We start from the raw sequence: 56,715 nt of genomic DNA on the forward strand, positions 1-56,715 counted from the left end.
CCGGCAAAACCACGCTGCTCAACCGCATCCTGCACGAGCCGCATGGCTTGCGCATTGCGGTCATCGAAAACGAATTTGGCCAGGAAAACATCGACAACGAAATCCTGGTCCAGGACAGCAACGAACACATCATCGAGATGAACAACGGCTGCATCTGCTGCACCGTGCGCGGCGACCTGATCGTGGCGTTGACGAGCCTGGCGCAAAAACGCGACGCCGGCGAACTCGATTTCGACCATGTTGTCATCGAAACCACGGGTCTGGCCAATCCAGGCCCGGTGGCGCAGACGTTCTTTGTCGACGAAGGCGTTGGCGTGCATTACCTGCTCGACGCCGTGGTCACCGTGGTCGATGCGCGCCACGCCATGGCGCAACTGGACGAACACGAAGAAGCGCAGCGCCAGATTGGCTTTGCCGACAAGATCCTGCTGTCGAAAACCGACCTGGTCGACGCCGCACAACTGGCCGAGCTGACCGCTCGCCTGAAACGCATCAACCCGCGCGCGCCCATTTCCACCAGCAATTTCGGCGATGCTCCCATTTCCGACGTGCTCGACCTGCGCGGTTTCAATTTGAACGACAAGCTCGACCTCGACCCGGCATTCCTCACCGCCGACGAAGCGTACGCATCGGAACACGACCACGAACACGTGCACACCGAGTCGTGCGACCACGAACACGACAGCCACGACCACCACAGCAGCCACCACAGCGACGACATCGCCGCCTTCGTGTTCAAGAGCGACCGGCCATTCGACCCGCAGCGCCTCGATGAATTCCTGGGCAGCCTGGTCAATGTCTTCGGCCCGCGCATGCTGCGCTACAAGGGCGTGTTGCTGATGGAAGGAGCCGAACGCAAGGTCGTGTTCCAGGGTGTGCACCAGATTATGGGCAGCGACCTGGGCGCAAAATGGGCCGAACATGAGCAACGTGGCAGCAAGATGGTTTTTATTGGCAAGAATTTACCGAAAGACGTGTTTATCCGCGGTTTGGAGCAGTGTTTGGTATAAACTGTCCCGGTTTTGGAGAACCAAGCCAAGTGCCTTCGAGCAAGAACGCACTAGCAAAAGTACAGCAGCCCAGCCACCCAGTGCGATCCGGTGTTACTGCTGAGCTAACTGATAATATGGAAACCTCTGTCGCATCGAAGGTAAGTAAGTCATGACGAAAACTAGCAAATCGAACAGCGCTCCAGCTGAAGAGCAAATCATCTCGGAAGAACAAATCCGTGCGATGGGCGAGCAGGACTACATGAATGCGGCCCAACTGGCCTTCTTCAAGCAGCGCCTGCAGCAGCTCGAGAAAGACCTGTTGAAAAATGCCGGCGAAACCACCGAGCACTTGCGCGAGACCGTCCTCGTGCCGGACCCGGCCGACCGTGCCACCATCGAAGAAGAGCATGCGCTCGAACTGCGCACGCGTGACCGCGAGCGCAAGCTGCTGAAAAAAGTCCAGCAATCGATCGCGTCGATCGACGGCGGCGACTACGGCTGGTGCGAAGAAACGGGCGAGCCGATCGGCATCCCGCGCCTGATCGCACGCCCGACCGCCACGCTGTCGCTGGAAGCCCAGCAACGCCGCGAACTGAAACAAAAACTGTACGGCGACTGACGTTTTCACCGCCAGACACCGCGGACAGAAAAAGGCATGCGCTGCGGCGCGTGCTTTTTTTTGCGCTGCGCGTGCATGACGATGCGCGAGTACGACACATCTTATTGCTCATCGGCTACACTAGCGCTTCATTCTTGGCATAGCCGCCTGATTGACACGGCGCACGTGCGCGCACCGCGTTCTCAGTGCGGCTGTGCTAACGTCATATCCATTACCTATCTCGGCAGGTAGGGACAGGTTCTTAACACAACGCGACAGGACTAGCAGTGGGTCTTTTCTCCTTCTTTTCGAGAAAAAGTGACAACCCGGACAGCGCCATCGACACGGTGACGCGCACCGGTGAGTCCACGCGCCCCACGGCCGCCATCACCGAAGCCGACCGCGAGCGCCAGCGTGAAATTTCCCGCGCCACAGCAGCCAAAATCGATGCCATCGAAATGGAAATGGCATCCGACATCTTCAACCAGCCCGAGCCAGCCTGGGGCAGTCCGCAGCCGCACCACGTCGTCCAGCCGACCGGCGCCACGCTGACGCTGGGCGACCCAACCGGCATGCACTCCATATTCGACGCGCCACAAGCGGCGGTGGCGCCAGCCAGCGCCCCGGTCGAAGAGAGCGCCATCCTGTACGCCAACGGTCAGGAAGACGCGGCGCAAGGCATGCTGCTCGAGAGCCTGGCCGGCAGCGGCCGCAGCGAGCACCGCGTCTGGTGGATGTTGTTCGACCTGTACCAGGTGCAAGGCCGCGAAGAAGCCTTCAACAGCATGGCCATCGACTACGCCAGCAATTTCGAAACCTCGCCACCGGCCTACCAGCCGCGCGCCAGCGGTGCGGCTGGTGGCAGCGGCGTGGCGCCGACGGCCGTGCTGTCGGGCATGCTCGACGAGAGCAGCGTGCCGATGCTGGCGCGCCTGGTCGCCGCGCCGGCCAACAGCCCCGTGCTGCGCATCGAACTCGACCAGGTGCGCGCCGTCACCGATATCGGCTGCGCGCGCCTGCTGGCCACTTTGCAGGCTTTGCGCAAGCAAAAACGGCCACTGGTGGTGGCCGGCGCCGAAATACTGGCCAACCTGTTGCGCCCGGCCCTGATCGTCGGCGACACCACCATCGGCGCCTCACCCTGGCTGCTGCGCATCGAACTGCTGCAAATCCTGCACCAGGAAAAGGAGTTCGAAGAAGCGGCCATGGATTACTGTGTCACGTTCGAGGTCTCGCCGCCGTCGTTTGAGCCGGCCGACCACGTGGCCGGCGCCGCGCCCGCCAGCGGCGGCGCCGCAGCCGGTGACCACTTCATGCTGCCCGCCGTCATCGATGGCAACTGCGCCTTCCTGCTCACCGCGATCGGTGCCTACGGATCAAGTAACAATCCGGCCGTGCTCGATTGCGAGCGCCTGGTGCGCGTCGACTACGGCTGCGCCGCCTTGCTGGTGGAGAAATTGCGTGCGCTGCAACAAGAGAAGGTGCAAGTCGAACTGCGCAACCTGAATCACCTCGTCATGGAACTGCTGCGCCTGCTCGGCGGCGCTGACTGCGCACGCCTCTACCCGCACAAATATTAATTCCACATTTCGCTGGCTTGCAATTTGACGGTCCTGCCCCCAATTTTGAAGGGCTAGATTACAAATAGGGCAGATAAATGGAACAATTTCACGGTACGACCATCGTCACGGTCAGGCGCGGCGCAGAAGTCGCCCTCGGCGGCGATGGCCAGGTTACGCTCGGCAGCGTCGTCATGAAGGGCTCGGCCCGCAAAGTGCGCAAGCTCTACAACGGCAAGGTGCTGTGCGGTTTCGCCGGCGCCACCGCCGACGCCTTCACCCTGCTCGATCGCTTCGAAGGCAAGCTTGAAAAGCACCAGGGCAACCTGCTGCGCGCTTCGGTCGAACTGGCCAAGGACTGGCGCACCGACCGTATGCTGAGCAAACTCGAAGCCATGCTGCTGGTCGCCGACCGCGAAGTCACGCTCATCATCACAGGTAACGGCGATGTGCTGGAACCCGAAGACGGCATCGGCGCCATCGGTTCGGGCGGCATCTACGCCCAGTCGGCCGCCAAGGCCCTGCAGGAAAACACCGACTTGTCGCCGGCGGAAGTGGTCAAGAAAGCGCTGACCATCGCTGGCGAGCTGTGCATCTACACGAATATGTCCCACATCATTGAAACGCTGAGCGACGGAGCGAGCACATGAACATGACCCCACAGGAAATCGTTTCCGAACTCGACAAACACGTGGTTGGCCAGGCTAACGCCAAGCGCGCCGTGGCCATTGCGCTGCGCAACCGTTGGCGCCGCCAGCAGGTCGAAGAACCACTACGCCACGAAATCACGCCAAAAAACATCCTCATGATCGGCCCCACCGGCGTCGGCAAGACGGAAATCGCGCGCCGCTTGGCAAAATTGGCCGACGCGCCATTCATCAAGATCGAAGCGACCAAGTTCACCGAAGTGGGCTACGTCGGGCGCGACGTCGACACCATCATCCGCGACCTGATCGACATCGGCATCAAGCAAACCCGCGCCACCGAAATGAAAAAAGTGCGCCAGCGCGCCGAAGATGCAGCCGAAGACCGCATCATCGACATCCTGGTGCCGCCGGCGCGCGACTTCGGTTTCAATGTCAGCAGCGCCTCGAACGATGCCAAGGAAGGCGATACGACGCGCCAGACCTTCCGCAAGCGCCTGCGTGAAGGTGCGCTGGATGATCGCGAAGTTGAAATCGATGTGGCCGACGCCAATCCGCAGATGGAAATCATGGCCCCGCCCGGCATGGAAGAAATGACGGAGCAAATCAAGTCGATGTTCGCTGGCGCCAGCGCGGCCCGCAAGAAAGCCCGCAAAATGAAGATCAAGGATGCGATGAAGATCCTGATCGACGAAGAAGCGGCGAAATTGGTCAACGATGAAGAGTTGAAGCAGAAAGCGATCTTCAACGTTGAACAGAACGGCATCGTGTTCCTCGACGAAATCGACAAGATCGCCTCGCGCTCCGAACACGGCGGCGCCGAAGTCTCGCGCGCGGGCGTGCAGCGCGACCTGCTGCCGCTGGTGGAAGGCACCACGGTAAACACCAAGTACGGCATGATCAAGACCGATCACATCCTGTTCATTGCGTCCGGCGCGTTCCACCTGGCCAAGCCATCGGATTTGATTCCCGAACTGCAGGGCCGCTTCCCGATCCGCGTGGAACTCGAATCGCTGTCGATCGCCGACTTCGAATCGATTCTCACCGGCACGGACGCCTGTCTCACCAAGCAGTACGAGGCGCTGCTGGCCACCGAAGGCGTGACATTACAGTTCGCCCCGGACGGCATCACGCGCCTGGCCGAGATCGCGTTTTCCGTCAACGAGCGCACCGAAAACATTGGCGCGCGCCGCCTGTACACGGTGATGGAAAAACTGCTCGAGGAAATCTCGTTCACGGCGAGCGACGCCGGCAACAAGGAACTGGCCATCGACGGCGCTTACGTCAACAGCCGGCTCGACAAACTGTCCGAAAACGAGGACTTGTCGCGCTACGTGCTGTAATCATGGCAAACAAAAGCCTGGCCACACGGCAAAAAATGCGCTTGCGGATTGAACCGTCGCAGCAGGCGCTAAAACCACGCAACCCGGTTGCGCAGGCCGCCATGGCCCGCGCCGCCGGTTCGCACACGCCCGGCACGGGCGCGCAGCGCCAGGCTGCCAAGCAGGCTTTGAAGAAGGTGAAATTGGAGCCGGAAGAAGAGTAAAAGTGTGGCCGCCTGCGGACGCCATGGCGGCGTCCGCGATCAGGCCTTGCGACAGTGTCGCCCTCGCAGGCAGGCGTAGCCAATTGCTTGTGTGAAGTATCAAATCCCGGTACATTGAGGTGCGTTTTCCGATACCTTTCACTGTGCCGAGGCCTGTTTTGAGTTCCCCAGAGTTGATCATCGACGTGCTGCGCACGCAATTGCGCGCGGCTGGCATCACCTACCGCACCCTGGCCGAACGCATCGGCATGAGCGAATCGAGCGTCAAGCGCCTGTTCGGCCAGAAAGACATGGCGCTGTCGCGGCTGGCGCAGATTTGCCAGGCGGCCGGCATTGGCATGGACGACGTCCTGCGCCGCGCCACCGACGCCCGCCCCCAGGCCGACACCCTCACCCTGCCCCAGGAAAAGTCGCTAGTCAGCAAACCGCGCCTGCTGCTGGTCGCCATCTGCTGCCTGGGCCACTGGAGCCTCGAACAGGTGGTGGAAACGTATGCCTTGACGGAAGCCGAGTGCATCGGCTTTCTGGCCGAACTCGACCGGCTCGGCTTCATCGAACTCAAACCACTGAACCGCTACAGCCTGCGCATGTCGAATGCCTTCCGCTGGCTGCCGGACGGCCCGGTGCAGCATTTTTTCCGGGAGCACGCGGTGGAAGATTATTTCAGCGGTCGTTTCGATGGCGCCGGCGAAGCCTTGATGTGCCTGCCGGCGCAGTTGTCGCTGGCAAGTGCCCAGGAACTGAACCAGAAGATCGGCCAGTTGGCGGCCGACCTGGCGCGCCTGCACCGCCACGACAGGCGCCTGGGCGCGGGTGAGCGCGATGGCTACACCTTGTTGCTGGGATTCAGGTCGTGGGAGTTTGCCGCGTTCACGGCGCTGCGGCGCACATAACGCGGGCACCTGTTAGTCCTGGATCACTTCAACCTTCTGCCCGGCTCCGGCAAATTCGTGAAAAATATCATCGAGGTATGTTGCGAGTTCGTGTTCCAGCAAGTCCGACGGCACCACGACATCGTTCAGTTGAATCCGTTTCCCGAGCTCTGAACGGTAAACAATCCACCGCTTGTTTTCGCGTCGAACGTCAACATGAAAACGACCATAAATATTGAGCTTCATGTTGACCGCCGCGCCAGGAGGGATTGGGGTGCCGATCGTCAGTTTTACTGCGTCGAATTCCCGGTCGCCGGGGTCGCGAAATTGCGCGTCGGCGGCGGGCTTTGCACTTGCCCCGGCGGCACTGGCTGGCCCGGCACCGCGCCCGGGTTCGATGGCGACGGGCCCGATGGCGGCTGTTGCGGCGGCTGCCCCGTCATCATATTGGTCTGCTGCACCGCCCCGGGCGCCATCGATGGCTCGGCGCTCTGCCCCTGGGCGCCGCCTTGCGCCGCCGGCTGCGACGAGACCGGCGCCGTCAGCACTTCTCCCATCGGCGACGCAGCCTTGCTGTCGGGGGCCAGGTCGATGCGCTTGCTGATGCCGTTGTCCAGCAAGGTCACGTAGCGTGGATACACTTCGTTCAGGGTCACGCCAGGCGCCAGTTCACGGCCGATTTTGAGTGCCTTGGGCAAGCCGCCGTCGGCCACGATGATGGCCACGCCTTGCGCACCGGACGCGATCACGCCGGTCAGCACGTAATTGCTGACCACGGCGGTGGCGATCTGGCCGCCGAACAGGGTGGCGGCGGCATCGACGCTGGGCGGCTGCACCACGGCGAGCGGGGCGTTGGCCAGTGGCCGGCCAGGTGGCGGGTTCAGCTGCATCAGCCAGTAGGCAATCGACGCGGACAGGGCAACCAGCGCCAGCACAGTGGCCAGCAGGGGCAATCGTTTCATGGTCTTCCTCATTTAGCGCACCAGCTGGTTAATTTCGATGATCGGCATCAGCACCGCCAGCACGATCAGCAGCACGACTAAACCCATGGCCAGGATCAGCACGGGTTCCAGCAGGCCGGCGATGGTCAGCGTGCGCCGCTCCAGGTCTTGCTGCTGCGAATTGGCCGCGCGTTCCAGCATGGCCGGCAATTCGCCGGTAATCTCGCCGGCGCGGATCATGTGGACCAGCATCGGCGGAAAGTGTTTTTGCACGGACAGCGCGCGCGCCAGCGAGACGCCCTCGCGCACGCTGGCTGACGCTTCTTCGACCAGCTCGCGCATGGCCACGTTCGACAAGGTGTCGCGGCTGGTGTCGAGTGCGCGCAGGATCGGCACACCGGAACCAATCGTGATGGCCAGCGTGCTGGCAAAGCGCGCCGTATTCAGACTGCGCTCGAACTTGCCGTACACGGGCGCGGTCAGCAGCCAGGTATGCCAGCGGCGTTTCAGGTCCGGGTTGCGCAACGCGCGGCGCCAGGCGAGCCAGGCGGCGATCAGCACCGCCCCCACCATCAGGCCGTAGGCCTTCACGAAATTCGACAGCCCCAGCATCATGATGGTCAGCAAAGGCAGCTTCTGCTTGGTGTTGGCAAACACGGAAACGATCTGTGGCACCACGTAGGTCAGCAGGAAGATGACGATGGCAAACGCCACCACCGTCACGATGGCCGGATAGGTGAACGCCAGGCGCACTTTTTGTACGAGGGCATTCCTGCGCTCGATGTAGTCGGCCAGGCGTGTGAGCACGCGCGCCAGGTGACCGATCTGCTCGCCCGACGCGACCAGCGCGCGATAGATTTCGGCGAAGTCGCGCGGGTGGCGCGACAGCGAATCGGAGAAGGACGCGCCGCCCACCACTTCCGAGCGGATCGACGCGACCAGGTCGCGCACGTACGGGCGCTCAGCCTGCTCCAGCAAGGCAGAGAAGGCCTGCTCCAGTGGCAATCCCGCTTCCAGCAAGCTGGCCAACTGGCGCGTAAACAGCGCCAGCTCGACCTGCGACAGGCGCTCGCCGAAGCCGCGGGAACGGGTGGCGCCGGTGGCGTCGACCTGGTGCGCAATCGCATCGACGGTCAGTGGGACCAGGCCCTGCAGGCGCAGATCGGCCCGCGCGGCGCGCGCCGTATCGGCATTGACCACACCCTTGCGGGTGGCGCCGACGGTATCGACGGCTTCATAACGAAATGCCGGCATGGATTAATCTTTCGTGACGCGCAGCAGCTCGGCTTGCGTGGTGGTGCCATCGCGCAGCCAGCGTTCGCCGTCTTCGCGCATGGTCTTCATGCCGGTTTTCTGGGCCGCCGCGCGCACCTCCGCTTCCGATGCGCGGTTGTGGATCTGGGCGCGGATTTCCTCGGTCGTTTGCAGCATCTCGTACACGCCGACCCGGCCCTGGTAGCCGGTCATGCCGCACTTGTCGCAGCCGACCGCGTGGCTGTGCACGCCGTCGCTGCGCTTGCAGTACGGGCACAGTTTGCGCACCAGCCGCTGCGCCATCACGCCGAGCAGGGAGGACGACAGCAGGAACGGTTCAATGCCCATGTCGAGCAAACGCGTCACGGCCGCGGCGGCGTCGTTGGTGTGCAGGGTAGCCAGCACCAGGTGACCGGTCAGCGACGCCTGCACGGCAATCTGCGCCGTTTCCAGGTCGCGAATTTCGCCGATCATGATCACGTCCGGGTCCTGGCGCAAAATTGCGCGCAGGGCCTTGGCAAAGCTCATGTCGATGCGCGCGTTGACCTGGGTCTGGCCGACGCCGGCCAGGTCGTACTCGATCGGGTCTTCCACCGTCAGGATGTTGGTGGTGGTCGCATTTAAACGAGACAAGGCAGCGTAGAGCGTCGTGGTCTTGCCGGAACCGGTCGGACCGGTCACCAGCACGATGCCGTGCGGCTGGCTGATCAGGTTGTCGAACTGCGGCAGCAACTCGGCGCTCATGCCCAGATGCGACAGGTCGAGCTTGCCCGCTTCTTTATCCAGCAAACGCAGCACGGCGCGCTCGCCATGACCGGTCGGCAGGGTGGACACGCGCACGTCGACTGGCTTGCCGCCCACGCGCAGGGTGATGCGGCCATCCTGCGGCAGGCGTTTTTCGGCAATGTCGAGCTGCGCCATGATTTTAATACGCGAAATCAGCGAAGCATGAATCGCCTTGCGCGGCCGCACCACATCGCGCAAGGTGCCATCGATGCGAAAGCGCACCACCGAGGTCTGCTCGAACGGCTCGATGTGGATATCGGATGCGCCTTCGCGCAGCGACTGCGTCAGCAGCGCATTGATCATGCGGATAACGGGCGCATCGTCGGACGATTCCAGCAAGTCCTCGATGGCCGGCACGTCCTGCAGCAGCTTGGTCAGGTCGAGGTCGGCATCGAATTCGTCGGCCACCTGGGAGGCGTCGCCGCCCCCACCCGCGTAGGCGCCGGCAATGGCGGCCTCGAGTTCGGTGCGGTCCATGCGGCGCAGGGCAATGCGCCCGAAACGGCGCGAGACCTCGGCGATGGCGGCCGGGGCGGTGGCGCCGGAGACCCAGACTTCGATCGCCTGGGTGGCATCGTCGCCGGAGCGCGCCAGCACGCCGAAATCACGTGCAAAGGCGTAAGGCAACAAATTGTTCATGATGTTCTCACTGCTGCGTCGGTTGAACTGGGCGGAACTCGCCCGGCGCCGGCAACACCTGACCACGGATGCCTGGCTGGCCTGGTGTGACTTGCGAACCTGGCTGGCCCGGTGCGGCGCGCGTGGTGGACGGCGTCGGCGCGGGCAGCGGGGCCATCGCGCCGTTCGGTGGCGGCTGGCCGTTGTTGTTCAACGCAGGCAAGACCGGGGCGCCCAGGTCGCGCAGCAAGAGGTTGCCGGTTTCCGGCTGGGCGGCCTGGCCGGCACCGCGCATGAAGTCGTAACGATCCATGGCAATGGTGGCACTCGCTTCCTTGCTGCGCACCACGACCGGGCGCAGGAAGATCATCAAATTGGTCTTGTTGCGGCTGCGCGTTTTGTATTTGAACAGGTTGCCCAGCAACGGGATATCGCCCAGGCCGCGCACGCGTTCCTCGCTGTCGCCCTCGGTGTCCTCGATCAGGCCGCCCAGCACGATGATCTGGCCATCGTCGGCAATCACATTGTTTTCGATGACGCGGATATTCGTGGTGATGCCAGCCGCGGACGTTGTGGTGGATGCATCCACGCTCGACGTCTCGTGGTAGATCGCCATCTTGATGGTACCGCCTTCGGAAATTTGCGGGCGCACTTTCAAGGTCAGGCCGACGTCGCGCCGGTCGATGGTCTGGAACGGGTTGGTCGAGGTGCCGCTGGTGGTGGTGAACTGGCCGCTGATAATCGGCACGTTCTTGCCGACCTTGATGGTGGCAAGCTCGTTGTCGAGGGTCAGCATGTTTGGCGTCGACAGGATGTTGGCGTTGCCGTCAGTTTCCAGCGCGTGGGCAATGGCGCCCAAGCCCAGCGCGCCACCCACCTGCTTGAAAATGCCGAGCGAGAAGCCGGACGGCGCCGTGGTCGATGTGGCCGTGCCGGACGCGGCCGCAGTCGCCAGGTTGACGATATTGTTCGAACCGTTGGAGAACGAGGTCAGGCCGCCGACGCGGTAGCTGCTGTTGCTGTCGCCGGACAAACCGAGCCACTGCACGCCGAATTCCGACGCCTTATTCGACGTCACTTCGACGATCAGCGACTCGATATAAACCTGGGCGCGGCGCACGTCAAGCTGCTCGATGACGGCGCGCAGGTTGCGGTACACCGCTTCCGGCGCGGTAATGATCAGGGTGTTGGTGGACGCATCGGCCTGGATGAAGCCGGAACCCTGCGCGCTGCCACCGCTGCCCTGTGTTTGATTATTCAAGGTGTTGCCGGCGCCGCCCAGGTTGGTGCCGCTCTGACCTTGCAGGCCGCCGCTGGCGCCCGAGCCCTGGGTTGCGCCGCCGGTGGTCTGCACCGAGCCGCCCTGCGTGCCCTGCTGGGATTGCGGTGCCGAGGTGTCCTGTGACACCACGGCGCGCAGCGTTTGCGCCAGCTTGGTGGCGTCGGCGTTTTTCAGGTAGACCACGTGGACATTGCCCGCTTCCGAGGTCGGCTGGTCGAGCTTGGCGACGAGCGATTTGGCCAGGTTGGCGCGCGCGGCCGACGGGGCCCGCACCACCACCGAGTTGGTACGCGGGTCGGGCAGCACCGAGACGCGACCGGAGTCGCCGCCGGTGGCCGGCTCCATCAGGCGCGTGACCAGCGTGGCGACATCGCTGGCGATGGCGTAGCGGATCGGAATCAGGTCGAGGTCGGACGACACCGGCGCATCGAGCGCGGCGATGATTTTCGATAGTCTCTGCAGGTTGTCGGCGTAATCGGTGATGACCAGGCTGTTGTTGCCCGGATTGGCCATGATCGAATTGTTCGGCGAAATGAGCGGGCGCAGCACGGCCGTCAGGTTGGCTGCCGATTCATAGGAAAGGTGAAAAATCTGGGTCGCGACCTGGTCGCCCTGCACCTTGGCGCCGCGGCCACCCACGTTCGTCGGCGACGATTGCAGCTTGGCTTCGGCTTCCGGCACCACTTTCGCGTAGCCGTCGCCGGTGACGACCGCAAAGCCCTGCAGGCGCAGCGCCGAGGTCAGCAAGGCAAACGCCTGCGTCTTGGTCAGGGTTTTTTCTGACACCAGCGTCAATGTGCCTTTTACGCGCGGGTCGATGATGAATGTCATCCCGGTGTAATGGCCGACGGCCTTGATCACCGATTCAATGTCGGCACCCACGAAATTGAGCGCGGCGCCATTGCCGGACGTGCCACCCGCGCCGCCGGTCTGGGCCATGGCCACCGACGCGCAGCACAGCAGTGCGCCGGCAGCGAGGCGGCGCAGGGCCGGCGTGGAGAGAACTGCGGTGCGGGTGTTACGGGAGGATTTTTTCATCATTTGAACTCTAACGCGATTATGTTTTTGCCGTTCACCATCCGGCGCTGGCCCAGCAGATTCAACATGTTGCCCAGCGACTCTTCATAGCCATCCGCGGCAGAGGCCTGCCCGGAAAATGTCAAGCGGCCACGGTCGAGCGCTCCAGCGCCCGACAGCAGCAGCGCACCTTTCACAGTGCGTAAATTCAGTTGCGCGTTCTGGCCGCGCCAGTCCATCGCCATTTCATACGTTCCAAGCGGGCTGACCGGGCTCATGCGCGAGCCCATGTCGGCCATCGAGAGCACGGTGCGACCAATCAGCGCCACGCTCTGGCCGTCACGCGCCAGGTCGAGCACATTCCACGACAGGCGCATGCTGCCCGATGGCGCCAGCGTGTTGAGCGGCGCACCCAGGCCGGCCAGGCTTGCGGCCGGCAACAGCAATTCGCCCGCGCTGACCTGCCAGCTTGACCAGCTGCCCGTGACCGTCACCGCCTGCGTCAACGCTTGCGGATTGGCCAAGGTGACGTCGACCCGTCCGAATAAAATCAGTGGCGACACGCTCCAGCTGAAGCGGCCTGGAAAGAGCGGCGTCACGGCACCACCCGGACCGGGCGCACCACCCAGGAAGGCTGAGCCGCGCCACAGCGTACCTTGCGCGTCACCCAGAGTCAAACGCGCATCGGTGTGGCGTTCGATGACAGGCGCGAGCCACGCGGCCGGGAAAAAAGCACACACCGTCAAGGCCGCCGTCAGGGCGGTCACGCTGAACCAGAACAGCAGTTTCTTCACTGTCCCGCTCCATTATTCTGACGCATGGTGAGCGTGGCGTTGACTTGCCCGAGCGGTGTCTGCGCGCTAATTTGTGCTTCCTCCACACCGAGCGCGCTGGTGCGACGCTGTTCATCGATCCACGCCATCAAATTGGCAAAGGCGACATTGTCCAGCTGGAACTTGGCGTAATTGCCCGTGACGCTCAGTCCCTGCGGGCTCAAGCCGCGCGCCGCCAGGCTGCTGGTGACGCCTTCGCGCGACAGCGGCGCCACTTGCGGCGGCGTCTGGCTGGCCAGGGCGCGCGCTTCATCGGCCATGGTGCGCAGCTGGGCTGCCTGGATTTTCAGTTCCGGCAGCGAGCGTTTTAGTACGGCGCGCCCTTCGATGGCGGGCGCCAGCAAGGTCAGATAAAAGAAGGTGACGCCGAGGATGGCAGCGCCCACCGTCAGGAATTGGCGCTCCTGGGCGGTACGGCTGAGCCACATGACGGCGAAGCGGTCGCGCGCCGGTGCCAGTCTGGTCATGACGGCTTTCATGGTTTCACTCCTGCATCGCGGATTTGCCAGAGGCCGGCGCCGGCCTCGGTCATGGCCAGCTTGCGCGTGGCCAGCGCGCCCTGCATTTGTTTCACTTGCGACGGATCGACCGCGCCCGGTTTCAGTTTCACGTTCAATACTTTCTCGCGGTATTCGAGCGACGCAATCGCGAGCGGCTGCGGCAAGCCGCGCGCGGCTTCACCGAGGGCGGCGGCCATGTAGTTGAATTCGGCTGGCGTCGGCTGCCCGGAAGCGGCCTTGGCGCGCGCGATGTTTTGCGTCATCTGCGCCACCGGATCAACCACCGGGTCGCGCGGATAGACCGAGCGGAAGGTCTGCGTCAGCAGCTGGCGCGTGGCGTTCGATTCGCCGCGCAGGCGCAGCCATTCGACGTTCAGGCCCACCATATTGACCACCAGCGCCAGCAAGGCCAGGCGCAACGGCCAGCGCCATTTGGCCCAGTCGCGCGATGGCGCACCGGACGCGCCGAGACCCGCCACCAGGTCGAGCGGCGCACTGCTGCTACCCGCCACCCAGAAACGCCAGTCATCGGCTGCGAGCTCGATGCCGGGACCGGCCTCGGCCGCCAGTGCCTGGTATTCGGCCAGTTGCGCAGGCGGTACGTACAGCACCAGCGGCGCATCGCCCGCCAGCGCACGCGCCGTCTGCAGGGCCACCTCGGGCGTGGCTTCCAGGCCCAGACCGAGGCCCTGCCATTGGGCCAGGCGCACGGTCAGTTCGCCGGCGCCGACGCTGGTACTAATTGCGGCGCTGACGCTGCCCGGTGCCAGCGGCAGGCACAACTGCGCCGGCAATGCCGTCACCGTGCGTGCGCCCAGCGCCAGCAACTGGCGCACCAGCATGGTCAGCCATTCGCGCTGGACCACGGCCACGGTGCGCATGCCGGCCGCCGAAACGGGGGCGGCGACCAGCACGTTGTCGAGCGGGTCGCCCAGCACTTGTTCTTCCACCAGCCCGGGCAGCGCGGCGCGCAGGCGCGCGGCGGACAGGGGCGGGGTTTTCACGTCGAGCAGGGTCACGTCGCCGCCGGCCAGCAGCAGTACCACGCGCCGGCTTGCCGCCACCATGTCACCCAGGTTCGCCAGCGGCGCATCGCCGCGCTGCCCGATGGTGCCGTTATCGCCCACCAGCGCAAAGCTGCACAGGGCGGATGGCCCGTCAGCGCGGGCTGGATGGCGGATATAAAGTGTACTCAAACCGTCTCGCTTTCTTAATTTTGGTGGATCCAGACGACATTGGTCGTGTAGGGCGACGTCATCTTTCGGTTGACCAGCACCTCGGTATTGAGCGAGGCGCGGTCCAGCTTGAGCCAGCTCTGGACCAGGAACCACTCGCTTTTGATACCGATGTCCTTGTCCGCAATGGTCGGGCCGCCCACCGACAGCAATGTGCTCTCGAATCCGCCGATGGTGTTCCATGCCGAGCGGTCGCGCTGCGCCACCAGCGCCTGGGCAATGGCGATGGGCGATGACAACACGGCTGCCAAGACCTCCGCCGGCGCCGTGTTGACATTGACCGGTGTCGGCTCGGGCAGCACGATGACGAATTTGCGCAGTTTTTCCACCGCCTCCACCGTAAAACCGGGCACCTCGAGCAAATCGTCCAGCGTGATGGCCTGCATCTGCTTGGCTGCCGTGGCCGCCTTGTTCGTTCCCGCCGGAATTTCCTGGCTGCTGGCAATCAGTTTCGTGGCGCCATCGGCCAGCGCCGGATCGAGCCGCAGCAAGGTCAGCAGCTGCTTGAACACGTCCACCTGCAGCGTGACCTTCGCGCCTTGGCGGGCCAGGTTGGCCAGGTTATAGCGGGCCGTGGCGTCAAAAATCTGGCCCGATAAATTGGCGTCGAAGGTTTCGCCGGCCACCCGTTCGCGGTCGACGTACTGGTCGATACGGGTGTTGGCCAGCGGCACCGCCCAGACATCCTTCAACGATGTGTAGTTGGGCTGCGTGATCGCTTCCTGCTGCAGGATCAATTTGGTCCAGTCCAGCGTGCCGCGCAAAATCCACTGAATTTGCAGGTGCAATCGCTGGTTTTCCATCGAGCGCACCTGGACTTGCTGCTGCCAGAACAGGCTGGCGACGATCGTCACCGCCAGCGTGGTCAGCAGCAAGGCCGTGATCACCGCGACGCCGCGCTGGCCCTTGATCGATTTCATAAGCCCCCCAGCAAGAACGCCTTGCTCATCGGCGCTTCGACGTTCTGCACCTGCATCGCCACCTGCAAACCCAGCGGGGCGATCTGGGTACCACTGACGGGCTTTTGCCACGCGCCGTTTTGCCAGACCAGCAGTTGCATGGCCGCGATACCGGATTGCAGCGCCACCGGCGCGGAGGTGTCGGTGTCCGACGTGGCAGCTTTCCACAGCAGGTCGAGCTGGGCCAGTTCGCGCGTGGCGGCCGACTCGCGCCGCAGCAGCACGCCATCGACCAGGCGGTAGGTGACCACCTGCACGCGCGAGGCGGTGTTTTCCAGGAACACGGTGCGCACCAGCGTCAGGCGACCATCGCCCGCGTCGAGCGTCTGGCGGTTGCCGACCAGCGCCGCGCCGGCCTGGTGTTCGGCATCGCTTTGCATCTGGGCGAACGCCAGCTGCATGCCGCGGGTGACCTCCATCTGGTCGGTGAGGTTGGCGCGCGCACGCACGATGCCGTCCAGTCCGCGCCAGCCCAGCACGGCAACCATGCCGAGGATGCTGATCGCCACCAGCAGCTCGACCAGCGTAAAACCGCGCTGGCGCGTCATGGCTGCGGCACCACTTGGATCAGCCGCACGATCTTGCGGCCGGGGTTCTCGACGTCGAACACCGAGACGTTAATTTCGCGCAGTCTCGGATTGGGCGTGATGCGCACTTCTTCTTCGCACATCAGGTGCAAATCGGCCTGCGGGCAGGCAAAGCTGCGCTTGCCGACAGGCGGAAACAATTTTTCGATGCGTATCTGCACCAGCCGGTTTTCAGCCGACCAGGTTGCCATCATCGAGGCGCGCAGGCTGGAGCCGTTGGCGGCCAGGCTGCCCACGGCGCGCAAGGCAGCGCCCAGCGCGGTGCCGACGATGACCAGCGCCACCAGCACTTCGAGCAGGGTAAAGCCGCGTTGGCGTGCCGTTTTCATATCACTCGACCGTAAAGTGACCGACGCCGTCGGCCCGTACATTCACGGCGATGTCGCCGCTCATGAGCGTCATGACGAAGGGTTTGTCGACCGGCTCGCGCCCGAAGGTGATGCGCATCGGGTTGCCGGTGCCGGCGCCGGGCGGGTCGAGCAGCACGGTGACTGGCGCATTTTTGAATGGACGCTGGCGCAGGAGATCGTCGCCGACGATCTGGTCCCAGCTATTCTGGTCGTTGCGCACGATGAAGCGGTAACTGTCGCTGCCGGCTTCAAAGGCGACCAGGCGGTTGCGCACGATGGCTTCGTCGCGCGCCAGTTGCAGCAACAGCGCCAGGCGCTTGGCTTCATTTTCCAGGTTCTGGCGCGGGCTGGGCAAGGCGTTGAGCGACACCATCCCCAGCGTGATGCCAATGATGACCATCACGACCATCAGCTCCACCAGGGTGAAGCCGCGAGCGCGGCGCGGCGGCATCATGCGTACGCCTAGTTTTCCCAGGAGCCGATATCGGCATCGTCGGCGGCCCCGCCCGGCTGGCCGTCGGCGCCGTACGAGAAGATTTCGACTTCGCCGCCATGGACGCCAGGCGACAGGTACTGGTAAGAATTGCCCCAAGGGTCTTTCGGCAGGCGCTCGAGATAACCGCCGGCTTTCCAGCCGTTCGCGGACGGGCCGGTGGTCGGCTTGGTGATCAGCGACTGCAGGCCCTGCTCCGTGTTCGGATAGCGCGCGTTGTCGAGCTTGTAGAGCTTGAGCGCCTGCATCATGGTGGCGATGTCGGTCTTGGCGGCCGAGACGCGCGCTTCGCCGGTGCGGCCCAGCAGCTTCGGCACGACCAGCGCACCCAGGATGCCGATGATGACCACCACCACCATGATTTCAACGAGGGTGAATCCACGCGCGCGGCGCGCTGCGTAACGGTGCGAAACAGTGTGCATAGTCATGGAATCTTGCTTAGTAAGGAATAGGGAACAACGCGCTAGTATAAGGGGAAATGTGGGCCAATCGCCCTTGAAATGCGCCTTTTCGGCCGAGCAATTGTACTGGCGGCGCCAGCGGGGCGCCATTCTTGTAGTAGTGCCTAGACAGCTTGTCCACAGACGGCGCAGCCGGGGTCGCGCGCGATGCCGATGCTGGTCCATTCGCTGGCCCTGCCGTCGAACAGCAGCAGCTTGCCGGCCAGCGACTGGCCGGCGCCGGAAATCAGTTTCAAGGCTTCGGCCGCCTGCAGCGCGCCGATCACGCCCACCAGCGGCGCGAACACCCCCATCGTGGCACAGGCGACGTCCTCGAAGGCGCCCTCCTCGGGAAACAGGCAGGCGTAGCAAGGTGACTGGGGGTCGCGCGCATCGAACACCGAGATTTGCCCATCGAAGCGAATCGCCGCGCCCGCCACCAGCGGCACGTTGGCGGCCACGCAGGCGCGGTTCACGGCGTGGCGGGTGGCAAAATTGTCGCTGCAATCGAGTACGACCGATGCGGAGGCGACCAGTTCCCCCAATCGCGCTCCCTGGGCCCGCTCGCGCAGCGCGGTGATCTTGATGGTCGGGTTGAGCGCCAGCAGCGCAGCCTTGCCCGAGTCGACTTTCGGCTGGCCGATGCGCGCGCTCGTGTGCATGACCTGGCGCTGCAAATTGGTCAGGTCGACCTCATCGTCGTCCACCAGCGTGATGTGGCCGACCCCGCTGGCCGCCAGGTACAGCGCCGCCGGCGAACCGAGGCCGCCCGCACCAATGACCAGCACGTGCGCGTCCAGCAGGTGTTGCTGGCCCTCGATACCGATGTCGTCGAGCAGGATATGGCGCGAATAGCGCAGCAGTTGGTCGTCGTTCATGGCGCCATTGTAGCGCCGCATCCAGCCCGCTCGCCCTTCTTAACCTGCTTTAACCAGGTTCGGTGTGCCCGGTGAGCTTGATTTTTGGCGCAGGCAGCACGTGCACGCCCTGCCACAAGCCAGCCCAGCCGGGCGGCCAGCCGATATCCGGGCCGGCGTAGGCCGGCAAGCCAGCGCGCACGGCGACGATGGGAACCGCTGGCCGCTCGCGCAGGCCGCCTTCGACCGCGCGTTCCATGTCCAGGCTGTACATATAGCCAGGCAGCAGCTGCGCGCACACGTTGGCGAACCAGGCCGTGTGGTCTTCGTCGCGCCCCAGCGCCTGGGCCAGCCCTTGGGGATCGAAGCGTGCCAGCGCATCGATGAGCTCACCGGTGGTGGCGCCGGGCGAGTCACCCCATCCCATGACGGGATTGTTGTTGTACTCGGCGCCGGAGCCGTACCAGCCTTCGCGCCAGGGCCGCGCCATCCAGTCGCGCTGGCCGGTGAAGAGGTGCCAGCGCCAGTGCAGGCCGGACGGCTTGGGCCACGCATACAGATACAGTTTTTCGTAGCCGGCCTGGTGCAGTTCACGCACCACCGCCATCAGGCGCGCGTGCGGCATGCGGTCGGGCGGCGCGCGCCGGAACAGGATCGCTTCGCCATCGGCGTGCTGGACGGCGTCGGTGGACAGGTTCAAATCGAGCGTGCGCGACTCGCTGCCGAAGCGCGCCGAGATCCAGCCGGTGAGCAAATTGACGTGCGTAATGACACCATAGCCGCGGTGGCGATGGAAAATCACGGTTCCTGGGGCAAGCGCTTTCATGGGCAATGTGTCTGGGTCAAAACAGCTAGTGTACTCATCCAATTCCGCTGATTTTAGCCCAGACACAGTTCGATACAGGGCGAATGCCGGTATCATGGGCGGGCTTTTTTCACTCCCTTGACAGAACATCATGACATTACGTTTGATCGCCACCGGCGGCACCTTCGACAAGCACTACAACGAACTCAACGGTACGCTGGGCTTCAAGGACAGCCACCTGCCTGAAGTCATCCAGCGCTCGCGCATGACCATTCCCGTTGCGCTCGACGTGTTGCCGCTGCTCGACTCGCTCGACATGCAGGATGCCGACCGCGCCCGCATCCTGGCAGCGTGCCAGGATGCGCCGGAGCAGGCCATCGTCATCGTGCACGGCACCGATACGATGCCGGAAACGGCGGCCGTGCTGGGCGCCGCGAACCTGGCGAAAACCATCGTGCTGACGGGCGCAATGATTCCTTATGCAATCGCGAACTCGGATGCGCTGTTCAACCTGGGCCTGGCGTGCGGGGTGGCACAGACACTGGCGCCGGGCGTGTACGTGGCCATGAACGGCCAGGTGTTCACGTGGAATAACGTGACCAAGAACCGCGCGGCCGGGGTGTTCCAGCCGCGCTGAACGAACCTCCGCACAACCGATAGAATCAACTGCTGCCGAGATGCCGCTCAGTTAAGACTGAGCCGCGCTTTTATTGCGGCGAGTAATTTCAGGCCTGCTGTTAACTTAACTGCGTTCGACGAGTTCGGCGACTTCCTTTTCTGCCAACCAAGCAAATAGAGCTCGCTTTGCGCTTACGCAAGCGGTACATATCAGCCGAGTCTACGATTGATTTTTATCAGTCATTGTTGGAGGCATGATGAGACACGAAGGGCGGGTGTTATACGGATTGGCGACAAGACGGATCATGGCGGCTATGTCATAAGCGCAAGTTCTGGGTCAATCGTGATGGGCAAAGAAGCGTCGTTGGCTGATGACTTGACCTTCTGTCCGCGCTGCAAAGGCCAATTCCCCATTCAGCCTGATGGCGTAGGTGCCAAGCATGCTGGACGCTCTTATGCCTATCACGATGATCTCGCCGCTTGTGGCGCTCACTTGATTTCATCACTGACCCATACGGGAAAAAATTCGAGTAGCGTTGTCGGTGCCATGCCATCAAAAAACATTGATCAGGAACCGGAAATTTTCGATGATCGCTTTTTGCTCATCGACGATGCGACAGGCAAACCGCTTGCATTGATTGAATATGCGATTGCCCGTGAAAGCGGGAAAATCGAGTATGGGAAAACTGATAACCGAGGAGAGACACACTTGCTTTCGGCCGTTGCGGCATCGGAATCGGTCCACATCTTTATAGACCCATCAGTGTGAGAACGCCACCTTTAGCCTGAGGAGCCAGCATGACAGCCAGAACGCTAACGTCACCTTCTGGACGAACGCTGCACTATGTTGCGTCCCGCAGAACTACGCCAGCGGAAGATAGCGCTGCCAAGGAACTGAGAATTCTAGCCAGCAAGCAGAAACGTCTGGCCGAAAACCGGGAATATTTAAAGAACGGTAACGTGCGTGCTTACCTCGCAGCCATTGCAGCTGCCGAAGGTGGTGATTACAACCTGATGTATGGCGGTGTAATAGGAAAGAAAAATGATCGGTGGCGCTTCAGCGATTTTTCAACCCACCCGGGTCCCGGCATTGATGGCAGGACGACCGCTGCTTGGCGATATCAGATCAATATGGCTAACTGGAAGGAAAATGGCGAGAAAAAGATGGGCTTGACTGATTTCTCTGCCGAGACACAGGACCTGATTGCAGTGGAGTCCATTCGCTACGCTCATGCAATCGATGACGTCATCGCGGGCGACGTCGAGACTGCTGCGCGCAAGTCCTCCAAGGTGTGGGCCGCCATTCCAAAAGGTCCGGGGATTCCCAACGATGCAGGACAACCCTATATGCGGTATGAGAAGTTTTTGGGGGCATTTACGGACAGCGGGGGTACCGCTCGATGACAACAGTATCAGCAACAGTCTTGCTGTTGGCGATATGTGGCCATGGCGTTGCTAACATTGGCGTCGTGCTCGAAAAAGGCATGCCGTTTACTCAGGTTCGGAAGCAATTACTGGATCAACGCTGGAAACCTGTCCGAAGTCAGCAGACAGAACACCTTGCAGTTGATCGGGCGCTTCTGGAACGTCATATCGTCGAAGTGGAAAGCTGCACTGTCGATAGCTTTTGTATCTTCCGATATACGAAAGGTACAAAGTGCCTGAAAGTCGTCGCCCAAGGCGAAACGCTGCCCGGTCTTCTGATTGTCGGTTGGGACATGGCTTGTCCATCGAAAAAACACGCGGCCAAATAATGCGTTGAACCAATTCCCGGCCGCGTGGTAATTTTTTTTACGCGCCTGTCTTCTTAAGCCTTTGCTTCCCCGCCCAGGGCTTCGACAATATCGGCCATCATTTTCGACAGTTCACCCGTCATCATCATCATGTCGTTGTCAAAACGCTCTTCGTCGTTGCGCGTGACCGATTCGCTTTCGCTGATGACGTCCAGTGGCTTGATGCCCTTGATCGCCAGCGATTCGGTCAGCACGAACGAAATCTTGCTGTCCCACGTCATGGCCAGGCGCGTGCACTGCTTGCCGGCCTTGATGTGGCGGCGGATGTCTTCCGGCTCCAGCGCGTGTTTCACGTAACGCACGGCGGCCTTGCTCTCGCCGGTGGCGCGCAATTCCGTGTCCTGGTCGACCGTGAAACCGGCCGGCGCTTCGTCCATCTCCAGCCACGCGGTCATGACGGCCACCGGCGACTTCTGCACGCGCAGGCTCTCCAGCGGCATGCGATCGACCGCTTTAAGCAGCAGCTTGATCACTTCGTCGGCTTTGCCGGGGCTGGCGGCATCGACCACGAGCCAGCCGTTGACCGGATCGATCCAGGTCCAGACATTGCTGCGGATACTGAAGGCGCGCGGCAGCAACTCGTCGGCCACGCGCTCCTTGAGTTCTTTCATCGCCTTTTTGCCGGGCGCAAAACCTTGCGCTTCTTCCAGCTCGGCTGCCTTGGCCTTGGCCACCTGGTTGATGACCGAGCTCGGCAGCAGTTTTTTCTCGGTGCCCAGCAAAATCAGCATCTGCTTGTTCACGACGTGCACCAGGCCGCCGTTCGGGCGTGGCGTGTCCCAGCCCTGGCGCAGCAATTCATTGCTGCTGGCCGGCACAAAACTTTGCGGCGCGAGCGCTTTTTCCAGCTGCTCAGGGGTGTAGTCCCACGGTGCCGGGAGACGGTAAATCTGGAGATTCTTGAACCACATAATTGTTTTCCGCTTGTTTCAGTTTTCCACAGGAACGACATTCTACACTTTGGCGCACGGCAGATTAGTCGTTGGATTCGTCGAACAATGTCAGCTGCTCGAGGCGTTCGCTGTCCCCCAGGCGCACGCCCAGGCCCAGCAGGCGCACCGGCCCGTTGCCACGCAAAAATCCGGTTTCCATCAGCCGGATGTATTGCGCCATGGCCGGCCCGCTGCCGACGCACTCGACCGTCGTCTGGTGGAAATCGGCAAACTTGATTTTCACGAACTGCTTAATGATCAGCCTGCCCGCCTTGGCCCGCTCGATGCGGCCCAGCAGGCTGGTGTGCAGCTGCGGCAACAAGGCCAGGCAGGCCGCCAGGTCTGGCACATCGGGCGTGTAGGTTTCTTCGACGCTGACCGATTTTCGTTCATGCACATTGCTCACCGGGCGGTTGTCGATGCCGCGGCACAAGTCGTGCAGGCGCTCGCCGAATTTGCCGAAGTGGTGACCCAATTCCTGCATCGTCCAGCTGCGCAGGTCGCCGCAAGTTTGCACGCCGAGACCGTTCAGCTTGGCGGTGGTGACCTTGCCCACGCCGTGCAGCTTTTTGACTGGCAGGACGGCCACGAAACCATCGACTTCGTCCGGGCGCACCAGGAACAGGCCGTCCGGCTTGTTCCAGTCGCTGGCAATTTTCGCGACGAATTTATTCGGCGCCACGCCGGCCGACGCCGTGATGCCGACCGTGTCAACGATGCGCTGGCGGATTTCCTGCGCAATCAAGGTGGCGCTGCCCTTGCAGTGGGGCGAATCGGTGACGTCGAGATAGGCTTCGTCGAGCGACAGCGGCTCGACCAGTTCGGTGTAGCTGCGGTAGATATCCATGATCTGGCGCGAGGCCAGGCGGTACTTTTCCATCACCGGCGGGATCACGATCAGCTCCGGACACAGCTTCATGGCTTGCGCCGTGGCCATGGCAGAGTGGATGCCGTACGCCCGCGCCTCGTAATTGCAGGTGGCGACGACGCCGCGCTGGTTGGCGCGCCCGCCCACTGCCAGCGGACGGCCGATCAGGGAGGGATCGTCGCGCATCTCGACCGAGGCATAAAAACAGTCGCAGTCACAGTGGATGATTTTACGGAAAGGGGCGTTCACGTCACGGGGCGCCCCGGCGGGAGCAAACTACTGTAGATTCATACAGTATCCGCGTAATTCGACTTCCACGCAAGAGGCTGCCAAACGCGTGCGCTTTCCTGTGGGCAGCGAAAGTCTTTTCCTGCCGTCACTACCAAATCAGTTGCAGGGCATACTTGCCGTTCTTTGCGCCACTCGCGCCGCTGTAATAGCGCACGCCCACGTAATAGATCGCCGCCGCGCTGCCGCTATTGCGCACCATGACGCTCTCGACGGCGCCGGAACCGTTTTCACTGGACGACCGCAAGGCGCCGGCACTGTCGTAGAGATACAGGTCGTAGTCGGGGGCGCTGGGGCCCGGCGTCATGGTCGCGCCCAGCTGTTTGCCGGCCGGGACAGCGATGCGGAAATAATCGGCGTCAGTACCGGAACCGAGGGCGCCGTTGACGATGGTGCCGCTGACAGCAACCGGATTGGCGGCGGCAATCGTGTCGTTCGGCTCGAGCTCAGCCAGCAAGGTGACGGGTGCGATGGTGGCGCTGGCGCTCAACGCCGCGGTCGCGTCGACGATGCCTGCGCCGCAGCCCGAACACGCGGCCGGAAACGCGCGCGCGCTCGACTTGAGCACGACGTCGACCTGGTCGGGCGTGAGCGCCGGATTTTTGGACAGCATCAGTGCGACCACGCCGGCCACATGGGGCGCCGCCATCGACGTGCCGCTGTAGCTGGCGTAAGCGTCGCCCGCGGGCGCGCGCGTACCGCCATTGAGGGTCGACAGAATGCCGGCGCTGGCGTCCCCGCCCGGTGCGGCCACGTCGACGATGCTGCCAACATTCGAATACGACGCGCGAGCGCCGCTGCGGTTGGTGGCCGCGACCGTGATGACGCCGGCGCAATTGGCCGGGGTGAAGTTGCTGGCGTCCATCGCCGCATTGCCCGCCGCGACCACCACCACAGCGCCGCGCGAGCGGGCGCCGTTAATCGCCGTCTGCATCGTGGCGGCGCAGCTGCCGCCGCCGCCCAGCGACAAATTCAGCACGCGCGCCTTGTTTGGATTCATGGTGACGCCGAACAACAGGCCGCCGGACGACCAGATGATGCCGTCGGCAATGTCAGACGTGTAGCCACCGCACTTGCCCAGCACCCGCACCGGCACGATTTTCGCGTTGTAAGCGACGCCGGCCACGCCAATGCCGTTGTTGGCTTTGGCGGCAATGGTGCCGGCCACGTGGGTGCCGTGCCAGCTGGAAGACTGGTCCGCCGCGGGCATGCCGGCGCCGCACTGGCTGGCGGCGGCCCAGTCGCCCGGGTCGGTGGCGTCGCTGTCGCGCCCGTTGCCGTCGCCGGCAACCGTGCTGCTGGCGATGAAGTCGTAGCCAGGCAGCACCTGGCCGGCCAGGTCGGCGTGGGGACGGTAGCCGGTGTCGATGACGGCGACATTGATGCCGGCGCCAGTGGCGAGGTCCCAGGCGCCAGAAATACGCAGGCCGCCGCCAGACTCGAACAGGTCCCACTGCTCGGCATAGCGCGGGTCGGTGGGCGTGGCCAGGGTGGTCAGGATGCGGTCGGGTTCGGCGTAAGCGACGCTGGCGTCGCGCGCCATCAGCTCGGCGGCCAGGGCATTGGCTTCGTCGATCGAGACCTTGCGGCTGAGCTGAAAGACGTGCGCGCCGGTACCGAGGGCGCGCAGCAGGGTCAGGCGTGCGCCAAGCTGCTGGCCAGCGCGGTCGACCAGTGCCTGGCGCTGGGCACTGACCGGTGCGGCACGCGCGGCGCCCTTGCCGGCCGGGACGGCATCCTTGTACTTGACGATCAGGCGGTCGGTGCCGGCAAGCCAGGCGGTGTCGGCGGCGTGGGCGCTGACTGAAACAGCGGCAACTGCCGCGATGGTGAAAATTGTCGGGTACATGCTGATCCTGTCATCTGAAAATAATCGGTACCGCCCTTTGCCGGGACAAGCGTCAGCGTAGCGCCATCCTTCGTGCATGCAAACCGCAGGGATTCGGAACCAATTAAATGTCAGACCGATCGAACAAACTGCAAATATTATTGTGATGTTTGCGTTGTATTGGCGATGATATTTCTTGTTAAAGCCACATGAAAAATAATGTTCGGCTGACAACGTTTTTCTGAGGCTATTTCCCTCTAAAAATTTATGGCGCACAGCGTGCCGCCGCTTTAACGAATGATGCGCGCCCCCGTGACCGCGCCGGTTGCCTTGCTGATCTCGACCTCCATCCCTGGTCCTTCGCGCGCCGCGCCGCGCTGGCCGCGCACCACCGGCGTTTGGTGAAACACGACATGGATGACGTCGCCCGCTTCCTGGACCGAGATCGCGTAACGTTTAATATCGCTGCCAATCTGCTGCTCGAACAAAGGCATGGCGATGCGGATCCAGCCCAGCGCCGCGCCATGGATTTCACCGAGATCGACCAGTTGCACAGGCGTGCCCGGCGCAGCGCCAGAGGCGAGCGATGTGCACGACACCAGCACCGCCAGCATCAGCGTTCTCATGCAAATGTTTCCAGGTTGTTCCGTTACCCTGATTCTGAGGAAAAAAAACCGCGATCGCTCGCGGTTTTTTTGAAGTCAGCAAAATAACTTAGAAATTACCCTTGAACTGCACACCGTAGGTGCGTGGCTCGTTGGTAAACCCGGTCAGGTTGTTGAAGTCGATGGCGCCGGTGATGCGACGCTGGTCGGCGATGTTGCGGCCGAATGCAGCCACTTCGTACTTGCCGTTGGCCCAGATGTAACCCACGCGCAGGCCGCCTTCGGTGAGTGGTTTGCCGGTGAATTCAACTGCTTCGTACAGGAAGAAGTTGACCTTCGAACGATACGACCAGTCGGTGAAGACAAACAGTTCGCCGTCAGCGACCGGGAAGCCGTAACGCGCGGTGACGTTGGCGGTCCACTTCGGTGCCTGTGGCAGGGCATTGCCGTCGATAATGTAACGACCGGCAGCGTTGCGTGGGTCGGTCATGGTGCAGGCTGCGCACGCAGGCAGCGACAGGCTCTTGTCGTCGATGCGGGTGTAGTTGTACGAACCGCCGGCCGTGACGCGGAAACCGGTGAACACATTGCCTTCGAAATCGATCTCGGCGCCGCGACCCTTGGTCTTGTCGGCGTTGATCAGGCGGGTGATGTTCGAGGTACCGCCAACCACGGTCAGCTGCTGGTTCTTGATGTCGTAGTCGTAGACCGAGAAAGCGACACGGGCACGACGCTCGAACAGGTCGGCCTTGATGCCGGCTTCGTACGAGGTAATCGTTTCCGCATTGGCCACGGTGACCGGCACCAAGGTCGACGAGGCGGCGATACTTGGCGCGCGGAAGCCGGTGGCGACGCGGGCGTAGGCGCTGACGTCATTGGTCAGCTTGTAGGTGCCGGACAGATCCCAGTTGACCTTGCTTTTGCTTTCGCTCGCGGACAGTGGCTGCACCAGCACGGTGCCGGTGGCGTCGACCGTCTTGAAGTCTTTCTTGTCTTGCGTGTAGCGCAGGCCGCCACGCACGGTCAGCTTGTCGTTGACGGCGTAGTTCAGCGACGCGAAGGCAGCGTAGGCGGTGTTGACCTGGTTGCTGGCCACGTGCGACGTCTGGGCGTAGGTTGTGCTGTTGAACGCGTTCGAGTAACCGCTGGCGTTTTCCTGGAAGTAGTACAAGCCACCTTGCCAGTTGAGCGGGCCGGTGTATTTCGACTCGGCGCGGAACTCCTGGGTGAACTGGTGCAGGCCGCTGATGCCGCCACCGGTTTCAGCCTGGAAGGGAATGAAGCCAGGGCCGCCGCCGATGCCACCGTCGATGTCGCCGCGGCTGTAGTACTTCTTGACCGCTTCATAGCCGGTGATCGAGAACAGCTGGACGCCGTTGCCCAGGTCATACGACAGGCGTGCGTTGACACCCTGGGTATTCAGCGCCTGGCTGTTCAGGCCGTTGGTGACGATACTGTTCAGGTCGGTACCTGGCACGACGTCGTTGCTGCCCTTCTGGATCAGGTTGGCGCGGAACAGGCGTGCGCTGCCATCGGTGACGCGCTGGTGCACATTGAACAGGCCCGTGAAGCCATTCTTTGGATCGAACAGGAACTGGATGCGTTCGGCGTGCTCGTTGTAGCCATCCAGCTCGCCCGTAAATTTGGTCTTGGCCAGGTCGGCGTAGTTGTTGACGTAATCGTCGCGGTGCTGGCGCAGGGTGGACACGCGCATGGCCCAGTATTCGGACAGCGGCACGTTAACGGCGCCTTCGACGTTGACGGTTTCATGGGTGCCGTACGACACGTTGTAGTAACCCTCGACCTTTTTCAGGTTCGGCTTTTCCGACTCGAGTTTCACCACGCCGGCTGGCGTGTTGCGGCCGAACAGGGTGCCTTGCGGGCCGCGCAGCACTTCGACGCTGGCCACGTCAAAAATCGGGAAACCTTTCAGGCTCGGCGCTTCCTGGACGACGTCGTCGTAGATCAGGGAAACGGGCTGCGACGCGAAGGCGGAAAAGTCGGTATTGCCGTAGCCGCGGATGTAGAAGCGCGGGAAGGTACGGCCGTTCGACGATTCGATGTTCAGGCTCGGCACCTTGCCGGCCAGCACGCGGATGTCTTCGCCGCCGGACAGGAGCACGTCCAGCTTTTCACCGCGCAGGGCGGTGACGGAGACCGGCACATCCTTGATGTTTTCGCTGCGGCGCTGCGCGGTTACGACGACCTGCTGCAATTCGCCGCTGGCGGTGGCGTCCTGCGCCATTGCCGAACCCATAGGCAATACGGCGGACAGCGCCAGCATGGCGCCTTGTGCGCGCAATACGCGCTTGTGCATCTTGGACATCTTGGTCATTGAAGTTCCTGGAGAGTGGTTGAATTGCGTCGACTACGGCCGTGTCTCCAGCTCGTTTTTATCCAGCGCGCTGCGCTGCGGTGGTGTGGCCCCACCTCGGTCAAATGCATCGTATTGATACCTTGCCGACTTGCAAAGGCGGTATTTTCTGTCATCGCGCCTAAAGGTAGCAAGGACATCTGCCACATTTGGTGCGATTGGCGTGTCAGAACAACACTTAAGCTGCTTTTAAGTTAAGGGTTCGACGAGATGGCCTACTCAACAATTTCGATTATTTTTCGAAAACCCCTTGCGCACTCGCCAGCCGTTGGCTATGATTCGTGCCTCTTCAGACGTGGTGACAAACGTCAGATGAAGTCTCTGGATGGACATGCGGGCGCTTAGCTCAGTTGGTAGAGCGAGGCCCTTACAAGGCTTAGGTCGGGAGTTCGACCCTCTCAGCGCCCACCAAAACAGAGAAAACATCTTGATCAGCAGTACCGATCAAAAACGGAGTGGTAGTTCAGTTGGTTAGAATACCGGCCTGTCACGTCGGGGGTCGCGGGTTCGAGTCCCGTCCGCTCCGCCAGCAAAAAGAAAAAAGCCCGATTCGTCGGGCTTTTTTTGTATCGTTACAAGAGCATTGTCCCTGCGGACAATGCGGTTTGGGACTCGAAGGGAATCGCTTGCAAGCGATTCCGCGGCCGGCAGAATGTCGGCGAGTCCCGTCCGCTCCGCCAGCAAAAAGAAAAAAGCCCGATTCGTCGGGCTTTTTTTGTATCGTTACAAAGAGAACAGGCCCGATTCGTCGGGCCTGTTCTCTTTTGTACCGTTCAATGCTCTCGCTGCGGCGGCGCTCGACCTGCTACGCGAAGAACTGCTGGCGCGAATGGGGCGGGTGCACCGGTTCGATCTCGACGCGCTCCACGACGGCCCGGCAAACGCGGTCACGTCCGCCGCGCTTGGCGTCGTATAAGGCCAGGTCGGCCCGTGCCAGGCCGGTAGTGAGCGTTTCATTGGCGTGCAGCGCGGCAACGCCGATACTGACAGTGACTGCGCAGGGCCCGTCACTGGTCGGCAGCAACAAGGCGGACACCGCCGCGCGCAGTTGCTCGGCCACGTGCAGCGCTTCGTCCAGCGGCCCGGCCAGGGCCAGCGCAAACTCCTCGCCGCCCAGGCGCCCGACGATGTAGCGTCCCGCCAGCGTGGTACGCACCGTGTGGGCGAACATGCGCAGCGCTTCGTCGCCGGTGGCGTGGCCGTAGCGATCGTTGATGCGCTTGAAGTGGTCCAGATCCAGCATCAGCAGCGCCATCCGGGCCGCGCCGGCAGCGCGCATGCGCAGGGCCGTGGCCTGGTCGAAAAAGGCGTGGCGGTTCAACAGGCCCGTCAGGGAATCGACGGTGGCCAGGTGCAGCATCTTGCGGTCGTCTTCCTGCTTGCACAGCAACAGGAAGCCGAAGCCTTTGACGATCATCAGCACGTAGCCGGTGAGCAAAGCCAGCGACTGGGTAAGCGGACCGCCGGCGGCCTCGGCGCCATCCGGACGCGCGCCCGGCCAGACCCAAAACAGGATCGCCAGCGCCAGCGCGGCATCGGTCAGGCCAATCGCGCGTTGCAAGGGCGGCGTGCCGCCGCGCGGCCACAGCAGGATCACGCCCATGACGCCGGCAAACAAGCCGACCGCGATGGAAATGACGACGGTGGTTTGCGGGATGGACAAGCCGCGCAGCAGGGCGGCAGCGACCGCGACCATGCACAGGGCGGTAGCCGGGTACAGCAGGCGGCGCCAGTTGGCGTAGCCGAAGAACTGGCAGTAGGCCGCCATTTCCATAGCCATGCCGGCAACCCAGCACAGCGCAATGACCTGCGTCAGCGGGCCGAAGTCAAGGCTGAGGTTGGCCCAGCTGGCCACCTGGCAGGCACCGAGCAGAACGCGCGCCCACATCCACATGCGCAGCGCCGGCTGCGCCACGGGATCGCGCGCGTAGGCGCCCATCAGCGCAGCAAAGCTGAGATTGCCGATACCGATAATCAGCATGAAAGTTTGTAGATCGAGCAAGCGCACCTCTGACGAAGAATTGTCAGCTCGATCCTGCGCACAACACCTGCACGCACATTATCTTCGAGACAACAATAATTTCCTAAGGGGACGATGTTACACGCTTTTGTCTTTACAGTTTTCTTTGCCTTTAAATCGAACAGTGCCTGTAACAGGGAGTACATGGTCATTGGCGGGTCATCGCCACCGGAAGTAAATTTTTAACAAATCGAGGCCAAAAAAAGCCACCCGAAGGTGGCATCATTGCTTAAAAGCTCATACGAATCATTCGGGTCAGTGTCGAATTGTTCGCCAATATCCCCCGACCAATTACTTGCGGGCAGCGTTTTTCGGCTTGGTTTTGATGGTGTCGAGAATCGACGGCCGCACTTTCGATTGCGGTGCGATGAACGGGGTCGGCGCTGGTGCGCGCTCGGTCTTGCGGCGCGGCGCGGCGGCAAATTTGTCGAGCGTGCCGGCGCCGGAGGTCTGGCGCTTGCGCTCGCCGGCAGCCAGGCCACCGTCTTCCGACGCCTGCCACGACGGTACCAGGTGCTTGTCGCCATTGCCGATCAGGTCGCCACGGCCCATATTCACCAGGGTTTCGCGCAGGATTGGCCAGTTGGCCGGATCCTGGTAGCGCAGGAACGCTTTATGGGCGCGCCGCACCTTGCCGCTGCGTGCCGTTTCCACCACTTCCGAATCGGCCGTCACCTTGTGCAGCGGGTTCTTGCGCGAGTGGTACATGGTGGTGGCCATCGCCATCGGGGTCGGCATGAAGGTCTGCACCTGGTCGAGCTTGAAGTTGTTCTTCTTCAGCCACAGGGCCAGATTGAGCATGTCGAGGTCGGTGGTACCCGGGTGCGCGGCAATAAAATACGGGATCAGGTACTGCTTCTTGCCGGCTTCCAGCGAGAAGCGGTCGAACATTTCCTTGAACTCGTCGTAGGCGCCGATGCCCGGCTTCATCATTTTATTCAGCGTGCCCTCTTCCGTGTGCTCCGGCGCGATCTTCAGCAGGCCGCCCACGTGGTGGGTCACCAGCTCTTTCACATACTCCGGCGAGCGCACGGCCAGGTCGTAACGCAAGCCCGAGCTGATCAAGACTTTCTTGATGCCCGGTATGGCACGCGCCTTGCGGTACAGCGAAATGAGCTTGCTGTGATCGGTTCCCAGGTTCACGCAAATGGTCGGGAACACGCACGACAGGCGGCGGCACGATTCCTCGATGGTCTTGTCTTTGCAGGCCAGGCGATACATGTTCGCGGTGGGGCCGCCCATGTCGGAAATCGTCCCCGTAAAACCTTTGGTTTTGTCGCGGATGTGCTCGATTTCGCGCAGGATAGACGGCTCCGAACGGCTCTGGATGATGCGCCCCTCGTGCTCGGTAATCGAGCAGAACGTGCAGCCGCCAAAGCAGCCGCGCATGATGTTCACGGAGAAGCGGATCATGTCCCACGCCGGGATCTTGGCTTTGCCGTAGCTCGGATGCGGCGCGCGCGCGTAGTTCATGTCATAGACGCCATCCATCTCGTCCATCTGCAGCGGCAGCGGTGGCGGATTGAGCCAGACGTCGCGTTCGCCGTGCGCCTGCACCATCGCGCGCGCATTGCCCGGGTTCGACTCCAGGTGGAACACGCGCGAAGCGTGCGCATACTGCACCGGGTCTGCGCTGACCGTTTCAAAAGACGGCAAGCGCACCACGGTTTTATTGTGCACTTCCTTGGCCATGGCCAGGCGCTCTTCGCGCGACATGATGCGGATCGGCTTGATGTTCTCGACCGGCGTCGCGTTCTCCTTGGCGCAGGCGGTGGTGTCTTCCTGGGCCATATTGTACGGGCTGTAGTGCGGATCGATCTTGCCGGGCACGTCGACCCGGGTCGACCCGGTCTCGCCCCAGTCGGCGGCGGGCAACCAGCCGGCGGGGACCATGAAGGCGGTGCCGCGCAGGTCGCGGATATCCTTGATGTTTTCGCCGGCAGCGAGGCGGTGCGTCAGGTCGACCAGCGCGCGCTCGGCGTTACCGAACAGCAGCAGATCGGCCTTCGAATCGGGCAGCACTGAACGGCGCACCTTGTCCGACCAGTAATCGTAGTGGGCGATGCGGCGCAGCGATGCTTCGATACTGCCGATGACCAGCGGCACGCCCGGATACGCTTCGCGCACGCGCTGCGAATACACGGTGACGGCGCGGTCGGGCCGCTTATTCGGTTCGCCGTTGGCCGTGTAGGCATCGTCGGAGCGGATCTTGCGGTCGGCCGTGTATTGATTCACCATCGAATCCATATTCCCGGCGGTGACGCCGAAATACAGGTTCGGCTTGCCCAGCACCTTGAACGGTTCCGCCGAGTGCCAGTCGGGCTGGCTGATGATGCCAACCTTGAAGCCTTGCGCTTCGAGCAGGCGCCCGACCAGCGCCATGCCGAAGCTCGGGTGGTCGATGTAGGCATCCCCGGTCACCAGGATCACGTCGCAACTATCCCAGCCCAGCACGTCCATTTCGGCGCGAGACATAGGCAGGAAGGGCGCGACAGGGGCGCGGCTGGACCGTTTTGGAACGGTCGCAAATAAATTGATTGGGGAGCTCATGGGGCGGTATTGTACCGGAAAACCGCAATACCTTCTCCCCCGCACCCGAAAAACGGCTTAGTTATCAATCACTTGGCAACATCGCTATGGATTGAAACGGTCAGATGCCCATGCTCGCCAGCATATTGCCCAGTTCGCGCAGGGCCGGTTCCAGGCGCGGATGCTTGACGGCGAAGCTGGCCGAGAGCTCCTGCGCGCGGGTCGAGAGACCGTAAGCATCGGCATCGGCTGCGTCGGCGGCGCGGCGCTCGAGCACCTGCTTGATATCGCTGTCGAGCTGGCGCAGCAGATCCTGGGTTTCATCGTCGACGTCGCCACCGGCCGCGGCCAGATTCTGGTGCAGCGTGTGCAGATGGGTTTTCAGCGCCAGCGCGCTGGCGGCCGACGATGGCGTCAGGATGTTCGGGGTCTCGTTATTGGTCATGCTGTGCTCCTGTTTCAGTGAACTGCGTCTCCAGGTACAACGCCTCGACGCGCTCGCGCGCCCAGGGTGTCTTGCGCAGAAACTTCAGGCTCGACTTGATGCTGGGGTCATTGGTAAAACAATTGATGTCGATCTTGCGCGCAAGGCCGTCCCAGCCGTAGTGGGTCACCAGCCGGGTTAACAGCGATTCTAAGGTAATACCGTGCAGGGCTTGAACACTCATTGCAATTGCTTTCTTCGACAGAGGTAAACAGTGTACACACCGGCACACAAAAAGGCCTGGAGCGCTTATGCACTGCAGATTGCCGCCTTATTAAAAATGACATAACCTGCAAAATTGCAACTATTCCCGAGACCCTTCATGCGCTTCGTGTCCTGCCGCCTTGCCTTTCTCAGTCTGACCCTTCTGCTCACGACAACGGCCGCAGTGGGCCAGCCAATGACGCCCGCCCCGGGCCCTTACGCGGTCGGTCTGCACATCGTTCAACAATTTGACGCAAGCCGCGGCGCTACCCCGAAACTGGCCATCTTTGACGACGGCAAACCGGCCGGTGCGGCGCGGCCCATGCAGACACTGGTCTGGTACCCGGCGCAAGCCTCCGGCGCTGCCCATGTGCGCTATCTCGACTACCTGCAAAGCAGCATGATGGCCGACGATTTCACGCTTTCGGCGGCGGCGCTCGCCAATGCCAGCAAAAAATGGGAGGGCAATCCCGCAGCGCAAGCGACGATGCTGGCCGTGCGCGACGCCAAAGCGGCCAGCGGCACGTTCCCTGTGGTGATCTACGCACCCAGCTTCAATGCTGACCCCGACAAGAATGCGGACCTGTGCGAATACCTCGCCAGCCATGGCTACATCGTGCTCGCCAGCGCCAGCCGCGGCGCGCATGCGCGCGGGATGACCGACGACCTCGCAGGCGCAGAGGCGCAGGCAACGGACATCCTGTGGCTGGCATCCTACGCCGCGACCGTGCCCGGCGCCGACCTGTCGAAACTGGCCGTCGCGGGATTCAGCTGGGGCGGCCTGGCGAATGTGATCGCCGCCTCGCATTCGGGCCGCGTCAAGGCGCTGGTCAGCCTGGACGGCTCGGTGCGCTACTATCCGCAACTGCTGACTGGGTCCGTCACGCCGGCGAATACCGCAGTGCCGATCCTGTCGATCGGCTCCCGCCCACCATCGCTGGAAACACTCAACGAACGCGAAAAGAGCACCGCGCTCAGCTTTCTCAACAAGATGGTGTTCTCCGATGTGTACCTCGCCACGATGCAGTCGATGGAACACCGGGATTTTTCCGCGTCATGGATCCGGCTCGGCGCCGAGGCGAGCTTCGTCGACTACAGCCGCGCCGAGGTCACGCTGGCGCACAACTGGACGGCCCGTTATGTGCGCGCATTTCTCGACGCCTACCTGAAGCAGGACGCCGCCGGCATGGCCTTTTTGAAAGCGAAGCCGGAAACGAACGGCGTGCCGACCCACATGATGGACATGAAAGTACGGCCGGCGTCCGCCATCCTGCCATCCAAATTCGCGTTCACGGCCGAATTCAAGCGACGCCAATTCAAGGACGCCGGCGCCATTTACGACGCCATGCAAAAAAGCGCACCGGATTTCAAGATGATTGCGTCAGAATTGAATACGCTGGGTTATGAAATGCTGGGCAAGAAGCATCCACAGGGAGCGATTGAATTGTTCAAGCTGGGGATCAGGCTGGAACCGCGCTGGGGCGCTATCGAGGATAGTCTGGGAGAAGCGTACGAGGCGGCGGGGGAACCGACGCTGGCGCTGGCCGCGTATGAACGGGCGCTGGTGCTCACCCCGGATATGCCAAGTTCGGCGGCGCGCGTCAAAGCGCTGCGCAAAGCGCCATAAAAAAAGCCACGGATGCGCAGGCGCCCGTGGCTTGTTCCAGAACCTTGCAGGTGGCTCAGTTGCCGGTCAGGCCGCGCCGCTCCAGCAAGGGCGCGATCACCGCATCACGCCCGCGGAAATTGCGGTACATCTGCATCGCATCGATGGTGCCGCCGCGCGAGAGCAGCGTTTTGCGGAAATGGTCGCCATTCTTGCGCGTCAGGCCGCCATGTTCCTTGAACCATTCAACGGTATCGGCATCGAGCTTCTCGGCCCACAAATAACCGTAGTAACCGGCCGAATACCCGCCCGAAAACACGTGCGAAAAATAGGTCGTGCGATAACGCGGCGGCACCAGCGCGAAATCGACGCCGGCCGTGCGCAATGCGCTCGCTTCAAACCCCAGCACGTCGGTCGGGATCTGGTTCACGCCCAATTGGTGCCAGCTTTGATCGAGGAGCGAGGCTGCCAGATACTCGGTGGTGCGGAAGCCTTCATTGAATTTTTTGCTGGCCTGTACTTTATCCAGCAATTCTTTCGGCATTGGCGCACCGGTCTGGTAATGCTTGGCGTAGTTGGCCAGCACTTCCGGCCAGACCGACCACATTTCATTGACCTGCGACGGGAACTCGACGTAATCGCGCGGCACGCGGGTACCCGAGAAGCGCGGGTATTTCACGTCCGAAAACATGCCGTGCAGCGCGTGGCCGAATTCGTGGAACATCGTGCGCACTTCGTCGTAGGTCATCAAGGTCGGCTCGCCGGCGGCCGGTTTCGGAATATTCAGGTTATTCGAGATGACCGGTTTCGTGCCCATCAGCGAACTTTGCGCCACATACGCATTGGCCCATGCACCGCCGCGCTTGTTGCTGCGCGCGTAAGGGTCGATCAGGAAAATCGCCAGCTGCGTGCCGTCTTCGTTGAACACGTCGAAGGTGCGCACGTCCGGGTCGTACACCGGCAAATCCTTGCGCTCCTTGAAGGTCAGGCCGTATTCCTTACCGGCGGCGAAGAACACGCCATTGATCAGCACATTGTTGTATTCAAAATATGGGCGCAGCTGGCCGGCGTCGAAGGCGTAACGCTCGGCACGCACTTTGTCGCTATAAAACGCCCAGTCTTCGGGACCGGCCTGAAAACCGCCCTTCTCCTTGTCGATCATTTTCTGGATTTCGGCCGCTTCCTTGCGCGCATTGTTCACGGCAGGTTTGGCGAACTCGGCCAGCAGCTTGTTGACGGCGCCAGTGGTTTTCGCGGTCTGGTCTTCCAGCATGTACGCAGCGTGGCTTGGATAGCCCAGCAGTGCTGCGCGTTCGGCGCGCTGTTTGGCGATCTGCAGCACAACTTCGCGGTTGTCGAAGGCGCCGCCGTGGCTGCCGCGCGCCATCGAGGCGGCCAGCAGGCGCGTGCGCGTGGCGCGGTTGGTCAGCTCGGACAAGGCGGCCTGGCCGGTGGTATTCACGACCGGCAGCACGAACTTGCCGTCCAGGCCGCGTTTCTTCGCTTCGAGCGCGGCGGCGTCGATGGCCTTTTCCGGCATGCCGGCCAGTTCTGCACGCGTGTCGACCACCAGGGCCGAGGCCATCGCTTCCTTCAGCACGTTCTGGCTGAAGGTGGTTTGCAGGGCGGCCAGCTGGCTGTTGTAGGCTTTCAGTTTCTGCTTGTCGGCATCCGACAATTTGGCGCCGGCGCGCACGAAATCAGTGTTGTAGCGCTCCAGCAGGTAATGCGATTCCACGTCGAGGCGCAGGCCACGGCGCTTCTCGTACAGCGACTTGATTCGCGCGTACAGTTTCGGGTTCAGGCGGATCGCATCGCTGTGGGCCGCCAGTTTCGGCGACAGCTCTTTGTCGAGCGCGTTCAGGGTGTCGTTGGTATTGGCGCCGATTAGGCTGCTGAAGACGGTACCGACGCGGTTCAGCAAGCGACCCGAACGCTCCATGGCGACGATGGTGTTTTCAAAACTGGGCGCGGCCTTATTGTTGGCAATGGCGTCGATTTCCACCATCTGCTGGCGCATGCCCTCGGCAAACGCCGGTGCGAAATCTTCATTCTTGATCTTGTCGAACGCAGGGTAGCCGTACTGCAGCGTGCTTTCCCTGGCGAAGGGATTGGCGGCGTCCAGCATCGAGGCTGGCTCGGCAGCGCCGGCAACATTGGCGACGGCGGCAGCCGTGGCGAGGAACAGCAGGTGGGATGATTTCATGTGAAATGGGTAGTTTATATTTGGACAAAAAAAGGGTGAACGGTTGCCCGTCCACCCTGAATTAGTAAATCAGTTCAGGCCGCGGCGCTCAAGCAGCGGCTCGATCACCGGGTCACGGCCGCGGAAGTCATGGAACAGGCGCATGGCTTCAGCCGAACCGCCGCGCGACAACAAGGTCTTGCGGAAATGGTCGCCATTCTTGCGCGACAGGCCACCGCTCTTGGTGAACCAGTCGACCGTATCGGCGTCGAGCTTCTCGGCCCACAGGTAGCCGTAGTAGCCGGCCGAGTAGCCGCCCGCGAACGCGTGCGAGAAGTAGGTGGTGCGATAGCGCGGCGGCACCAGCGCGTAATCGACGCCGGCGTCTTTCAGGGACGCCGCTTCGAAGGCGAGCACGTCGGTCGGGATTTGCGCCGGGGCCAGCTGGTGCCAGCGCTGGTCGAGCAGGGACGCCGACAGGTACTCGGCCGTCACGAAGCCCATATTGAATTTCTTGGCCGCGACCACTTTATCGAGCAATGCTTTCGGCATCGGCGCGCCGGTCTCGTAGTGCTTGGCATAGTTGGCCAGCACTTCCGGCCACAGCGCCCACATCTCGTTGACCTGGGATGGATACTCGACGAAATCGCGCGGCACATTGGTACCGGAGAAACGCGGGTACTTCACGTTCGAGAACATGCCGTGCAAGGCGTGGCCGAATTCGTGGAAGGCAGTTTTGACTTCGTCGTAGGTCAGCAGGGTCGGCTGGCCGGCCGGCGGTTTTGGAATGTTCAAGTGATTCGCAACCACCGGATGGGTGCCCATCAGGCCCGACTGCGAAACATATTCATTCATCCACGCGCCGCCCTGCTTGTTGCCGCGGGCGTACATGTCGGCGATGAAGATGGCCAGCTGCTTGCCGTTGGCATCGAACACGTCAAAGGTGCGCACGTCCGGATTCCAGACCGGCAGGTCCTTGCGTTCCTTGAAGGTGATGCCGTATTCCTTGGTGGCGGCGAAGAACACACCATTGATCAGCACGTTGTTCAGCTCGAAGTAGGGTTTCAGCTGGTTTTCGTCGAAGGCGTATTTGGCGGCGCGCACCTTGTCGGTATAAAACGCCCAGTCTGACGCATCGGCCTGGAAGCCACCCTTGTTCGCATCGATCAGCTTCTGGATTTCGCCGGCTTCCTTGCGTGCATTGTTGATGGCAGGTTTGGCCAGTTCGGCCAGCAGCTTGTTCACGTTGCCGGTGTTATTCGCGGTCTGGTCGTCCAGCGAATACGCGGCGTAGTTCGGGTAGCCCAGCAGTACGGCCTTGTCGGCGCGCAGTTTCGCCAGCTTCAGCACGACCTGGGTGTTGTCGAACTCGCCGCCACGGCTGCCGCGCGCCAGCGACGCTTTCATCAAGCGCTCGCGCACGGCACGATCGGTCAATTCGGCGGTCAATGGCTGGCCGGTGGTGTTCACGATGGCCAGCACATATTTGCCATCCAGGCCGCGTTTTTTGGCCTCGGCAGCGGCGGCGTCGATGGCGCCCGGCGTCATGCCGTCCAGGTCCGACTTCTTGTCGATGACCAGGGCCGACGCATTCAGCTCCTTCAGCACGTTCTGGGCGAAGGTCGTCTGCAGGCCGGCCAGTTCGCTGTTGGTGGCTTTCAACTTGTCCTTGTCAGCGGCCGACAGGTTGGCGCCGGCGCGCACGAAGTCCTTGTAATAGCGCTCGAGCAAATATTTCGATTCTGCATCCAGACCCGCCTTGTCGCGCTTGGCGTACAAGGTCTTGACGCGCTGGAACAGCTTGTCGTTCAGGTAGATGGCATCGGTGTGGGCCGCCAGTTTCGGCGACATTTCACGGTCGATCGCGTCGAGTGTGTCGTTGGTGTTGGCGCCTTGCAGGTTCGAGAACGTGGTCCCGACGCGCGTCAGCATCTGGCCGGACCGCTCCATCGCGACGATGGTGTTGTCAAACGTCGGCGCCTTGGCGTTGTTGGCGATGGTGTCGATTTCTGCCAGGTGTGCGCGCATGCCGGCCGCATAGGCAGGCAGGAAATGCTCGTCCTTGATCTTGTCGAAGGCCGGGTACTGGAACGGCAGCGTGCTGGGCTTGGCGAACGGATTCGACGCATCCAGGCTGGCGGCTGCCGATGCCGCGACCGGGGCGGCAGGTGCAGCGATGGCTGGGGTGGCATACGCAAGCACGAGGCTGGCAGCGACGATGAGCATTTTAGGACGATTCATTGTTACTTTCACGGGCAAGAAAAGAAACCGCCGGACGTGGTCCGGCAGACGTGCGCCGCCGATCATAGCAGGGAAATAATTGGTGTGTCACAAGGAAAAATGTCAGTACAGCACCCATGCGCGCCCTGGTATTGACATGCTGCGGCGCACCATGGGGCCACCCAAAACGGTGTTACCAGCCCAGCTCGCCGGTTGCTGGCGTGCCGACGGAAAAGATGCCCATCAAGATCGCCACCCAGGCAATGGCACCCAGGACGATCCACACGTAGTTGGCCGTGGTGAGTGCGGCATTCGTCGCGCCTTCCGGGTCGCCACACGCCAGATTGATTTTCTCCTGGGCCGCGCCCATGGCATACCCCAGTGGCAGCAGGATCAGGAGCGACAACAGATCGGGCCAGAAGGCGTCGCCGGACCGGTTCGACAGTCGCGACAAGCCGTTCGACAGGATGATCAGCACGACCACCAGCGTGGCATGGTTCCCGTTTTCCCAGGCGGCGACGCGCGCATTGTCCGGCGCATGCTGTTTCACGACCCGGAACAGCGAATGCACGAAAAAAATCGAAAACAGCGCGCGCGGCACCGGCCAGATCGAGGGGCCCGATTCGGATGCGGACGGTTTCCCGTCCTTGAAGCAGCGCCAGTTTTTATAGAACCAGTAAAGCTGATACCCGCCCAGTGTCATGAAAAACAGGATCGCGAATTTACGCAGCGAGACCACGTAAAACTGCGCTGCACGCGTCGCGTCGGTCAGTGGCGCTGCCACCGCGGTAGGAGAGCTGAAGTCGGTCATGGTGGCCATTCGAAAGGATGAAAAAAGAGGCGCCAGCGCGCTCGCCCCACATCCAGACGATTCTAGGTTATCGCCCGAAAGAAAGCATCTCTTACTTTTCCCGCATCATGCGCTGTTCAATGCGCCGGTCCGGAATGAACCATAGCGCCGCGACGGCAACATACATGGCAAATCCAAGCCAGGGATGCACGAAGGCGAGCGCGACGCCCAGCACATACATGGCCAGCGACAGGAAACCTTTCCGGTCCGAACCGATCGCTTCGGCCAAAGCCTGGTTTTCCTGCTGGTGGCGGGTCAAGGTGCGCACCAGGATCGAATATGACATGGCGCACAGGAGCAGGTTGGCCCCATAGAGCGCCACCGGCGCCGTGGCGAAATGGTTTTCGCCCATCCAGCCGCTGGTAAAGGGAATCAGCGATAGCCAGAACAGCAGATGCAGGTTGGACCACAGCGCGGGGCCGTGGATGCCATGGACGGCCTGGAACAGGTGGTGGTGGTTGTTCCAGTAAATGCCGACGTAGATGAAGCTGAGAACGTAGCTGATGAATACCGGGGCGAGCGCCGCCAAGTCATTGAAACTGGCGCCGTGCGGCACTTTCAGCTCCAGCACCATGATTGTGATGATGATGGCGATGACGCCGTCGCTGAAGGCTTCGATTCTGCTTTTGCCCATCTTGTTCCTCGACCTTACATACTTGCTGGCCTGCGTCGAACTATTTACTGGCCGGGATTTTTCGAAATGTCGACGTCACCGTCATCGACTTGGGTCGCGTTCCATCAGGCCGTGCTGCGAACACTTTCATGGCCTCTTCGTCGTATTCGGTAACGAGCGTCAGAGTTTGATCGCGTACTGTTGCCAGCTTACGGGAGGTGTAGCCAATCTGGTTCGGAAAATCCGAGGCAGTAATCGTCGATTCTATTCTGCCATCGCTCATCGGGCGATAGGTCCCTGACGATTGATGCGGAGGTTCATTACTACGCCAAGTCCCATCAGTCCGATACTCAAGTATTGACCCATCAGTGAACTCATACTTGCGGACTACTAACCCGTCGGCTATCTGAACAAAATTTGCATGCCGCCAGATACCAATCAACGGATCAACGGGCGACTCTGCAAGGCAAAATAATGGCAGACCAGAAAGAAGCAAAGTGGCAAACGCTTTTCCAAGCCTTGATTTCATCATGCTCATCGCAGATTCCTCTGTGGGTTATTTGCATACTTAAGCTTGTTCCTGTAGATGCCGACGTAAACAAAACTGAGAACGTCGCTGCCGAACACGGACAGCAGTGGCAGGAGCTCATCGAATGAGGCGCCGTGCGGCAACTTCAGTTCGAGGATCATGATGGTGATGGCGATGACGCCGTCGCTGACGGCTTCGAGCCTGCCTTTGCCCATCTCCCCCCTTGTTGACGACTTTGTTCGTGTCACATTCTCTAGCCAGAAGCGTCCCGCCTCCCCAATCGAAAGGCACGTGTCCCTCTATAAATTGCAAACATAAACGGGAGGGCAATAAAGATAATTCCCGGCAGGAGATTTTTTAAACCCATCATGAACGATTCAAGCCGATGAGTACGATGCCATTCATTGCCGGGGAGGATCCAACCAAAAATAGTCAGCGCTGACCAAAGAAACAACACACGAACTGCAATATTTAGCGGTGTGAGGAGTCCTCGTGTCAGAAGGGAAGCGGCTACCGGCACACCAACCAGCCCAAGCAGGGGAAGCACAAAAACGAGCGAAAGCATTGTCGTATAGATCATCCAGCCAGGCACAATCGACCAGCGTTGCGTCTCATGCAGGAGTCCATTCGCTACCCGGCCGCTGAATTCGATGTAGGACCCAACAAAACTCATGCCAACGAGGCCAACAGCAACGCAAGAGTAAGCCAGCACGAGCGGTTTGTCACCGATTTGGCTAAAAGCCTCACCTAACATTGTTCGCCAAATGAAGAAAGTAGCCATAACCGCTGCACCGATGAGCGCGAGTCCGAATGCGCTTGTAAGCCAGGAAAATAGCCAATCAGTAGGCATTATGGCCTCATTTTTTTCATGACCTGATCGTCAACTATACGCTCTTCTTTATAGTTTCTCGTTGATGAGTAACTTCCATACTGAATGTTGAAACCAGCTGCGATTGGTATCGCTTGCAAACTGCGCCAGTTCGGACATGTCGCCTTCGTAGCGCCGATAGAGTGCGAGCAGCTCTCGTAGACTCGCTTGCGACAGCCGCTTCGACTTGAGCCGTATGATCAATTCCCTTCCTTGCCCCTGCACGCCGGTTACGCATGGAATGGATTGCAGCCAGCCGAAAAACGCGGCTTCATCGCTGCGGGAGTAGTAACGCATTGGCGCTGTCCAGATCAACTCTGCCATAGTCCCTCTCGCGCGTTGTGTATCTCGTCTGCACCACGGCTACGATTTCCGTTCACTGATAGGTAATTTGCATACCTGAGCTTGGTCCAATGGATGCAGATATAGACGAAGCTGAGGACAATAAAAACCGCCTCCGGAGCACAAGATCGTGCGACGAGGCGGTGCGTGATGATCCAGCCGCGCGAATCCGCAGCACGCCCATCCTGTCTTATTTCGGCGTCGGCTTCATGTAGTCGACGAAATTCTCGGTGAAATCGTCGAGATTCGATTCCAGCATCAAGCGGAACTGGCCGGTGAAGTACGCCAGTGCCCGCTCCCGTTCGAGTTTCATGTTCTCTGCGCTGCCGGTCGTTTTCGCCAGGATGAAGGCATTAAAGCGCGCCGCGGCATACATGGTGGACGAGCCGACCTCATTTGGCGCAGCGGCGCTGCACTGCTCGTTGACGACGTTGATGACGGCATTGAGGCGCTCCCAGAATGCCGGGTCAGGGATATTGTCACTCATGATTTATTTATAGTGTGGGTTGATGCGAACCAGCGGAATTACTTTTCCGCCGCGTCGAGGTGAAAAATGGCATATGCCTTCGCTGGCGTTTTTTCGGTCGGCTTGTGGACCTGCACCTGCGCGCAATCTTCTGCGCACAAGCTGCGCCAGTTGGCGATACCGGCATTCGAGAAAGCCGCTGTCGCTTTTGAACCCAGGCTCAAATCCAGCGCCAGCCGCGCATTGCGTGCGCCGCTTTTTGCGTAATTGACGCCCTGCAGTTCGATGCCGTACGGCGCCAGCCATGGTTCCCACAAGCCCGATTCAACGCCCCGCACGATGCGCGCAAGAATGTCGTCGAGCGACAAGCCTTTTTTGACGACAGCGCGCAGAACCTGCAGCGATGGTGCTTCACGGGCATCGGGGCTGGCCTTGCCGGCGCCCCGGTCGTTGATCGATTTCAGCTCTTTCGAGAAAGCCGCGTCGCGCTCGGTGTAGTCGCGCATCCGGCCATAGAATGCCGCATCGAGGAAAGGGTTTTCCGGGCGACCCGCTGGCGCCTCAGTGGCTGTTTTTGCGGGAGGCTGTTTTTTGTTCGTCATGGTGTGTGCATTGAGGTGTGAGGCGACAGTTTAGCATTGCCGCCTTTGGTCCCGGGCCCAGTGTCCGCGACCGGAAATTCTGCGCGCAACAGACCGTAGACATATTGGTCGACAAACGCACCATTGAGCCATTCGTCCTGGCGCAGGATCCCTTCGCGCGTAAAGCCCAGCCTGTCGGCCACCGCCGCGCTCGGTGCATTGGTCGCCGCACAATGCAGTTCGATGCGGTTCAGCTGCAGCGTCCCGAAACAGTAACCCAGGATCACGCGCAGCGACGCCGTCATGATGCCCTGGCCCTCGAACGCGTGGCCAAGGAAATAGCCAATTTTGGCCTTGCGGTCAAACGGATCGATGTCTTTGACGCGGATCGACCCGCACAGTGTCGCGCCGGAAAATAGGTACCATTCCAGCACCTCGCCCTGCGCGGCCGATTCGACTGCGGCTTGCAGATACAGGCGCGCCTGTTCCAGCGTGGCCAGCTGCGCGACGGCAGGAAGAAAGGTGCGCAGATGGGCGACGTTTTGCGCAACCAGGCTGGCCAGCGCTGCTGCGTGCCCAACTTGTGCGGGCACCAGCGCGAAGGCAGGCGAGGCCACAATCAAGTCCTGCACAGCTTATCGTTCCCCGTCGGGCGCGCGGCGCTCCTGGCTGACCAGTTGCCAGTGTCCATCCACGCGCGCGAATTTCATCACGGCAGACGAAAGTCCGCCTTTTTCCACCGTCAGCCGGATGAGATCGGGACTGGCCTGCCCGGACACCAGGTGCTGGCCGGGGACCGGATGGTCGGTGTCGATGACGTCGCTCGGATTGAAGGGGCCGCCGGGCTCGGAGATCGGCCACATTTCTTCCCGCACGGCCACCACTTCGGCCGGCAGTTGCGCGATCCGGGACACCGCTTGCGGGGCCGCGTTGGCCGCACCTGCCAACAGCCAGGCGCAGGCGATCGACAGCGGTTTGCTTCCTTGCATAGGATCCTCCGCACGCAGCGCCATGGTTTCAGTCAAGAGATTCTAACTGAAACAGGTGGCGCTGCCGGTTTGGCACCGTGCGGTTTGCGAAGGCAGTTAATCGCAGCTGAAGCGCGCACTGCCGTCCAGCGCCAACGGCAACACCAGTGTGCGCAGGCCCAGTTTCGTGGCGTCGAGGCACAGGGTGTCGCGCGCGCTCCCCGCGGCCTGATAGGACTTGGCATATTCCGCGTTGAAGACCGGTTTACCGGCGCTCACAAAGGCCGCGTAAGCGCCGCACTCCTTGTATTGATGGCACTGTTCATTGACGGCCAGGTCAAAATCGCCGACCAGGTCTGCCACCTGGTCCACATTGTTTTTCAGCGCGATTGCCAAGCCACGCGCATGTGCTTCGCTGGCCAGGAAACGGTTGTAGTCGAGCTGGGTACTGGCCGTCAGCGCGAAGCCGGGGTTGTTGGTGTAACCGTCCACGTTGTCAGGCTCGACCCCGTCGCAGCCTTTGCTTTTGGCCAGGTCCAGGCGTTGTTTCATGATGGCCCTGACATTGCCCGAGCGCGTATCGAGCCAGCGCTCGCCCGCCCAGCCGTCGAGCGCATTGCCCATGTCCGCCGCAGCAAAGCTGGTGAAGTCGGCGCGCCAGTTTTCTGAACTGCCAGCCGAGAAATAGCACAGCACTTTCATGCCGCGATTTTGCAAGGCCAGGATCGTCGTTGCCGAGGTATCGTACAAATCGATATCGTAGACTTTGACGTCATACGTGGTGTTCAGTGTGCCGGTGAGCTGCCATTGCCAGGTATCGGTCACCATCGGGCGCCAGATCTGACCAACGGTGGGTGCTGGCGTTGGCGTCGTCGCAGGTATTGGTGTCGTTACCGGTGTCGGTGTCGGTGTCGTTACCGGTGTCGGTGTCGGTGTCGTTACCGGCGTCCCTACCGGTGTGGGTGTCGTCACCGGCGTTGGCGTCGTCACCGGCACGGTGGACGCTGGCGATGCTGCAGCGTCGCCGCCGCCACCGCCGCCGCACCCACCCAGCGAGAATGTCACGGCAGTCAAAGCAAGAACAATCAGCGATCCGGGCAGGTGTGCGATGTGCATAGTGATTTCTTTTCCAGCAAAATAAATGAGAGGCAAGGCCAGCTAACAGCGTCAGCATGGTAAGTTACCAAGGTCAAATATTTACGCGTGGAAACAAATCGTAACACTCAAAGCACTGCACGCTCTCCGTGTCTCAATAGTGCGGCGGGCGGTCGTTGGTGGGATTCTGACCCGACTGCTGGCTGTTGCGGATGTGCTCGGCCATCTTGTTGACCAGCGCTTCGAGCTGGTCGATGCGCTTCGATTGCTGGTAGACGACATCGTTGAGCGACTCGACCAGATCCTCCTGGTGCGCCAGCTTGATTTCGATATCGACAAAACGGTCTTCCTGACTCACGGTGCATCCTTGCTGCGAATGAAAGCGTCATTATGCCAGCCACGCCGCCCTCAGCGACCCGGGTCACCGCCGGGCGGCTACGGATCGGCCTGCATTCGATGCAGTGAACCGGCGCGCTACACCTTGGGCGTAGCCAGCAAGGCCTTCAAACTGGCCAGCCTGTCCTTGGGCGAAATCTTTTCCGACTCCATCGGCGGCGCCGTGCCTTCGTCGAGCGCCATTTCCTTGATGAAGCGCGACACGTCGCAATGGACCTGTTCGCCGGCCCGTTTGCGCTTCTTGCACCACGTCACGTACAGCGTGCGCTGCGCACGCGTGATGCCCACGTACATCAGCCGGCGCTCTTCCTCGATGCGCGCGCCGATCGTCTCCACTGATGCATCCGGGTCGCCCTTGTGCGGCAAAATCCCCTCCTCCACGCCGACCAGGAACACGTGCGGAAATTCCAGTCCCTTCGAGGCGTGCAGGGTCGACATGCGCACGGCGTCCTGTTCCTCGTCCTGCCCTTCCAGCATCGACATCAGCGCCACCATCTGGGTCAATTCCAGCAGATTCTTTTCTTCTCCCGATTTGTCCTTGCCGCCATTGCCGCGCTCCTTGAGCCAGTTGGTGAATTCCAGCACGTTCTGCCATTTGCTTTGCGCGGCGCGGTCCTCGAAGGTGTCGTACAGGTAGTTTTCGTAGTTGATCTCTTTCATCATGTCGTCCAGCACGGCGCCGGCGTTTTCTCCACTGCCGGCCGCCCCGGGCCGACTCGCGCGCGACTCCAGGTTGTTGATGAAATTGCAGAAACTGCGCAGCGGCACCAGCTGGCGATCGGGCAGCAGCGCTTCGATACCGCCTTTGAGAGTTGCCTCGAACAGCGAGCAATTCCACTGTTTCGAAAATGCGCCCAGCACTTCCAGCGTCGCCATGCCGACGCCCCGCTTCGGCGTGGTGACGGCGCGAATAAAAGCCGGGTCGTCGCCGTCGTTGGCGATCAGGCGCAAATAACTGATGATGTCCTTGATTTCGGCCTTGTCAAAAAAGCTCTGGCCGCCGGAAATGGTGTACGGAATGCGTTCCTTGCGCATCGATTGCTCGATCACGCGCGCCTGGTGATTGCCGCGATACAGAATCGCGTAATCGGACCATTTATTTTTTCTCTGGAACCGGTCGGCCGAAATCATGATGGCGACCTGCTCCGCTTCCTGGTCGTCGGTTTGCATGCCCAGCACCGTAATCGGCTCGCCCAGGCCGTGTTCCGACCACAGCTTTTTATCGAAAATCTTCGGGTTGTTGCCGATGACGGCATTCGCCGCCTGCAAAATGCGCGTGGTGGAACGGTAATTCTGTTCGAGTTTAATCACGCGCAGGTCGGGGAAATCGACCTGCAGCGTTTTGAGGTTTTCGACCGAGGCGCCGCGCCAGGCATAAATGGCCTGGTCGTCATCGCCCACGGCGGTGAACATCGGCTTTTTGTTGATGCCCGTGACCAGCAATTTCACCAGCTCGTACTGGCAGGTGTTGGTATCCTGGTATTCGTCCATCAGCAAATAACGCAATCTTCTCTGCCATTTGTCGCGAATCGGGTCGTTATTCCGGAACAGTTCCACCGGCAGGCGGATCAGGTCATCGAAATCGACCGCCTGGTAGGCGGCCAGGGTAGCGACATAACTGCGGAAAATCCGCGCCGATTGGGCCATTTCTTCGTCGGCCGCGTCGCGAACGGCGTCGTCGGGTTCGACCAGGCCATTCTTCCACAGCGAAATGTGGTTCTGGATGCGGCGAATTTCCTGTTTATCGGTCGAAATGGCCAGATCCTGTACCAGCGCGAAACAATCGTCGCTGTCCATGATCGAAAACCGGTCCTTCAAACCCACGCCGGCGGCTTCCTGGCGCAGGATTTTGACGCCCAGCGAGTGAAAGGTCGACACCGTCAATTGCTTGGCCTGGCGCGGTTGTTTGAGTAATTTGGCAATCCGTTCCTGCATTTCCAGCGCGGCTTTATTGGTGAACGTCAGCGCAGCGATGGTGCGCGGATCGTAGCCGCACTCCTCGATCATGTAGGCGATTTTCTGGGTGATCACGCGCGTTTTGCCCGAGCCGGCGCCGGCCAGCACCAGGCACGGGCCGTCGAGATACATGACAGCTTCGCTCTGCGGGATGTTCAGGCCAAACTTTGCTGCGGTGGACATGAGGGGCACTTCCTTGACAGTCAGCCGGCCATTGTAGCGCGCTACCGAAATGACAGGCACCATGCGCTTGCGTTACCATCGCCTGTCCGCCATTGAACCCGAGTCCACGCACGATGAAATTTGAACACCTGATCGAAATTAACGACCCGCTCAATCCCCTGATCGACCCGATGACGCGCGAGCAACTCTGGCGCGGCCTGGTCCTGCATGCCGAACAGCCCAAGCTGTTCATGCCGCACCTGGACGAGTGCACCATTGTCGAACGCAGCCCCGGCGAACTCCACCGCTCGCGCCGCTTCGGCAAACTGATCGTCGAAGACCATGTCAGCATGACGCCGCTGCAGCAGATCCGCTACGACGTGCACGCACAGGGCGAGATCAGCGCGTCGAGCCTGACCATCACCATCGAAACACCATCCGATGAATTGCTGTTCGTGCGTTTTAAATATGACGATGGCCACGATGCGGTGACCGATGAGGCGAACAAGATGTACGACGAATACAAAAAATCGGCGTACCAGGAGGCCGATATCGACGCGATCCGGATTGTGCGGGAGCTGGCGGTGGAAGGCAGGTTGGACGCGAGTTATCTCAACTAGCGTAACCCTGTCCACCAGCGTTAATACCGTCACCCCCGTTTAATAACGTCACCCCCGCAAATACCGTCACCCCCGCGAAGGCGGGGGCCCATAAGCCGTCAAACGCGGACGCAAGCTCTGCGCAAAGGTGCTATAGGTCCCCGCCTGCGCGGGGATGACGTGCAGGCAGCGGTGGTGCTACTTACGTCCCCGGCTCCGCATCCGACGCATACGTCTCGGTATCGTGCCCATCCCTCGCCAGGCTGGCGTGCAAGTCGCGTAACGCCGTCCGCACGCCCTCTTCGATGACGGGATGATAAAACGGCATGTCCAGCATCTGCTCGACGCTCATGCGCGCCTGACATGCCCACGCCAGCAGGTGCGCCAGATGTTCGGCCCGCGGCCCGACCATCTCGGCGCCCAGGAAGCGCCCGGTACCGTACTGCGCATACACCCGCAACAAGCCCTTGTGTTGCAACATGACCCGGCTACGCCCCTGGTTTTCAAACGAGACTTTACCGATCGCAAACTTGGGCTTGCCCGGCTCGCACAGCGCTTTGTAGCTCTGGCCCAGCACGGCGATCTGCGGTTCGGTGAACGTGATGGCCAGCGGGGTGCGACGCAAGCCCGGGCGCACATCGGGGAAGCGTCCGGCGTTGTCGCCCGCGATCTTGCCGTGGTCGGCCGCCTCGGGCAGGACCGGACGCTCGTTGTTGGCGTCGCCGGCGATGAAAATGTGGCTGGCGCCGCACTGCATGGTGGTAATGTCGAACAGCGGGATGCCTTTGTCGTCGAGCGCAATGCCGGTGTGTTCGATCCCGAGCTTGCCAACATTCGGCGTGCGGCCCGCGGTCTGCAGCACGTACTGGAAGCGCTCGGTCGATTCGTCGCCGTTCGCATCGCGCACCGTCAAGGCAAGCGCATCGCCATCACGCACGGCCTTGACGACCTGCACCTGGAAGCGCAAATCGAGCTCTTCTCCGAGCGCGCGCGTGGCCACGTGCAGCACCTCCGGGTCGCTCAGGTTGGCGATGCTGCCGCCGCGCGCGTGGAAGCGCACACGCACGCCCAGGCGCGCCAGGGCCTGGCCCAGTTCCAGGCCAATCACGCCGGTGCCGATCACGGCCACCGATTCGGGCAGGTCGGTCCATTCGAACACATCGTCGCTGGTGATCGCGCCTTCCAGGCCTGCCAGTTGCGGCAGCACGGCCGGTGTCGAGCCGGTGGCAATCACGATGCGCGCCGCTTCCACTTCGGTATGGTCGTCGATCTGCAGCGTGTGCGGTCCGGTGAAACGCGCGTGGCCGCGCAGCTTGTCGTCTGCGGGGATGCCGTCGACGCTGTCGAGCACGAAGCCGACGAAGCGGTCGCGCTCGCGGCGCACGCGGTCCATCACTGCAACGCCGTCGATATGCACCGCGCCGGCATGCACGCCGAAGCCGCTGGCGGCATCGAGCATATGCGCCGCGTGCGCCGCTGAAATGAGCAGTTTGCTGGGCATGCAGCCGACCCGCGCGCAGGTGGTGCCGTACGCGCCACCTTCGATGACGACCGTGCGCGCCCCCTGGGCGTGGGCGGCGCGGTAGGCGGCCAGGCCGGCGGTACCGGTGCCGATGATGGCCACATCGACTTTCATTTGTTTCATGGTGCGTTCCCTGGGTTAGAGCGACGCCATGACGATACCCTCTTTTGATTTCAGATGTCGAGCGGGTCCACTTCCAGTGACCACTTGACCCGGCTTTTCATGTCGCGCAGGGCGGCCAGCCACACTTTGAGGAAGGCCTGCAACGCCGGGCGCGAAGGCGACTCGAGCAGCAGCTGGGCGCGATCGACGTTGTACACGCGCGTCATCGTCATCGGGATAGGATCGTTGATGGTGATCCCTTCGTGTTCCATGCAGTCGCGCGCCGCTTCCAGGAACGCAATGGCGTTGGCCAGCAGCGGCGCCTCCGCGCGCAGCAGCGCCTGGTACATGAACGGCGGCAGCATGGCCTGCTTGCGTTCGGCCAGCAGGCTGCCGGCAAAGCGGTCGTAATCGTGATGCATCACTGCCGCGTACAGCGGGTGCGACACGTAGCGCGACTGCACCAGCACTTCGCTGGCGTTACCACCCTCATTGCGCGCAGCCCGCCCAGCCCGACCCGCCACCTGCATCAGCTGCGCGAACAGGCGCTCGCTGGCGCGGTAGTCCTGCGAGAACAGCGCCGTATCGGGATTCAGAATGCCGACCAGCGTCAGCTTTTTGAAGTCATGGCCCTTGGCGACCATCTGGGTGCCAATCAGGATATCGACCTCGCCGCGGTGCACCGTATCGAACGCCGCCTGCGCGCTGCCTTTTAAACGCGTGGAGTCGGCGTCGATGCGCAGGATGCGCGCCTGCGGGAACAGCAGCTGCAAGCCCTCTTCCACGCGCTGGGTGCCGCGCCCGAGCGGCTGCAGGTCGACGTTGCCGCAGGTCGGGCAGTGGCGCGGAATGCGCAGCTCCAAACTGCAATGGTGGCAGCGCAGCCGGTGTTCCGGCTTGTGCAGCACCATGAACGAGGTGCAGCGCGTGCAGTTGCTGATCCAGCCGCAGGCGTCGCAGCTGATCACCGGAGCGTAACCGCGCCGGTTCAAAAACAGCAGCGATTGCTCGCCCCGTTCCAGGCGCAACTTCAACGCGGCCACCAGCGCGGCGCTGAGGCCGTCCTTGCCGCGATCGCGCTCCATGTCGATCAGACGCACAGTGGGTAGTACAGCGTCGCGGACGGCGCGTTCGCGCAGCTCGAGCAGGCGATAGCGGCCGGACTGCGCGTGGTGCCAGCTCTCCAGCGACGGCGTGGCCGATCCCAGCACGATCGGGATTGCCAATTGGCGCGCGCGCCACACGGCCAGGTCGCGCGCCGAGTAGCGCAGGCCTTCCTGCTGTTTATAGGACGGGTCGTGCTCTTCGTCGATGACGATCAGCTTCAGGTTCGGCAGCGACGCCAGGATGGCCAGGCGCGTGCCCAGCACGATGCGCGCGCGGCCCTGGTGGGCGGCGATCCAGTGCAGGCCACGCTCGCCCTCGGACAGGCTGCTGTGCAGGGTCGCCAGCATCACGCCGGGAAAGCGCGTGCGGATATTGCCTTCCAGTTGCGGCGTCAGGTTGATTTCGGGGACCAGGATCAGGATCTGCGCATCTTGCTCGCGCGCGAGTACCTGCGCGCAGGCCTGCAAATACACCTCGGTCTTGCCGCTGCCGGTCACGCCGTACAGCAGCAGCGGCGTGAAACCCTGTGCGCCGCCGATGGCGTCGGCAGCGATTTGCTGCGCCGCGTTCAGCGCCGGCATATCGACCGGCGCGCCGTCGTGGGTCTGCTCCAGCTTGGCCATCTTTTTCAGCGCGCGGTCCAGCGCCACGGTGCCGGCGGCGCGCAGGTTCTTGGGCAGGCCGGGCAGCGCGACTTCCCCCAGCGGGCGCTGGTAATAGTCCGCCGCAAATGCCGCCAGCGCCAGCCAGCGCGGCGACAGGGGCGCCAGCTGGCTGCGCACGGCCAGCGCATCCTTGAGCTTGTCGAGGGGGACGTCGGTATCGTCCTTGACGGCGACGATCAGGCCCATCATGTCGCGGTTGGCAAAGTTCACCAGCGCCAACTGGCCGACCTGCGGCCGCTCTTGCGGCGCACACGGCCAGCGGTAGTCGAAGCAGCTGTTAAGCGGCGTGTCGAGGGCGAGCTGTAGGATGCAGTGCGTCAAAAGAACCTTGCGAAATAGCTGTGGACAACTTTGTGGACAAGGAAGGGCTTGACCTGTTTTAAGGTTTACGTTAGGTCAAGCATTTCACCGATAAAGCAAGTTTCAAGAAATAAATTTCTTTGTAAATCAATGACTTGGAAATTAAGCTTACCCACAGCTCGCAAAAACCTGCCAAGCACAACTTTGTGCATAACTGCAGATTTTGCCGAGTCAATGTCCGTTGTCAAAGGTGTCTCAGCGCGCTGCGGATGTCACGATTAGAAGTAAACCCCGGAAAATCAAGGACTTCTGCTTTTATCCACACAGCCTGTGTATAACTTTGTGAACAAAGTCTGGAGAAAGGAACATTGTGACAGAACAATGACACAAATAGCTGGGGCGGGTTACTTCCGGTTGTTTAATTATTCAATTAAATCAACAGCTTACAATTTTAACTTCATCCAGAACATTTCCACAGGCCGAAAAGTTACCTTCTGGTAATTTGTGCATAACTGTGGTTTTGGTGCGTTGCGAGATATGGCAGAGTCAGGATGGCGCGGACTGCCAACACAGGCAAAACCGTCATACCGGCGCAAGCCGGTACCCATATTTATAAGCAGAAAGCTGATGCTTAAGCGGAACGTTGGCCCCGGCTAAAGCTGTGCACCGCCTCCACCATCGCCGTCACCGACTCCACCGGCGTGAACTGCGAAATCCCGTGCCCCAGGTTGAACACGTGTCCGTGCCCGTCGCCCGGCGTGCCGTACGACGTCAACGATCGCTCGACTTCCGCACGGATCTGCTCGGGATCGGCAAACAGAATGGCCGGATCCAGATTCCCCTGCAACGCCACCCGGTCGCCGACCAGGGCGCGCGCGCGCCCCAGGTTGACAGTCCAGTCCAGCCCCACCGCATCGGCGCCGCTGTCGGCGATTTCATCGAGCCACAGGCCGCCGCCCTTGGTGAACACGACGGCGGGAATGCGCACGCCATCCTTTTCGCGCTTGAGCTGGGACAGCACCAGCTTCATGTAATCGAGCGAGAAGCTCTGGTAGGCGCCGTCAGCCAGTGCGCCGCCCCATGAATCGAAGATCATGACAGCCTGCGCGCCGGCATCGATCTGGGCGTTCAGGTACTGGGCCACGGCGGTCGCGTTGATGGTCAAAATGCGGTGCATCAGGTCGGGCCGGCCGTACAGCATCTTTTTGATGGTGTGGAATTCGCGCGATCCTTGTCCCTCGACCATATAACAGGCCAGCGTCCACGGGCTGCCCGAAAAGCCGATCAGCGGCACGCGGCCATTGAGGGCGGTGCGGATCTGGGTCACTGCCTTGAAAACGTAGTCGAGCGACGCCATGTCTGGCACTTGCAGCGCCATCACATCGGCTTCGGTGCGCAGCGGACGCTCGAACTTCGGCCCTTCTCCTTCGACGAAATACAGGCCCAGGCCCATCGCATCGGGCACGGTCAAAATGTCGGAGAACAGGATCGAGGCGTCCAGCGCATAGCGGTCGAGCGGCTGGAGCGTCACTTCGGTGGCGTAGTCGGGGTTCTTCGCCAGTCCCAGAAACGAGCCGGCGCGGGTGCGCGTGGCGCGGTATTCCGGCAGGTAGCGGCCGGCCTGGCGCATCAGCCAGACCGGGGTGTAATCGGTCGGCTGGCGCAGCAGGGCGCGCAGGAATGTATCGTTCTGCAGCGGGGCGAATTGGGACATGGCGGCTCGTGTGGCGTCGAAAAGCCGCTATTATCGCATCCTCCGCTGCACCCTTATAATGCCCCACCCCCAACCGAACGGACAAGCCATGACCAAGCAGATTGCAGCCGCCGGCAGCTGGATTTCCCCGATCGACGCAGCGACAGTCGCCGCGGGCGCTGCGCCCATCGCGCAAGCGGTGCCCGATGGCGACGACCTGTACTGGCTGGCCGGACGCGCCAGCGAGAACGGGCGCACCACGCTGCTGCGTTTGCGCGGCGATGATCTGCATGAAGTCACCCCGGCTCCGTTCAATGTCCGCAGCCGCGTCCATGAATACGGCGGCGGGGCCTATCTCGCCTCCGGCGGCGCGGTCTGGTTCTCGAATTTTGCAGACAATCGTATTTACACGGCCGCCGGCGATGCCGCGCCACTGCCAATGTCGCAGGAAAACCAGCAGCACCGCTTTGCCGACTTCGTGCTCGACGAAAGCAAACGGCGTTTGATTGCCGTGCGCGAACAGCACATCGAAGGCGAGACCTATCCGGTCAACACGATTTGCGCCGTCGGTTTCGACGGCGTCGAGACGGTGCTAGTCGACGACAACGATTTTTATGCCGCGCCGCGCGTCTCGCCCGATGGTCGCCAGCTGGCCTGGATGTGCTGGGACAACCCGCGCATGCCGTGGCAGGGCACGGAACTGTGGCTGGCCGAGATCGACGTCGACGGCACCTTGATCAACGGCCGCCTGATCGCCGGCAGTGCCGACGAAGCCATCTGCCAGCCCGAGTGGTCACCATCGGGCCTGCTGCACTTCGTGTCGGACCGCAGCGGCTGGTGGAATTTGTATGCGTTCGACGACGGCGTGGTGACGGCCCTGTGTCCGTTCGAGGCGGAATTCGCAGCGCCGCACTGGAGCTTCGGCGGGGCCATGTACGGCTTTCGCGCCAACGGCGACATTGTCTGTACTTATATACAGAACGCGATCAGCAAGCTGGCTGTCCTGCCGGCCGGCACGCACGGGCTGCAAACCATCGATACGCCGTACCAGGAAATGCGCGACCTGCGTGTACAAGGCGATAGCGTCACGCTGCTCGGTGGCGCGCCCACCATCGCTGTCGAACTGGTCCGCCTCGACATCGCGACCGGCACGCGCACCGTGCTGGCCAAATCGATCGCAACCCTGCCGGACGCCGCCTACCTGTCGGTCGCACAGGCCGTCAGCTACCCGAGCGCCAACGGCCGCAGTGCGCACGCGTTTTATTATCCACCGGCGAACCCGGATTTTGCGCCGCTGGCAGGCGAGCTGCCACCGCTGATGGTCATCGGCCACGGCGGCCCGACCAGCATGGCCACCAGTACCTTGAAGCTGGCCACCCAGTTCTGGACCAGCCGCGGCATCGCCGTGCTGGACGTGAACTACGGCGGCAGCAGCGGTTTCGGTCGCGCCTATCGCGATGCCTTGCAAGGCCAGTGGGGGGTGGTCGACGTCGACGACTGCGTGGCCGGCGCCGAATACCTGGTCGCGCAGGGGCTGGTCAATCCCGACCGCCTGGTCATCCGCGGTGGCAGCGCCGGCGGCTACACGGTGCTGTCCGCCCTCGCCTTCCACGACGTCTTCAAGGCGGGCGCCAGTTATTACGGCGTGTCCGACCTGGCAGGCCTCGATGCCGACTCCCATAAATTCGAAGCGCGCTACACCGATTACCTGATTGCGCCGCAACCGCAGGCGCAGGCGCTGTATCTGGAACGCTCGCCAATTCACCACGCCGACAAGCTCAAGAGCCCGATGATCTTCTTCCAGGGCCTGGACGACAAGGTGGTGCCGCCGCCGCAATCGGAAGTGATGGTCGACGCGCTCCGTAAAGCCGGCGTGCCGGTGGCGTACATGACGCTCGAAGGCGAAGGCCATGGCTTCCGCAAGGCGGACAGCATCGTCCGCACGCTGGAAGCGGAGCTGTATTTTTACCTGACCGTGTTCGGCATCACGCCCCCAGCGGGCCTGCCGGCGGTCAATATCGAAAACAGGACAACATGATTCAGTCGGTCGTCGATACGCTGTTCAACGCCAGCACTACCCTGCAAAAACAGATTCTCGCCCTGCTGGCCATTGCCGGCGAACCGGTTGGCCGCAAGCGCATCGGAGAATATCTGACGCCGCTGTTCGAAGGGACCGCGT

56 protein-coding genes, 2 tRNA genes and 1 pseudogene (2 of these 59 running past the window's edge) are annotated in these 56,715 nt (G+C 61.8%); 17 read left to right on the forward strand and 42 right to left on the reverse strand.

Annotated features, from left to right (window positions below; genetic code table 11):
- From V6M87_RS18025 to V6M87_RS18055, 7 genes are all read left to right on the forward strand, one after another.
- Positions 1–1,010, forward strand: partial view of a CobW family GTP-binding protein gene (locus V6M87_RS18025; protein WP_332878034.1) — the 3' portion only. 43 nt of this gene lie to the left of the window's left edge; 1,010 of the gene's 1,053 nt are visible here — the last part of the coding sequence; the start codon falls outside the window, past its left edge; the stop codon is at positions 1,008–1,010.
- 151 nt (positions 1,011–1,161) lie between these two features.
- Complete coding sequence (gene dksA / locus V6M87_RS18030) at positions 1,162–1,611, forward strand: RNA polymerase-binding protein DksA (RefSeq protein ID WP_332878035.1); 450 nt, start codon at positions 1,162–1,164, stop codon at positions 1,609–1,611.
- 266 nt (positions 1,612–1,877) lie between these two features.
- Entirely contained in the window at positions 1,878–3,170 is a 1,293-nt protein-coding gene (locus V6M87_RS18035) for a hypothetical protein (protein ID WP_332878036.1), read from the forward strand.
- Positions 3,171–3,247: 77 nt separating this feature from the next.
- On the forward strand, positions 3,248–3,799 hold the full coding sequence (hslV, locus tag V6M87_RS18040) for an ATP-dependent protease subunit HslV (protein ID WP_332878037.1): 552 nt from the start codon (positions 3,248–3,250) through the stop codon (positions 3,797–3,799).
- Positions 3,796–5,136: an ATP-dependent protease ATPase subunit HslU gene (hslU, locus tag V6M87_RS18045; protein WP_332878038.1), complete on the forward strand. Its 1,341-nt coding sequence runs from the start codon at positions 3,796–3,798 to the stop codon at positions 5,134–5,136. The genes hslV and hslU overlap by 4 nt, the downstream gene beginning before the upstream one ends.
- A gap of 2 nt (positions 5,137–5,138) precedes the next feature.
- Complete coding sequence (locus tag V6M87_RS18050; RefSeq protein ID WP_332878039.1) at positions 5,139–5,339, forward strand: hypothetical protein; 201 nt, start codon at positions 5,139–5,141, stop codon at positions 5,337–5,339.
- Between the two features lie 158 nt (positions 5,340–5,497).
- Complete coding sequence (locus V6M87_RS18055; RefSeq protein ID WP_332878040.1) at positions 5,498–6,232, forward strand: helix-turn-helix domain-containing protein; 735 nt, start codon at positions 5,498–5,500, stop codon at positions 6,230–6,232.
- A 12-nt stretch (positions 6,233–6,244) separates the two neighbouring features.
- Here the strand turns inward: V6M87_RS18055 and V6M87_RS18060 are convergent, their stop codons facing one another.
- The 15 genes from V6M87_RS18060 to V6M87_RS18130 form a co-directional block, all read right to left on the reverse strand.
- On the reverse strand, positions 6,245–6,457 hold the full coding sequence (locus V6M87_RS18060) for a DUF7661 family protein (RefSeq protein ID WP_332878041.1): 213 nt from the start codon (positions 6,455–6,457) through the stop codon (positions 6,245–6,247).
- 44 nt (positions 6,458–6,501) lie between these two features.
- Positions 6,502–7,173 carry a type II secretion system protein N gene (locus V6M87_RS18065; protein WP_332878042.1) on the reverse strand — a complete coding sequence of 224 codons (672 nt, stop codon included), beginning with the start codon at positions 7,171–7,173 and terminating at the stop codon, positions 6,502–6,504.
- Positions 7,174–7,185: 12 nt separating this feature from the next.
- On the reverse strand, positions 7,186–8,406 hold the full coding sequence (gene gspF, locus V6M87_RS18070) for a type II secretion system inner membrane protein GspF (RefSeq protein ID WP_332878043.1): 1,221 nt from the start codon (positions 8,404–8,406) through the stop codon (positions 7,186–7,188).
- 3 nt (positions 8,407–8,409) lie between these two features.
- The gene (gspE, locus tag V6M87_RS18075; protein WP_332878044.1) at positions 8,410–9,831 is read right to left on the reverse strand and encodes a type II secretion system ATPase GspE; all 1,422 of its coding nucleotides are present in this window, start codon (positions 9,829–9,831) and stop codon (positions 8,410–8,412) included.
- 7 nt (positions 9,832–9,838) lie between these two features.
- The gene (gspD, locus tag V6M87_RS18080) at positions 9,839–12,130 is read right to left on the reverse strand and encodes a type II secretion system secretin GspD (protein ID WP_332878135.1); all 2,292 of its coding nucleotides are present in this window, start codon (positions 12,128–12,130) and stop codon (positions 9,839–9,841) included.
- The gene (gene gspN / locus V6M87_RS18085) at positions 12,130–12,903 is read right to left on the reverse strand and encodes a type II secretion system protein N (protein WP_332878045.1); all 774 of its coding nucleotides are present in this window, start codon (positions 12,901–12,903) and stop codon (positions 12,130–12,132) included. Before gspN ends, gspD begins: the two co-directional genes overlap by 1 nt.
- Positions 12,900–13,421: a type II secretion system protein GspM gene (gene gspM, locus V6M87_RS18090; RefSeq protein WP_332878046.1), complete on the reverse strand. Its 522-nt coding sequence runs from the start codon at positions 13,419–13,421 to the stop codon at positions 12,900–12,902. The genes gspN and gspM overlap by 4 nt, the downstream gene beginning before the upstream one ends.
- Positions 13,418–14,638, reverse strand: coding sequence for a type II secretion system protein GspL (gene gspL, locus V6M87_RS18095; protein WP_332878047.1), 1,221 nt, complete (start codon positions 14,636–14,638; stop codon positions 13,418–13,420). The genes gspM and gspL overlap by 4 nt, the downstream gene beginning before the upstream one ends.
- Positions 14,639–14,652: 14 nt before the next feature.
- The gene (gspK, locus tag V6M87_RS18100; protein ID WP_332878048.1) at positions 14,653–15,597 is read right to left on the reverse strand and encodes a type II secretion system minor pseudopilin GspK; all 945 of its coding nucleotides are present in this window, start codon (positions 15,595–15,597) and stop codon (positions 14,653–14,655) included.
- Complete coding sequence (locus tag V6M87_RS18105) at positions 15,594–16,184, reverse strand: PulJ/GspJ family protein (protein WP_332878049.1); 591 nt, start codon at positions 16,182–16,184, stop codon at positions 15,594–15,596. Before V6M87_RS18105 ends, gspK begins: the two co-directional genes overlap by 4 nt.
- Positions 16,181–16,552 (reverse strand): type II secretion system minor pseudopilin GspI, encoded by a 372-nt coding sequence (gspI, locus tag V6M87_RS18110; RefSeq protein ID WP_332878050.1) that lies wholly within the window; start codon positions 16,550–16,552, stop codon positions 16,181–16,183. The genes V6M87_RS18105 and gspI overlap by 4 nt, the downstream gene beginning before the upstream one ends.
- A 1-nt stretch (position 16,553) precedes the next feature.
- Complete coding sequence (gene gspH / locus V6M87_RS18115) at positions 16,554–17,024, reverse strand: type II secretion system minor pseudopilin GspH (RefSeq protein ID WP_332878136.1); 471 nt, start codon at positions 17,022–17,024, stop codon at positions 16,554–16,556.
- 11 nt (positions 17,025–17,035) lie between these two features.
- Positions 17,036–17,494 carry a type II secretion system major pseudopilin GspG gene (gene gspG, locus V6M87_RS18120; protein ID WP_442920612.1) on the reverse strand — a complete coding sequence of 153 codons (459 nt, stop codon included), beginning with the start codon at positions 17,492–17,494 and terminating at the stop codon, positions 17,036–17,038.
- A 137-nt stretch (positions 17,495–17,631) separates the two neighbouring features.
- The gene (locus V6M87_RS18125; protein ID WP_332878051.1) at positions 17,632–18,384 is read right to left on the reverse strand and encodes a HesA/MoeB/ThiF family protein; all 753 of its coding nucleotides are present in this window, start codon (positions 18,382–18,384) and stop codon (positions 17,632–17,634) included.
- A 49-nt stretch (positions 18,385–18,433) separates the two neighbouring features.
- Positions 18,434–19,189 carry an L-asparaginase gene (locus V6M87_RS18130; RefSeq protein ID WP_332878052.1) on the reverse strand — a complete coding sequence of 252 codons (756 nt, stop codon included), beginning with the start codon at positions 19,187–19,189 and terminating at the stop codon, positions 18,434–18,436.
- A 130-nt stretch (positions 19,190–19,319) separates the two neighbouring features.
- On the opposite strand from V6M87_RS18130, the gene V6M87_RS18135 reads away from it, so the two are divergent.
- The 4 genes from V6M87_RS18135 to V6M87_RS18150 all read left to right on the forward strand — a co-directional run bounded on the left by V6M87_RS18135 (position 19,320) and on the right by V6M87_RS18150 (position 21,540).
- On the forward strand, positions 19,320–19,805 hold the full coding sequence (locus V6M87_RS18135; protein ID WP_332878053.1) for an asparaginase domain-containing protein: 486 nt from the start codon (positions 19,320–19,322) through the stop codon (positions 19,803–19,805).
- Between the two features lie 327 nt (positions 19,806–20,132).
- On the forward strand, positions 20,133–20,555 hold the full coding sequence (locus tag V6M87_RS18140; RefSeq protein ID WP_442920614.1) for a hypothetical protein: 423 nt from the start codon (positions 20,133–20,135) through the stop codon (positions 20,553–20,555).
- Positions 20,556–20,584: 29 nt separating this feature from the next.
- Positions 20,585–21,190, forward strand: a complete 606-nt coding sequence (locus V6M87_RS18145) for a paar repeat-containing protein (RefSeq protein WP_332878055.1) — start codon at positions 20,585–20,587, stop codon at positions 21,188–21,190.
- Entirely contained in the window at positions 21,187–21,540 is a 354-nt protein-coding gene (locus V6M87_RS18150; protein WP_332878056.1) for a hypothetical protein, read from the forward strand. The genes V6M87_RS18145 and V6M87_RS18150 overlap by 4 nt, the downstream gene beginning before the upstream one ends.
- A 53-nt stretch (positions 21,541–21,593) precedes the next feature.
- On the opposite strand, the gene V6M87_RS18155 is transcribed toward V6M87_RS18150, so the two are convergent.
- From V6M87_RS18155 to V6M87_RS18175, 5 genes are all read right to left on the reverse strand, one after another.
- A complete protein-coding gene (locus V6M87_RS18155; protein ID WP_332878057.1) occupies positions 21,594–22,490 on the reverse strand; it encodes a recombination-associated protein RdgC in 897 nt (298 codons plus the stop codon).
- A 64-nt stretch (positions 22,491–22,554) separates the two neighbouring features.
- Positions 22,555–23,628, reverse strand: a complete 1,074-nt coding sequence (gene dinB, locus V6M87_RS18160) for a DNA polymerase IV (protein ID WP_332878058.1) — start codon at positions 23,626–23,628, stop codon at positions 22,555–22,557.
- Between the two features lie 130 nt (positions 23,629–23,758).
- Entirely contained in the window at positions 23,759–25,516 is a 1,758-nt protein-coding gene (locus V6M87_RS18165) for a S8 family peptidase (protein WP_332878059.1), read from the reverse strand.
- 269 nt (positions 25,517–25,785) lie between these two features.
- The gene (locus V6M87_RS18170) at positions 25,786–26,121 is read right to left on the reverse strand and encodes a hypothetical protein (RefSeq protein WP_332878060.1); all 336 of its coding nucleotides are present in this window, start codon (positions 26,119–26,121) and stop codon (positions 25,786–25,788) included.
- An 88-nt stretch (positions 26,122–26,209) separates the two neighbouring features.
- Positions 26,210–28,435: a TonB-dependent receptor gene (locus V6M87_RS18175; RefSeq protein ID WP_332878061.1), complete on the reverse strand. Its 2,226-nt coding sequence runs from the start codon at positions 28,433–28,435 to the stop codon at positions 26,210–26,212.
- Positions 28,436–28,809: 374 nt separating this feature from the next.
- Between V6M87_RS18175 and V6M87_RS18180 the strand changes: the two genes are divergently transcribed.
- Positions 28,810–28,885 (forward strand) — tRNA-Val (locus V6M87_RS18180).
- A 41-nt stretch (positions 28,886–28,926) separates the two neighbouring features.
- Positions 28,927–29,003, forward strand: a tRNA-Asp gene (locus V6M87_RS18185).
- 276 nt (positions 29,004–29,279) lie between these two features.
- Here the strand turns inward: V6M87_RS18185 and V6M87_RS18190 are convergent.
- The 4 genes from V6M87_RS18190 to V6M87_RS18205 all read right to left on the reverse strand — a co-directional run bounded on the left by V6M87_RS18190 (position 29,280) and on the right by V6M87_RS18205 (position 33,691).
- Positions 29,280–30,455 carry a GGDEF domain-containing protein gene (locus tag V6M87_RS18190; RefSeq protein ID WP_332878062.1) on the reverse strand — a complete coding sequence of 392 codons (1,176 nt, stop codon included), beginning with the start codon at positions 30,453–30,455 and terminating at the stop codon, positions 29,280–29,282.
- Positions 30,456–30,785: 330 nt separating this feature from the next.
- The gene (locus V6M87_RS18195; protein WP_332878063.1) at positions 30,786–32,969 is read right to left on the reverse strand and encodes a YgiQ family radical SAM protein; all 2,184 of its coding nucleotides are present in this window, start codon (positions 32,967–32,969) and stop codon (positions 30,786–30,788) included.
- A 175-nt stretch (positions 32,970–33,144) separates the two neighbouring features.
- Positions 33,145–33,468 carry a DUF4404 family protein gene (locus tag V6M87_RS18200; RefSeq protein ID WP_332878064.1) on the reverse strand — a complete coding sequence of 108 codons (324 nt, stop codon included), beginning with the start codon at positions 33,466–33,468 and terminating at the stop codon, positions 33,145–33,147.
- Entirely contained in the window at positions 33,458–33,691 is a 234-nt protein-coding gene (locus tag V6M87_RS18205; RefSeq protein WP_332878065.1) for a VF530 family protein, read from the reverse strand. The genes V6M87_RS18200 and V6M87_RS18205 overlap by 11 nt, the downstream gene beginning before the upstream one ends.
- A gap of 138 nt (positions 33,692–33,829) precedes the next feature.
- On the opposite strand from V6M87_RS18205, the gene V6M87_RS18210 reads away from it, so the two are divergent.
- Positions 33,830–35,338 carry a CocE/NonD family hydrolase gene (locus tag V6M87_RS18210; protein ID WP_332878066.1) on the forward strand — a complete coding sequence of 503 codons (1,509 nt, stop codon included), beginning with the start codon at positions 33,830–33,832 and terminating at the stop codon, positions 35,336–35,338.
- Positions 35,339–35,393: 55 nt separating this feature from the next.
- Here the strand turns inward: V6M87_RS18210 and V6M87_RS18215 are convergent, their stop codons facing one another.
- The 15 genes and pseudogenes from V6M87_RS18215 to V6M87_RS18285 all read right to left on the reverse strand — a co-directional run bounded on the left by V6M87_RS18215 (position 35,394) and on the right by V6M87_RS18285 (position 48,569).
- On the reverse strand, positions 35,394–37,523 hold the full coding sequence (locus V6M87_RS18215) for a M3 family metallopeptidase (protein ID WP_332878067.1): 2,130 nt from the start codon (positions 37,521–37,523) through the stop codon (positions 35,394–35,396).
- 69 nt (positions 37,524–37,592) lie between these two features.
- Positions 37,593–39,743 (reverse strand): M3 family metallopeptidase, encoded by a 2,151-nt coding sequence (locus tag V6M87_RS18220; protein WP_332878068.1) that lies wholly within the window; start codon positions 39,741–39,743, stop codon positions 37,593–37,595.
- Between the two features lie 172 nt (positions 39,744–39,915).
- Entirely contained in the window at positions 39,916–40,533 is a 618-nt protein-coding gene (locus tag V6M87_RS18225; RefSeq protein WP_332878069.1) for a hypothetical protein, read from the reverse strand.
- A gap of 91 nt (positions 40,534–40,624) precedes the next feature.
- Positions 40,625–41,206, reverse strand: coding sequence for a TMEM175 family protein (locus V6M87_RS18230; protein ID WP_332878070.1), 582 nt, complete (start codon positions 41,204–41,206; stop codon positions 40,625–40,627).
- 40 nt (positions 41,207–41,246) lie between these two features.
- Complete coding sequence (locus tag V6M87_RS18235; protein WP_332878071.1) at positions 41,247–41,723, reverse strand: hypothetical protein; 477 nt, start codon at positions 41,721–41,723, stop codon at positions 41,247–41,249.
- A gap of 38 nt (positions 41,724–41,761) precedes the next feature.
- Positions 41,762–41,929, reverse strand: a pseudogene (locus tag V6M87_RS18240) (TMEM175 family protein); the annotation flags it as partial.
- A gap of 38 nt (positions 41,930–41,967) precedes the next feature.
- Positions 41,968–42,564, reverse strand: coding sequence for a hypothetical protein (locus V6M87_RS18245; protein ID WP_332878072.1), 597 nt, complete (start codon positions 42,562–42,564; stop codon positions 41,968–41,970).
- A 48-nt stretch (positions 42,565–42,612) separates the two neighbouring features.
- Positions 42,613–42,906 carry a hypothetical protein gene (locus tag V6M87_RS18250; protein WP_332878073.1) on the reverse strand — a complete coding sequence of 98 codons (294 nt, stop codon included), beginning with the start codon at positions 42,904–42,906 and terminating at the stop codon, positions 42,613–42,615.
- A gap of 208 nt (positions 42,907–43,114) precedes the next feature.
- On the reverse strand, positions 43,115–43,411 hold the full coding sequence (locus V6M87_RS18255; protein ID WP_332878074.1) for a DUF3144 domain-containing protein: 297 nt from the start codon (positions 43,409–43,411) through the stop codon (positions 43,115–43,117).
- Between the two features lie 38 nt (positions 43,412–43,449).
- A complete protein-coding gene (locus V6M87_RS18260; protein WP_332878075.1) occupies positions 43,450–43,992 on the reverse strand; it encodes a hypothetical protein in 543 nt (180 codons plus the stop codon).
- The gene (locus V6M87_RS18265; RefSeq protein ID WP_332878076.1) at positions 43,989–44,603 is read right to left on the reverse strand and encodes a GNAT family N-acetyltransferase; all 615 of its coding nucleotides are present in this window, start codon (positions 44,601–44,603) and stop codon (positions 43,989–43,991) included. The genes V6M87_RS18260 and V6M87_RS18265 overlap by 4 nt, the downstream gene beginning before the upstream one ends.
- Before the next feature lie 3 nt (positions 44,604–44,606).
- Positions 44,607–44,960: a hypothetical protein gene (locus tag V6M87_RS18270; RefSeq protein WP_332878077.1), complete on the reverse strand. Its 354-nt coding sequence runs from the start codon at positions 44,958–44,960 to the stop codon at positions 44,607–44,609.
- A 96-nt stretch (positions 44,961–45,056) separates the two neighbouring features.
- Positions 45,057–46,055, reverse strand: a complete 999-nt coding sequence (locus V6M87_RS18275; protein ID WP_332878078.1) for an endo alpha-1,4 polygalactosaminidase — start codon at positions 46,053–46,055, stop codon at positions 45,057–45,059.
- Positions 46,056–46,188: 133 nt separating this feature from the next.
- Complete coding sequence (locus tag V6M87_RS18280; protein WP_332878079.1) at positions 46,189–46,392, reverse strand: SlyX family protein; 204 nt, start codon at positions 46,390–46,392, stop codon at positions 46,189–46,191.
- 116 nt (positions 46,393–46,508) lie between these two features.
- Positions 46,509–48,569, reverse strand: coding sequence for a UvrD-helicase domain-containing protein (locus V6M87_RS18285; protein ID WP_332878080.1), 2,061 nt, complete (start codon positions 48,567–48,569; stop codon positions 46,509–46,511).
- Positions 48,570–48,682: 113 nt separating this feature from the next.
- On the opposite strand from V6M87_RS18285, the gene V6M87_RS18290 reads away from it, so the two are divergent.
- Positions 48,683–49,168, forward strand: a complete 486-nt coding sequence (locus tag V6M87_RS18290) for an SRPBCC family protein (RefSeq protein ID WP_332878081.1) — start codon at positions 48,683–48,685, stop codon at positions 49,166–49,168.
- A 181-nt stretch (positions 49,169–49,349) separates the two neighbouring features.
- On the opposite strand, the gene V6M87_RS18295 is transcribed toward V6M87_RS18290, so the two are convergent.
- The 3 genes from V6M87_RS18295 to hemE all read right to left on the reverse strand — a co-directional run bounded on the left by V6M87_RS18295 (position 49,350) and on the right by hemE (position 54,557).
- A complete protein-coding gene (locus V6M87_RS18295) occupies positions 49,350–50,792 on the reverse strand; it encodes a dihydrolipoyl dehydrogenase (RefSeq protein ID WP_332878082.1) in 1,443 nt (480 codons plus the stop codon).
- A 50-nt stretch (positions 50,793–50,842) separates the two neighbouring features.
- Positions 50,843–52,864 (reverse strand): primosomal protein N', encoded by a 2,022-nt coding sequence (locus V6M87_RS18300; RefSeq protein ID WP_332878083.1) that lies wholly within the window; start codon positions 52,862–52,864, stop codon positions 50,843–50,845.
- A 610-nt stretch (positions 52,865–53,474) separates the two neighbouring features.
- Positions 53,475–54,557 (reverse strand): uroporphyrinogen decarboxylase, encoded by a 1,083-nt coding sequence (gene hemE / locus V6M87_RS18305; protein WP_332878084.1) that lies wholly within the window; start codon positions 54,555–54,557, stop codon positions 53,475–53,477.
- An 88-nt stretch (positions 54,558–54,645) separates the two neighbouring features.
- Between hemE and V6M87_RS18310 the strand changes: the two genes are divergently transcribed.
- Both V6M87_RS18310 and V6M87_RS18315 read left to right on the forward strand, forming a co-directional pair.
- Positions 54,646–56,574, forward strand: coding sequence for a prolyl oligopeptidase family serine peptidase (locus V6M87_RS18310; protein ID WP_332878085.1), 1,929 nt, complete (start codon positions 54,646–54,648; stop codon positions 56,572–56,574).
- Positions 56,571–56,715, forward strand: partial view of a DEAD/DEAH box helicase gene (locus V6M87_RS18315; protein ID WP_332878086.1) — the start only. 3,989 nt of this gene lie beyond the right edge of the window; only the first 145 of its 4,134 coding nucleotides appear in the window; its start codon is at positions 56,571–56,573; its stop codon lies off the right edge, out of view. Before V6M87_RS18310 ends, V6M87_RS18315 begins: the two co-directional genes overlap by 4 nt.

The organism is Massilia sp. S19_KUP03_FR1, assembly GCF_036688685.1.
Taxonomy (GTDB): domain Bacteria; phylum Pseudomonadota; class Gammaproteobacteria; order Burkholderiales; family Burkholderiaceae_D; genus JALYUM01.

Coding starts and splice junctions, on each gene's coding strand:
- gspI (WP_332878050.1), bottom strand. CDS start 16,552: ATGAAAACGGCACGCCAACGCGGCTTTACCCTGCTCGAAGTGCTGGTG.
- V6M87_RS18270 (WP_332878077.1), bottom strand. CDS start 44,960: ATGCAAGGAAGCAAACCGCTGTCGATCGCCTGCGCCTGGCTGTTGGCA.
- V6M87_RS18195 (WP_332878063.1), bottom strand. CDS start 32,969: ATGTCTCGCGCCGAAATGGACGTGCTGGGCTGGGATAGTTGCGACGTG.
- V6M87_RS18230 (WP_332878070.1), bottom strand. CDS start 41,206: ATGGGCAAAAGCAGAATCGAAGCCTTCAGCGACGGCGTCATCGCCATC.
- V6M87_RS18105 (WP_332878049.1), bottom strand. CDS start 16,184: ATGACGCGCCAGCGCGGTTTTACGCTGGTCGAGCTGCTGGTGGCGATC.
- gspD (WP_332878135.1), bottom strand. CDS start 12,130: ATGAAAAAATCCTCCCGTAACACCCGCACCGCAGTTCTCTCCACGCCG.
- V6M87_RS18145 (WP_332878055.1), top strand. CDS start 20,585: ATGACAGCCAGAACGCTAACGTCACCTTCTGGACGAACGCTGCACTAT.
- V6M87_RS18170 (WP_332878060.1), bottom strand. CDS start 26,121: ATGAGAACGCTGATGCTGGCGGTGCTGGTGTCGTGCACATCGCTCGCC.
- V6M87_RS18150 (WP_332878056.1), top strand. CDS start 21,187: ATGACAACAGTATCAGCAACAGTCTTGCTGTTGGCGATATGTGGCCAT.
- V6M87_RS18190 (WP_332878062.1), bottom strand. CDS start 30,455: ATGCTGATTATCGGTATCGGCAATCTCAGCTTTGCTGCGCTGATGGGC.
- gspE (WP_332878044.1), bottom strand. CDS start 9,831: ATGAACAATTTGTTGCCTTACGCCTTTGCACGTGATTTCGGCGTGCTG.
- hemE (WP_332878084.1), bottom strand. CDS start 54,557: ATGTCCCAATTCGCCCCGCTGCAGAACGATACATTCCTGCGCGCCCTG.
- V6M87_RS18140 (WP_442920614.1), top strand. CDS start 20,133: ATGGGCAAAGAAGCGTCGTTGGCTGATGACTTGACCTTCTGTCCGCGC.
- V6M87_RS18125 (WP_332878051.1), bottom strand. CDS start 18,384: ATGAACGACGACCAACTGCTGCGCTATTCGCGCCATATCCTGCTCGAC.
- V6M87_RS18290 (WP_332878081.1), top strand. CDS start 48,683: ATGAAATTTGAACACCTGATCGAAATTAACGACCCGCTCAATCCCCTG.
- gspH (WP_332878136.1), bottom strand. CDS start 17,024: ATGCCGCCGCGCCGCGCTCGCGGCTTCACCCTGGTGGAGCTGATGGTC.
- V6M87_RS18130 (WP_332878052.1), bottom strand. CDS start 19,189: ATGAAAGCGCTTGCCCCAGGAACCGTGATTTTCCATCGCCACCGCGGC.
- V6M87_RS18255 (WP_332878074.1), bottom strand. CDS start 43,411: ATGAGTGACAATATCCCTGACCCGGCATTCTGGGAGCGCCTCAATGCC.
- V6M87_RS18215 (WP_332878067.1), bottom strand. CDS start 37,523: ATGAAATCATCCCACCTGCTGTTCCTCGCCACGGCTGCCGCCGTCGCC.
- V6M87_RS18065 (WP_332878042.1), bottom strand. CDS start 7,173: ATGAAACGATTGCCCCTGCTGGCCACTGTGCTGGCGCTGGTTGCCCTG.
- V6M87_RS18175 (WP_332878061.1), bottom strand. CDS start 28,435: ATGACCAAGATGTCCAAGATGCACAAGCGCGTATTGCGCGCACAAGGC.
- V6M87_RS18225 (WP_332878069.1), bottom strand. CDS start 40,533: ATGACCGACTTCAGCTCTCCTACCGCGGTGGCAGCGCCACTGACCGAC.
- gspM (WP_332878046.1), bottom strand. CDS start 13,421: ATGAAAGCCGTCATGACCAGACTGGCACCGGCGCGCGACCGCTTCGCC.
- V6M87_RS18205 (WP_332878065.1), bottom strand. CDS start 33,691: ATGAGTGTTCAAGCCCTGCACGGTATTACCTTAGAATCGCTGTTAACC.
- gspK (WP_332878048.1), bottom strand. CDS start 15,597: ATGAAATCGATCAAGGGCCAGCGCGGCGTCGCGGTGATCACGGCCTTG.
- dksA (WP_332878035.1), top strand. CDS start 1,162: ATGACGAAAACTAGCAAATCGAACAGCGCTCCAGCTGAAGAGCAAATC.
- V6M87_RS18200 (WP_332878064.1), bottom strand. CDS start 33,468: ATGACCAATAACGAGACCCCGAACATCCTGACGCCATCGTCGGCCGCC.
- V6M87_RS18210 (WP_332878066.1), top strand. CDS start 33,830: ATGCGCTTCGTGTCCTGCCGCCTTGCCTTTCTCAGTCTGACCCTTCTG.
- V6M87_RS18250 (WP_332878073.1), bottom strand. CDS start 42,906: ATGGCAGAGTTGATCTGGACAGCGCCAATGCGTTACTACTCCCGCAGC.
- V6M87_RS18310 (WP_332878085.1), top strand. CDS start 54,646: ATGACCAAGCAGATTGCAGCCGCCGGCAGCTGGATTTCCCCGATCGAC.
- gspG (WP_442920612.1), bottom strand. CDS start 17,494: ATGACTATGCACACTGTTTCGCACCGTTACGCAGCGCGCCGCGCGCGT.
- V6M87_RS18165 (WP_332878059.1), bottom strand. CDS start 25,516: ATGTACCCGACAATTTTCACCATCGCGGCAGTTGCCGCTGTTTCAGTC.
- gspF (WP_332878043.1), bottom strand. CDS start 8,406: ATGCCGGCATTTCGTTATGAAGCCGTCGATACCGTCGGCGCCACCCGC.
- V6M87_RS18220 (WP_332878068.1), bottom strand. CDS start 39,743: ATGAATCGTCCTAAAATGCTCATCGTCGCTGCCAGCCTCGTGCTTGCG.
- V6M87_RS18285 (WP_332878080.1), bottom strand. CDS start 48,569: ATGTCCACCGCAGCAAAGTTTGGCCTGAACATCCCGCAGAGCGAAGCT.
- V6M87_RS18060 (WP_332878041.1), bottom strand. CDS start 6,457: ATGAAGCTCAATATTTATGGTCGTTTTCATGTTGACGTTCGACGCGAA.
- hslU (WP_332878038.1), top strand. CDS start 3,796: ATGAACATGACCCCACAGGAAATCGTTTCCGAACTCGACAAACACGTG.
- V6M87_RS18295 (WP_332878082.1), bottom strand. CDS start 50,792: ATGAAACAAATGAAAGTCGATGTGGCCATCATCGGCACCGGTACCGCC.
- V6M87_RS18260 (WP_332878075.1), bottom strand. CDS start 43,992: ATGACGAACAAAAAACAGCCTCCCGCAAAAACAGCCACTGAGGCGCCA.
- V6M87_RS18235 (WP_332878071.1), bottom strand. CDS start 41,723: ATGAGCATGATGAAATCAAGGCTTGGAAAAGCGTTTGCCACTTTGCTT.
- V6M87_RS18245 (WP_332878072.1), bottom strand. CDS start 42,564: ATGCCTACTGATTGGCTATTTTCCTGGCTTACAAGCGCATTCGGACTC.
- V6M87_RS18050 (WP_332878039.1), top strand. CDS start 5,139: ATGGCAAACAAAAGCCTGGCCACACGGCAAAAAATGCGCTTGCGGATT.
- V6M87_RS18155 (WP_332878057.1), bottom strand. CDS start 22,490: ATGTGGTTCAAGAATCTCCAGATTTACCGTCTCCCGGCACCGTGGGAC.
- hslV (WP_332878037.1), top strand. CDS start 3,248: ATGGAACAATTTCACGGTACGACCATCGTCACGGTCAGGCGCGGCGCA.
- V6M87_RS18135 (WP_332878053.1), top strand. CDS start 19,320: ATGACATTACGTTTGATCGCCACCGGCGGCACCTTCGACAAGCACTAC.
- V6M87_RS18275 (WP_332878078.1), bottom strand. CDS start 46,055: ATGCACATCGCACACCTGCCCGGATCGCTGATTGTTCTTGCTTTGACT.